Annotated in this window: 47 protein-coding genes and 3 tRNA genes (2 of these 50 only partly in view); 22 read left to right on the forward strand and 28 right to left on the reverse strand. The window is 70.7% G+C overall.

The features are described from left to right. Positions 1-35: the final stretch of an MFS transporter gene (locus tag RGI145_RS02035; RefSeq protein WP_237183168.1), read on the forward strand. Its footprint begins 1213 nt before the window's first position; the window shows 35 of its 1248 coding nt (coding positions 1214-1248); its start codon lies off the left edge, out of view; its stop codon occupies positions 33-35. A 139-nt stretch (positions 36-174) separates the two neighbouring features. On the opposite strand, the gene RGI145_RS02040 is transcribed toward RGI145_RS02035, so the two are convergent. From RGI145_RS02040 to RGI145_RS26000, 4 genes are all read right to left on the reverse strand, one after another. Beyond that, positions 175-441, reverse strand: coding sequence for a hypothetical protein (locus RGI145_RS02040; protein ID WP_075797031.1), 267 nt, complete (start codon positions 439-441; stop codon positions 175-177). A gap of 73 nt (positions 442-514) precedes the next feature. Further along, positions 515-3319, reverse strand: coding sequence for a [protein-PII] uridylyltransferase (locus tag RGI145_RS02045; RefSeq protein WP_418314491.1), 2805 nt, complete (start codon positions 3317-3319; stop codon positions 515-517). Beyond that, positions 3319-6075 (reverse strand): DNA mismatch repair protein MutS, encoded by a 2757-nt coding sequence (mutS, locus tag RGI145_RS02050; protein WP_075797032.1) that lies wholly within the window; start codon positions 6073-6075, stop codon positions 3319-3321. The genes RGI145_RS02045 and mutS overlap by 1 nt, the downstream gene beginning before the upstream one ends. 9 nt (positions 6076-6084) lie before the next feature. Then, positions 6085-6216, reverse strand: coding sequence for a hypothetical protein (locus RGI145_RS26000; RefSeq protein ID WP_257787109.1), 132 nt, complete (start codon positions 6214-6216; stop codon positions 6085-6087). Between RGI145_RS26000 and RGI145_RS02055 the strand changes: the two genes are divergently transcribed. Beyond that, positions 6215-7807 carry an ABC transporter substrate-binding protein gene (locus RGI145_RS02055; RefSeq protein ID WP_075797033.1) on the forward strand — a complete coding sequence of 531 codons (1593 nt, stop codon included), beginning with the start codon at positions 6215-6217 and terminating at the stop codon, positions 7805-7807. The genes RGI145_RS26000 and RGI145_RS02055 overlap by 2 nt on opposite strands. Before the next feature lie 66 nt (positions 7808-7873). On the opposite strand, the gene RGI145_RS02060 is transcribed toward RGI145_RS02055, so the two are convergent. Genes RGI145_RS02060 through RGI145_RS02070 form a run of 3 tightly spaced genes read right to left on the reverse strand, consistent with a single transcriptional unit; the run spans position 7874 to position 11617 of the window. Beyond that, positions 7874-10132 carry a xanthine dehydrogenase family protein molybdopterin-binding subunit gene (locus tag RGI145_RS02060; RefSeq protein ID WP_075797034.1) on the reverse strand — a complete coding sequence of 753 codons (2259 nt, stop codon included), beginning with the start codon at positions 10130-10132 and terminating at the stop codon, positions 7874-7876. 13 nt (positions 10133-10145) lie between these two features. Continuing rightward, the gene (locus tag RGI145_RS02065) at positions 10146-11159 is read right to left on the reverse strand and encodes an FAD binding domain-containing protein (protein ID WP_075797035.1); all 1014 of its coding nucleotides are present in this window, start codon (positions 11157-11159) and stop codon (positions 10146-10148) included. Next, a complete protein-coding gene (locus RGI145_RS02070) occupies positions 11156-11617 on the reverse strand; it encodes a (2Fe-2S)-binding protein (RefSeq protein WP_186374142.1) in 462 nt (153 codons plus the stop codon). Before RGI145_RS02070 ends, RGI145_RS02065 begins: the two co-directional genes overlap by 4 nt. A gap of 650 nt (positions 11618-12267) precedes the next feature. Here RGI145_RS02070 and RGI145_RS02075 point away from each other — a divergent pair. Both RGI145_RS02075 and RGI145_RS02080 read left to right on the forward strand, forming a co-directional pair. After that, entirely contained in the window at positions 12268-14664 is a 2397-nt protein-coding gene (locus RGI145_RS02075) for a recombinase (protein ID WP_075797036.1), read from the forward strand. Between the two features lie 641 nt (positions 14665-15305). Further along, on the forward strand, positions 15306-16328 hold the full coding sequence (locus tag RGI145_RS02080; RefSeq protein WP_075797037.1) for an amidohydrolase family protein: 1023 nt from the start codon (positions 15306-15308) through the stop codon (positions 16326-16328). A 57-nt stretch (positions 16329-16385) separates the two neighbouring features. Here the strand turns inward: RGI145_RS02080 and RGI145_RS02085 are convergent, their stop codons facing one another. Then, on the reverse strand, positions 16386-17291 hold the full coding sequence (locus tag RGI145_RS02085; RefSeq protein ID WP_075797038.1) for a LysR family transcriptional regulator: 906 nt from the start codon (positions 17289-17291) through the stop codon (positions 16386-16388). 385 nt (positions 17292-17676) lie between these two features. Between RGI145_RS02085 and RGI145_RS02090 the strand changes: the two genes are divergently transcribed. From RGI145_RS02090 to ligD, 10 genes are all read left to right on the forward strand, one after another. Beyond that, positions 17677-18936, forward strand: coding sequence for an ABC transporter substrate-binding protein (locus RGI145_RS02090; RefSeq protein ID WP_075797039.1), 1260 nt, complete (start codon positions 17677-17679; stop codon positions 18934-18936). 12 nt (positions 18937-18948) lie between these two features. Continuing rightward, the gene (locus RGI145_RS02095; protein ID WP_075797040.1) at positions 18949-19824 is read left to right on the forward strand and encodes a branched-chain amino acid ABC transporter permease; all 876 of its coding nucleotides are present in this window, start codon (positions 18949-18951) and stop codon (positions 19822-19824) included. Further along, positions 19824-20858: a branched-chain amino acid ABC transporter permease gene (locus RGI145_RS02100; RefSeq protein ID WP_075797041.1), complete on the forward strand. Its 1035-nt coding sequence runs from the start codon at positions 19824-19826 to the stop codon at positions 20856-20858. Before RGI145_RS02095 ends, RGI145_RS02100 begins: the two co-directional genes overlap by 1 nt. After that, positions 20842-21570, forward strand: coding sequence for an ABC transporter ATP-binding protein (locus RGI145_RS02105; RefSeq protein ID WP_075799753.1), 729 nt, complete (start codon positions 20842-20844; stop codon positions 21568-21570). The genes RGI145_RS02100 and RGI145_RS02105 overlap by 17 nt, the downstream gene beginning before the upstream one ends. Then, entirely contained in the window at positions 21557-22258 is a 702-nt protein-coding gene (locus RGI145_RS02110; RefSeq protein ID WP_075797042.1) for an ABC transporter ATP-binding protein, read from the forward strand. Before RGI145_RS02105 ends, RGI145_RS02110 begins: the two co-directional genes overlap by 14 nt. Positions 22259-22272: 14 nt before the next feature. Then, positions 22273-24336, forward strand: coding sequence for a hydantoinase/oxoprolinase family protein (locus tag RGI145_RS02115; protein WP_075797043.1), 2064 nt, complete (start codon positions 22273-22275; stop codon positions 24334-24336). 5 nt (positions 24337-24341) lie between these two features. Further along, the gene (locus RGI145_RS02120; protein WP_075799754.1) at positions 24342-25970 is read left to right on the forward strand and encodes a hydantoinase B/oxoprolinase family protein; all 1629 of its coding nucleotides are present in this window, start codon (positions 24342-24344) and stop codon (positions 25968-25970) included. A gap of 279 nt (positions 25971-26249) precedes the next feature. Continuing rightward, positions 26250-27083: a VOC family protein gene (locus RGI145_RS02125; RefSeq protein WP_075799755.1), complete on the forward strand. Its 834-nt coding sequence runs from the start codon at positions 26250-26252 to the stop codon at positions 27081-27083. 53 nt (positions 27084-27136) lie between these two features. Then, entirely contained in the window at positions 27137-27736 is a 600-nt protein-coding gene (locus RGI145_RS02130; protein WP_075797044.1) for a DNA polymerase ligase N-terminal domain-containing protein, read from the forward strand. Continuing rightward, entirely contained in the window at positions 27733-28650 is a 918-nt protein-coding gene (gene ligD, locus RGI145_RS02135; RefSeq protein WP_075797045.1) for a non-homologous end-joining DNA ligase, read from the forward strand. The genes RGI145_RS02130 and ligD overlap by 4 nt, the downstream gene beginning before the upstream one ends. 79 nt (positions 28651-28729) lie before the next feature. Here ligD and RGI145_RS02140 read toward each other — a convergent pair whose 3' ends face one another. From RGI145_RS02140 to RGI145_RS25360, 7 genes are all read right to left on the reverse strand, one after another. After that, entirely contained in the window at positions 28730-29626 is an 897-nt protein-coding gene (locus tag RGI145_RS02140) for a DMT family transporter (RefSeq protein ID WP_075797046.1), read from the reverse strand. 171 nt (positions 29627-29797) lie between these two features. Further along, entirely contained in the window at positions 29798-30154 is a 357-nt protein-coding gene (locus tag RGI145_RS02145) for a VOC family protein (protein ID WP_075797047.1), read from the reverse strand. A 71-nt stretch (positions 30155-30225) separates the two neighbouring features. Continuing rightward, positions 30226-30969, reverse strand: coding sequence for a helix-turn-helix transcriptional regulator (locus RGI145_RS02150; protein WP_237183170.1), 744 nt, complete (start codon positions 30967-30969; stop codon positions 30226-30228). Positions 30970-31004: 35 nt separating this feature from the next. After that, positions 31005-31081 (reverse strand) — tRNA-Arg (locus tag RGI145_RS02155). Positions 31082-31154: 73 nt separating this feature from the next. Then, positions 31155-32339, reverse strand: coding sequence for a glycoside hydrolase family 108 protein (locus tag RGI145_RS24610; RefSeq protein WP_083670296.1), 1185 nt, complete (start codon positions 32337-32339; stop codon positions 31155-31157). 206 nt (positions 32340-32545) lie between these two features. Further along, entirely contained in the window at positions 32546-33475 is a 930-nt protein-coding gene (locus RGI145_RS02165) for a tyrosine recombinase XerC (RefSeq protein WP_075799758.1), read from the reverse strand. Between the two features lie 41 nt (positions 33476-33516). After that, entirely contained in the window at positions 33517-34173 is a 657-nt protein-coding gene (locus tag RGI145_RS25360) for a hypothetical protein (protein WP_027282933.1), read from the reverse strand. Between the two features lie 210 nt (positions 34174-34383). Here RGI145_RS25360 and RGI145_RS02175 point away from each other — a divergent pair, with 210 nt between their 5' ends. After that, positions 34384-35502, forward strand: a complete 1119-nt coding sequence (locus tag RGI145_RS02175) for a THUMP domain-containing class I SAM-dependent RNA methyltransferase (protein WP_075797048.1) — start codon at positions 34384-34386, stop codon at positions 35500-35502. A gap of 45 nt (positions 35503-35547) precedes the next feature. On the opposite strand, the gene RGI145_RS02180 is transcribed toward RGI145_RS02175, so the two are convergent. Next, positions 35548-36168: a pyridoxamine 5'-phosphate oxidase family protein gene (locus RGI145_RS02180; RefSeq protein ID WP_075797049.1), complete on the reverse strand. Its 621-nt coding sequence runs from the start codon at positions 36166-36168 to the stop codon at positions 35548-35550. A 117-nt stretch (positions 36169-36285) separates the two neighbouring features. Here RGI145_RS02180 and RGI145_RS02185 point away from each other — a divergent pair, with 117 nt between their 5' ends. Continuing rightward, positions 36286-37146 (forward strand): LysR substrate-binding domain-containing protein, encoded by an 861-nt coding sequence (locus tag RGI145_RS02185; protein ID WP_083670298.1) that lies wholly within the window; start codon positions 36286-36288, stop codon positions 37144-37146. Between the two features lie 17 nt (positions 37147-37163). Here the strand turns inward: RGI145_RS02185 and RGI145_RS02190 are convergent, their stop codons facing one another. The 5 genes from RGI145_RS02190 to RGI145_RS02210 form a co-directional block, all read right to left on the reverse strand. Next, complete coding sequence (locus RGI145_RS02190; protein WP_075797050.1) at positions 37164-37754, reverse strand: IS5/IS1182 family transposase; 591 nt, start codon at positions 37752-37754, stop codon at positions 37164-37166. 79 nt (positions 37755-37833) lie between these two features. Next, complete coding sequence (locus RGI145_RS24615; RefSeq protein ID WP_167668223.1) at positions 37834-39195, reverse strand: three-Cys-motif partner protein TcmP; 1362 nt, start codon at positions 39193-39195, stop codon at positions 37834-37836. Positions 39196-39211: 16 nt separating this feature from the next. After that, a complete protein-coding gene (locus tag RGI145_RS02200; RefSeq protein WP_075797051.1) occupies positions 39212-39958 on the reverse strand; it encodes a DUF5131 family protein in 747 nt (248 codons plus the stop codon). Between the two features lie 208 nt (positions 39959-40166). Next, a complete protein-coding gene (gene xdhB, locus RGI145_RS02205) occupies positions 40167-42458 on the reverse strand; it encodes a xanthine dehydrogenase molybdopterin binding subunit (protein WP_075797052.1) in 2292 nt (763 codons plus the stop codon). Beyond that, positions 42458-43840 (reverse strand): xanthine dehydrogenase small subunit, encoded by a 1383-nt coding sequence (locus tag RGI145_RS02210; RefSeq protein WP_083670300.1) that lies wholly within the window; start codon positions 43838-43840, stop codon positions 42458-42460. Before RGI145_RS02210 ends, xdhB begins: the two co-directional genes overlap by 1 nt. 194 nt (positions 43841-44034) lie before the next feature. On the opposite strand from RGI145_RS02210, the gene RGI145_RS02215 reads away from it, so the two are divergent. Further along, the gene (locus tag RGI145_RS02215; RefSeq protein WP_075797053.1) at positions 44035-44973 is read left to right on the forward strand and encodes a CorA family divalent cation transporter; all 939 of its coding nucleotides are present in this window, start codon (positions 44035-44037) and stop codon (positions 44971-44973) included. A 22-nt stretch (positions 44974-44995) separates the two neighbouring features. On the opposite strand, the gene RGI145_RS02220 is transcribed toward RGI145_RS02215, so the two are convergent. The 5 genes from RGI145_RS02220 to RGI145_RS02240 form a co-directional block, all read right to left on the reverse strand. Then, positions 44996-45376 (reverse strand): response regulator, encoded by a 381-nt coding sequence (locus tag RGI145_RS02220; RefSeq protein ID WP_075799761.1) that lies wholly within the window; start codon positions 45374-45376, stop codon positions 44996-44998. A 145-nt stretch (positions 45377-45521) separates the two neighbouring features. Beyond that, positions 45522-46880, reverse strand: coding sequence for an FAD/NAD(P)-binding protein (locus tag RGI145_RS02225; protein WP_075797054.1), 1359 nt, complete (start codon positions 46878-46880; stop codon positions 45522-45524). A gap of 128 nt (positions 46881-47008) precedes the next feature. Further along, complete coding sequence (locus tag RGI145_RS02230; protein WP_075797055.1) at positions 47009-47710, reverse strand: ABC transporter ATP-binding protein; 702 nt, start codon at positions 47708-47710, stop codon at positions 47009-47011. Next, the gene (locus tag RGI145_RS02235) at positions 47710-48465 is read right to left on the reverse strand and encodes an ABC transporter ATP-binding protein (protein ID WP_075797056.1); all 756 of its coding nucleotides are present in this window, start codon (positions 48463-48465) and stop codon (positions 47710-47712) included. Before RGI145_RS02235 ends, RGI145_RS02230 begins: the two co-directional genes overlap by 1 nt. A gap of 361 nt (positions 48466-48826) precedes the next feature. Then, a complete protein-coding gene (locus tag RGI145_RS02240; protein WP_075797057.1) occupies positions 48827-50671 on the reverse strand; it encodes an ABC transporter permease in 1845 nt (614 codons plus the stop codon). A 284-nt stretch (positions 50672-50955) separates the two neighbouring features. Between RGI145_RS02240 and RGI145_RS02245 the strand changes: the two genes are divergently transcribed. Together RGI145_RS02245 and RGI145_RS02250 are read left to right on the forward strand one after the other, a co-directional pair. Continuing rightward, on the forward strand, positions 50956-52383 hold the full coding sequence (locus tag RGI145_RS02245) for an FAD-binding oxidoreductase (protein WP_075797058.1): 1428 nt from the start codon (positions 50956-50958) through the stop codon (positions 52381-52383). A gap of 25 nt (positions 52384-52408) precedes the next feature. After that, positions 52409-54097, forward strand: coding sequence for a dihydroxyacetone kinase family protein (locus tag RGI145_RS02250; protein ID WP_075797059.1), 1689 nt, complete (start codon positions 52409-52411; stop codon positions 54095-54097). Positions 54098-54192: 95 nt separating this feature from the next. Here the strand turns inward: RGI145_RS02250 and RGI145_RS24885 are convergent. Next, positions 54193-54284, reverse strand: a tRNA-Sec gene (locus RGI145_RS24885). 264 nt (positions 54285-54548) lie between these two features. Between RGI145_RS24885 and yghU the strand changes: the two genes are divergently transcribed. Then, positions 54549-55418: a glutathione-dependent disulfide-bond oxidoreductase gene (yghU, locus tag RGI145_RS02255; protein WP_075797060.1), complete on the forward strand. Its 870-nt coding sequence runs from the start codon at positions 54549-54551 to the stop codon at positions 55416-55418. 351 nt (positions 55419-55769) lie between these two features. On the opposite strand, the gene RGI145_RS02260 is transcribed toward yghU, so the two are convergent. Further along, positions 55770-55859: transfer RNA gene (locus tag RGI145_RS02260), tRNA-Ser, on the reverse strand. A 191-nt stretch (positions 55860-56050) separates the two neighbouring features. Here RGI145_RS02260 and rplU point away from each other — a divergent pair. Together rplU and rpmA are read left to right on the forward strand one after the other, a co-directional pair. Beyond that, positions 56051-56368: a 50S ribosomal protein L21 gene (rplU, locus tag RGI145_RS02265; protein ID WP_027282736.1), complete on the forward strand. Its 318-nt coding sequence runs from the start codon at positions 56051-56053 to the stop codon at positions 56366-56368. A 25-nt stretch (positions 56369-56393) separates the two neighbouring features. Then, positions 56394-56567 carry the 5' portion of a 50S ribosomal protein L27 gene (gene rpmA / locus RGI145_RS02270; protein WP_075797061.1) on the forward strand. Its footprint extends 108 nt past the window's final position, so only the first 174 of its 282 coding nucleotides appear in the window; it begins with the start codon at positions 56394-56396; its stop codon lies off the right edge, out of view.

Raw genomic sequence — 56567 nt, forward strand, 5'->3', positions numbered from 1 at the left:
TGCCGCGTCTCGTCCGTCAACCTGAAATGGCCTGACGCGGGTGGCGGCCCGCTTCGGCCCTTGCGCCCTGCAATGGGGTCAGCCCCGGGGGAGAGGTGCCGCCTCTCCGCCCAAGGGTAAAACCCATAGGCTTGACCCGGGTCCCGTCGAACTGGCCGGAGCTTTTCCCCGCGCTCAGTCCTTCCCGGTCGAGGAACCCTTCTGGCCTTCGCCGGCCGTGTCCTGGCGGACGCCGATATTCACCGGGCCACTGCTCTTCTCGCCAGGCTTCCCGGCCACGGAATCCTCCGTCTCGCGCTCGTAGTCGGAGGGCTTCACGCCCTTGCTCTTCGGGTCGTGCTGTTCGTCATTGGGGTCGTGCGGCCCGACATTGGACGGGCGCGCGGTCTTGGTGCCGCCGCCCCAGTTCTTGAATTCCTCGCGCAGGGTTTCTTCGGCCATGGCTGGAGCCTCCTCAAAGGAGGTCAACGCCGGGCCGTGGTCCGGGTTGAGGGCCCCGCCGGGGAAGGTTGCGTCAGGAGGCCGCGCCCGCCACCGTCACGGGGCCGTCGGCGACCCGTTCCGTCACCGGGGACAGCGCCCCCAGCAGGGCGGAACGGAGCGAGGCGAGCTTGCGCTCGTTCTCCACCTTCAGGCCGAACACGTCCTTCACATAGAAGACGTCCACCGCCCGCACGCCATAGGTGGTGATGTGCGCCGAGGCGATCTGCAGCCCCTGCTCGCTGATCGCGGTGGTGACGTCGTGCAGCAGGCCGGGCCGGTCGCGCGCGTTCACCTCGATCACGGTGTGGGAGGCGCTGGCATGGTTGTCCAGCACCACGCGCGGCGGCACCGTCACGGCCCGCAGGCGCGAGGGCTCGCGCCGCACCTTGCGGATCTCGTTCAGCAGGCGGATCTGGCCGGACAGGGCCTGCTCGATGAGGACCGAGAGCCGGGCCAGGCGGTGCGGCGCCTCCAGCATCCCGCCATTGGCGTCCTGCACCCAGAAGGTGTCGAGCGCCATGCCGTTGGTCATGGTGTGGATGCGGGCGTCCACGATGCTGGCTCCGCCCAGGGCCAGCGCGCCCGCGACCTGGGCGAAGAGGCCCGGATGGTCGGCGGCATAGACCGTCACCTCGGTCACGGCGCGGGATTCCAGCACGCGGGTCCGCACCGTCAGCGGCGCGCCGGTCGCCTCGGCCTCCCGCATCATGGTGGCGTGCCGGGCATGGGTGGCGGCGTCGAAGGAAAGCCAGTAGCCCGGGTAGCCGGCGCCCAGGAAGCGTTCCACCGCCTCCTTCGGCCAATCGGCGAGCAGCGAGGCGGCGGCCTGCTTGGCCCGGGCCACGCGCACGTCGCGCTCCGGCACGGAAAGCCCGCCGGCCAGCACCTCGGCCACGCGCCAGTAGAGCTCGCGCAGCAGGGTGGCCTTCCAGCCGTTCCAGACCTTGGGGCCCACCGCGCGCATGTCGGCGACGGTCAGCACCAGCAGCAGCCGCAGCCGCTCGGGCGACTGCACCACCTCCGCCAGGTCGAGGATGGTCTTGGGGTCGTCGATGTCGCGCTTGAAGGCGGTCTGGCTGACCAGGAGATGGTTCAGCACCAGCCAGGAGACGGTCTCCGTCTCCTCCGGCGTCAGGCCCAGGCGCGGGCAGATGTCGAGGGCGATGGCGGCGCCGAGTTCGGAATGGTCGCCGCCGCGCCCCTTGGCGATGTCGTGCAGCAGTGTCGCGACATAGAGCGCGCGGCGGGACTGGATCTGCCCGATCAGCTCGGAGGCCACGGGGGCGATGTTGTCCAGCCCGCCCTCGTCCAGGCCGTTGAGGACGCGTAGCGCCTCGATCGTGTGCTCCTCGACCGTATAGACGTGATAGGTGTCGAACTGCATCAGCCCGACGATGCGCGCCCAGTCCGGCAGGTAGCGGGACAGGAAGCCGACCTCGTTCAGCACGCGGATCCAGCGGGCGGAATGCGGGCCGGTCAGCAGGTTCAGGAACAGGTCGCCCGCCGCCGGGTCGTCGCGCAGCCGGGAGGCGAAGCGGGCGCAGCGGATCAGCGCCCGCTGGGTGAGGGGGTGCAGCTCCAGCCCATGGTCGCGGGCGGCGCAGAGCAGGCGCAGCATGATCGCCGGATCGGCGGCGATGTCGTGCCCAGCGGCGAAGATCGCCTTGCCGTCGGCCAGCGCCACGCCGGCGGCCGCGAGATCCGGGCTGCCGGCGGGGACCAGCGCGGGCGGCCCCATGGTGGCACGCTCAATCGCCGGTTCCAGCAGGCGCGACAGGCGCACCACGTCCCGAGCGGTGAGGAAGAAGTGCTTCATGAAGCGCTCCACCCCATCCTGCTTGCCATGGCGGGTATATCCCATGCGGGCGCCCACCACCGGCTGCAGGTCGAAGGTCAGGCGTTCCTCGGCGCGGCCGGTGACGTAGTGCAGGTGGAAGCGCACCGTCCAGAGGAAGCTCCAGGCGCGGCGGAAGGCGCGGGCCTCGTCGGCCGTGAGCAGCCCGCCACCCGGGCTGTCCGGCCCGACCAGTTGCCACATCTTCTGCGTGCCGAAGGCGTAGCTGGCGAACCAGTACATGGTCTGGAGGTCGCGCAGGCCGCCGCGCCCCTCCTTGATATGGGGCTCCACCAGATAGGGGCTGTCGCCATAGCGCTTGTGGCGCTGCTGCCGCTCCGCCCGCTTGGCGGCGAAGAACTGGCCGATGCCCCATTCCCGCCGCGCCTCGGCGAAACCCTCGGCGAATTCCGCGAAGATCGGCTGCTCGCCGGCCAGGAAGCGCGCTTCCAGCAGCGCCGTCTGCACCGTGGCGTCGGCGCGCGCATCCTCCAGGCATTCGGCGATGGAGCGGGTGGCATGCCCGACCTTCAGCCCCAGGTCCCAGAGCAGGTAGAGCATGAACTCCACCATCCGCTGACCGCTGGCGCCCAGCGGCCGGCGGGACACGAAGAGGAGGTCGATGTCGCTGAAGGGTGCCAGCACGCCGCGGCCATAGCCGCCGGTGGCGGCCAGGGCGAAAGCGGGCTCGTCCTCCGCCTGTCCCACCACGGCGATGCTGTAGTCGTGGATCGAGCGGATCAGCCCGTCCATCAGCGCGCCCAGGCGGCGACCGGCGATCAGCCCAGGCAGCGCGCCCGCCTCGAACTCCTCCTGCACGCTGGACTGCACCCGGCCGAGGCGGCGGCGCAGCAGCAACAGCGCGGCATCGCGGGGAACGGGGACGCGTGCCTCCATCCCGCCGCCGGAGCCCGCCGGGGGAAGCAGAGCATCGATCAGGGCCTGCATGTCCTCAGGGGAGCAGGCTGCCACGGTGTCCTGGCTGTCGCCGAAGAGTTTCATCAACGTGAAGATAGGATGGGCTGGGGCGACTTGACAGTCACCTCCGCTGCACCTGCGAGCCTTTTAAGGCGGTAGAGGGCCTCCAGGGCCTCGCGCGGGGACATGGCATCGGGGTCCATCGCCTCCAGGCTCTCGCGCAGGGCCTTGTCCGAGGCCGCTGGTTCCGGTTCCGGATGGAATCCCTCATCCCATGCAACACCTGGCGAAAAATGCTGCGGCGCCGAGTCCCCGGGGGCCGGACGGGCAGCCCGCAGCAGGGGGAGCTCCTCCTCCAGCGGGTCGAGCCCTTTCGCCCTGGCCTCCAGCGCCGCCAGCACCGATTCGGCCCGCGCCACCACGGCACGCGGCACGCCGGCCAGCCGCGCCACATGCAGGCCCCAGGAGCGCTCCGAGGCCCCCGGCGCCACTGTGTGCAGGAAGACCACCCGGCCCCGGTGCTCGCGCACCTCCATCCGGGCTGGGGCGAGGTCCGGCAGCTTGCCGGACAGGGCCGTCAGCTCGTGGAAATGGGTGGCGAAGATGGCGCGGCAGCGCAGCCGGTCGTGTAGCGCCTCCAGCACCGCCCAGGCGATGGCCAGCCCGTCCCAGGTGGCGGTGCCGCGCCCGACCTCGTCCAGGATCACCAGGGAGCGCGGCCCCGCCTGGTTCAGGATCACCGCCGTCTCGCTCATCTCCACCATGAAGGTGGAGCGGCCCCCGGCGATGTCGTCCGCCGCGCCGACGCGGGAGAAGAGCCGGTCCACCAGCCCGATCCGGGCCTCCTCCGCCGGGGCGAAGAGCCCCGCCTGGGCCAGCACCACCAGCAGCGCGTTCTGCCGCAGGAAGGTGGACTTGCCGGCCATGTTGGGGCCGGTGAGCAGGCAGAGGCGGCGGCCGGGGGACAGATCGGCGTCGTTGGGCACGAAGGCCGGGCCCCGGGCCTTGCGCAGCGCGGCGTCCACCACCGGGTGGCGGGCCCCCCGCACGCGGAAGCCGGTGCCCTCCGCGATCTCCGGCCGGCACCAGCCGCCTCCGGCCGCGAGCTCGGCGGCCGCCTGCTGCACGTCGATCTCGGCCAGTGCCGTGGCGGCGGCGGCGATGCCCGGAGCGGCATCGAGGCAGAGCTGGCGCAGATGCGCCACCACCCGGGCCTCGCGCCGCGCCGCCTCCTCCCGCGCCGAGGACAGCTTGCGGTCCAGCTCCGCCAGGGCGGTGCAGGTGAAGCGGTAGGCATTGGCCATGGTCTGGCGGTGGATCGGGGCGTGCGGCCCCTCCATGGCCTTCGCGCGGAGCAGGGTTTCCCCGGCGGCGGAGGGGACCTCCACCAGGTGGCCGAACTGCTGATGGTGCTTGATCTTCAGGCTGGCCACGCCCCAGGCCCGGGCCAGCTCGCGCTGCATCTCCAGGATCGCCTCGCGCGCGCCGTCGCGCAGGCGGCGCAGCCCGTCGAGCTGCCCGTCATAGCCCGTGGCGATGGCGTTGCCGTCCTCGAAGCGGGAAGGAAGCTCCTCCGCCAGGGCGCGGGCCAGCTCCGCCCGGGGGGAATGCTCCGGCAGCAGGGCCTTCGCCGCGCGCAGCAGCAGGAGGGGTACGCCCTCCGCCCGGTCCAGCGCCTGGCGGATGCTCTCGGCCCGGCCCAGCCCCTCGGCCATGGCGGCCAGGTCGCGCGGAAAGAAGCGCCCGACCGAGAGCCGGGCCAGGGCGCGCTGCATGTCCGGCGCACCGCGCAGGCCCTGCCGCAGCGCCGCGCGCAGGCGGCTGTCGCCGAGCAGGAACTCGACCGCCTCGTGCCGCTCGCGGATCGGCTCCGGCTCGGCGAGCGGGGCGGCGAGGCGGGCGGCGAGCTCCCGCCCCCCGGCGCCGGTCAGCGTCCGGTCCACCGCGGCAAAGAGGCAGCTTTCGGCATCGCCGCGCTCGGAGCGCAGGATCTCCAGCGAGCGGCGCGTCGCCGCGTCCATCCGCAGCAGGCGGGATTCGCCGCAGCATTCCGGCGGCGAGAGGCGGGGCAGGGTTCCTCCCTGGGTGGCGCGCACATAGTCGAGCGCCATGGCCAGCGCCGCCACTTCCTCCTCCGAGAAGGCGCCGAAGCCGTCGAGGCTCGCGACCTCCCAGGCGGCGCAGGCGATGCGGACGGGGTCGCGCGGCGGGGCGGTCTCGCGCAGCCGCTCGCCGCAGCCGGCCAGCGCGCCGCTCGCGACCAGGGCGGGGGGCGCCAGGATCTCCGCCGGCTCAAGCCGCGAAAGCAGCGTCGCCGCCTCGGCCGGCAATACGGATTCCGTGCAGACCATGCCGGTGGAAATGTCGAGCCAGGCGGCGCCCAGACGCTCTCCCCCATGGGCCCCGCCCCCTTCCGCCAGGGCGAGAAGCCAGGAGGGGCGGCCGCCTTCCAGCAGGGAGTCCTCGGTCACCGTGCCGGGGGTGACAACGCGCACCACCTCCCGCCGGATGGTGCTGGCCTTGCGCGCCTTGGCCTGTTCCGGCGTCTCCATCTGGTCGCAAAGCGCAACGCGATAGCCGCGCCGCAGCAGCCGGGCGAGATAGGCCTCGTGCGCATGCGCCGGCACGCCCGCCATGGGGATGGGCTGGCCGTTGTGCTCGCCCCGGTGCGAGGTCGCGAGGCCCAGCACCTCTCCCGCCAGGATGGCATCGTCGAAGAACATCTCGAAGAAATCGCCGAGGCGGAAGAAGACCAGCGCGTCCGGATGCGCGGCCTTGGCGGCGAACCACTGGGCCATCGCCGGGGTGGCGCCCTCGGCGGCGGGAAGGTTGCGATTCATCCACCCTTCCTAGGGCGCGGCGGCGGGGGCGGTCCAGAGCGGATCGGGCATGGGGCGGGTGCGGCGGGCGATGCCCTTCCGCTTGGCATCCGCCCCGCCCCGTCGCAGTCTCCCGCGCGTCAGCCAGGGAGCCAATGCCATGAATCGCCGCAACCTCCTCAAGAGCGCCGCCGCGCTGGGAGGCACCGCCCTGGCCGGGGGCGTCGCCGGGCCCGCCCTGGCGCAGAACAGCCGGGCCAGCACGCTGCGCTTCGTGCCGCAGGCGAATCTGAGCGCCCTGGACCCGATCTGGACCACCGCCACCGTCACCTCGAACCACGGCTACTACATCTTCGACACGCTCTTCGCGGTGGATGCGAACAACCGCGTGCAGCCGCAGATGGCCGAGGGGCACGAGGTGGCCGATGGCGGCAAGCTCTGGCGCTTCCGCCTGCGCGAGGGGCTGAAGTTCCACGACGGCACGCCGGTGCGCTCCGCCGACTGCATCGCCAGCGTGAAGCGCTGGGCCTCGCGCGATCCCTTCGGCCAGCTCATCACCGGCATCACCGAGGAATGGAAGGTGGTGGACGACCGGAACTTCGAGCTCCGGCTGAACCGACCCTTCCCGGCGCTGCTGGAGGCGCTGGGCAAGGCCGAGGCCAATGTGCCCTTCATCATGCCGGAGCGGCTGGCGAAGACCGACGGCGCCACGGCGATCACCGAGATGGTGGGCTCCGGCCCCTACCGCTTCGTGGCCTCCGAGTTCAATTCCGGCTCCCGCGCCGTCTATACGAAATTCGACGGCTATGTGCCGCGCCACGAGGCGCCCTCGGCCGCCGCCGGCGCCAAGATCGCGCATTTCCAGCGCATCGAGTGGCACATCATCACCGACCCCTCGACCGCCGCCGCCGCCCTGCTGGCGGGCGAGATCGACTGGTGGGAGCGCCCGCTCGCCGACCTGCAGCCGATGCTGGCCCAGAGCCGCGACGTGCGGCGGGAGATCCTGGACAAGGCCGGGCGCATGGCGCTGGCGCGGCTGAACTGCCTGCAGCCGCCCTTCGACAACGTGAAGCTGCGCCAGGCGGTGCTGAAGTCGGTGGTGCAGGAGGACTACATGCGCGCCGCCCAGGGCGACGACCAGTCCACCTGGAACACGATGCGCAGCCTCTATCCGCAGCGCACGCCCTATTTCGTGGACCAGGCCGACCTGATGCCGGGCAGCCTGGACGCCTGCAAGGCGGCGCTGAAGGAAGCGGGCTATGCGGGGCAGAAGCTGGTCATCATCAACCCGACCGACTTCCCGGATATCGGACCGCTCGGCCAGGTGACGGCGGATGCGCTGCGCCGTGCCGGGATGAACGTGGAACTGGCCGAGAGCGACTGGGGCACCGTCATCCAGCGCCGCAACTCGCGCGAACCGGTGGAGAAGGGCGGCTGGAGCATGTTCCACACCACCGGCGGCTCCAACCTCTATGGCAGCCCGGCGACCTCGCCCCTGGTGCGCGGCCAGGGCGAGAAGGGCTGGTTCGGCTGGTGGAAGAGCGACAGGGCCGAGGCCCTGACGCAGGAATGGCTCTACGCCTCGGATGCCGATGCCCAGCGCCGCATCGCGCTGGAACTCGGCCGCCACGCGCTGGAGGAGGCCGGCACCCTGCCACTCGGCCAGTTCACCGTCCGCACCGCCTTCCGCAAGGACCTCACGGGCTTCGTGGAGGGGTCCTCGCCCTATCCCTGGGGCGTGCAGCGGGGCTGAGGCGGCCGCGTCCCGCGATGGGAGTGGAGACGCGGTCTCCACCCCGCAGGGGATACGGACGGGGGCCTATTCCGCCGGAACCGCCGTATCCTCCAGCAGCTTGTCGATGGTGATCGGCAGGCTGCGGATGCGCTTGCCCGTGGCGTGAAAGACGGCGTTGGCGATGGCGGCGGCGGTGCCGCAGATGCCGATCTCGCCCAGGCCCTTCACGCCGAGGGGGTTCCCCTTGTCGTTGTCCTCCTGCACGAAGATCACGTCGATGTCGTGGATATCGGCGTTCACCGGCAGGTGGTACTCGGCCAGGCTGTGGTTCATGAAGCGGCCGAGATTGTGGTCCTGCAGGGTTTCCTCGGCCAGCGCCATGCCCATGCCCCAGACCACGCCGCCGATGATCTGCGAGCGCGCGGTCTTGGGATTGATGATCCGTCCCGCCGCCACGGCATCGACGATGCGGGTGACACGGATGACGCCGAGTTCCTCGTCCACCCGCACCTCCACGAAGACGGCGGAATGGGTATAGGAGGAATAGTTCTTCTGCATCTCCTTGGAGGGGGAGGCGGTCTGCTCCTCCTCGATCCGGTCCAGCCCGGCGGCGCGCATCACCTCGGTGATGGGCAGGGAACGCAGCGGGTCCGCGCTCAGGCCGATACGGCCATTGGCGAAGCTGACATCCTCCATCGCCGCGCCGGCGAGCGGGGAATCCGGCAGGCCCCGCGCGGCGCCGAGCAGCCTGGCACGCACCATGCCGCAGGCCGCCAGCACCGCCGAGCCGGCCGAGGCGGCGGTCCAGGAGCCGCCCTCGACGGGTGAGGTGGGGAGGGAGCTGTCGCCGATCTTCGCCGTGACATCCGCCATCTTCAGCCCCAGCGCGTCGGCGCCGATCTGGGTCAGGATGGTGTAGGTGCCCGTGCCGATATCGGCGGTGGCCGTGGCGACCTCCAGCCTGCCATCGGCGGTGAGGGTGGCGCGAGCGCTGGTCTGCATCATCTGCGCTTCCCAGACGCCCGAGGCCATGCCCCATCCGATCAGCTCGCGCCCTTCCCGCATCGAGCGCGGTTCGTGGCTGCGCCTGCTCCAGCCGAAGCGTTCGGCGCCCTCGCGATAGGCGGCGCGCAGCTCCTTGGAGGTGAAGGGCTTGCCCTCGTTCTCATCCTTCTCGGCGTAGTTCCGCAGGCGAAGCTCCAGCGGATCGGTCTTCAGCGAGTAGGCCAGTTCGTCCAGTGCGGATTCCAGGGCGAAGAGGCCGGTGGGCGATCCGGGCGCGCGCATGTCCGAGGGTGTATAGGTGTCGATCTTCGCCAGCTTGTAGTCCAGCGCCACGTTCTCGCAGTGGTAGAGGAGGCCCGACCAGTTCACCACGACCTCCTGGTAGTCCTCGAACTGCGAGGTGCCGGAGATCGCCTCATGCCGGATGGCCTGGAGGGTGCCGTCCCCGTCGGCCCCGATGCGGATGTCCTGCAGCACGTCGGGCCGGTAGCCGAAGGTGAACATCTGCTCCCGCGACAGGACCACGCGCACCGAACGTTCCAACTCCAGCGCCGCCATCACGGCGAGGAAGAGCTGATACTGCGGCCGCAGCCCCGAGCCGAAGGCGCCGCCCACGAAGGGCGAGATCACGCGCACCTTGTCGGCGGACAGGCCGAAGACGTTGCTGACGTATTTCTGGCTGTTCTGCGCGCCCTGGATCTTGTCGTGGACGGTGATCCGGCCGTCGCCCTCCCAGACCACGGTGGTGGCATGGGGCTCCATCGGATTGTGGTGCTCGATGGCGATGCGGTATTCGCCCGCCACCTTGTGCGGGGCGGCGGCAAGGGCCTTCTCCGCATCGCCGCGCGGCGGAGGAGGCGGTGCGATGCCGGAACGCTTCTTGGACGGCACATAGGCCGCGTCGCGCACCGCTGCCACATCCGTGGCATGCGGTGCCTCGTCGTAGCGCACCTGCACCAGCGTGGCGGCGTAGCGGGCAGTGGAGAAATCCTCCGCCACCACCAGCGCCACGGGCTGGCCGCTGTAATGGATCTCGGCATCGTAGAGGGCGCGGAAGGGCGATCCTGGCGGCGCCACCTCGTCCTGGTAGTTCTTGCTGCGCCAAGCGGTGCGGGGCCGGTTCTCATGGGTGAAGACCTGCACCACGCCGGGGACGGCCAGCGCCGCCGTGGTGTCGATCGTGGCGATCTTCCCGCGGGCGATGCCGCTGGACACCACGACGCCGTGCAGCAGGCCGGGGGCGGTGAACTCGGCGGCATATTTCGCTGCGCCGGTCACCTTGGCCTCGCCATCCACGCGGCTTTGCGGGGAGCCGAAATAGGGGGTGTTGCTGCTCATCGGACGGGGCCCCTCACTGGATCCGCTTGTCGGCGACGATCTGCGGCGTGCCGGCGGCCGCCTGGGACAGGGCGCGCAGGATGGCCTGCCGCGCCATGGGGATCTTGAAGTCGTTCTGGCCGTGGCCGCGCGCGCCCTCGATCAGCGCTTCGGCGGCGGGCAGGAAGCTCTCCAGCGTGGCGGGCCGGCCACGCAGCAGCGCCTCTGCCTCGGGCCGGCGCCAGGGCTTGTGCGCCACGCCGCCCAGGGCGATGCGCGCCTCCTTCACCGTGTCGCCCTCCATTTCCAGCCCCACGGCGACGCTCACCAGGGCGAAGGCATAGGAGGCACGGTCGCGCAGCTTGAGATAGGTGTGATGCTTCGCGAATCCCTGCGCCGGCAAATCGATCGCGGTGATCAGCTCATCCGCGCCGAGATTCGTGTCGCGCTCCGGCGTGTCGCCGGGCAGGCGGTGGAACGCCGCGATGGGGATCGTGCGCTCGCCCTGTGGGCCGGTAACGAGCACCACCGCCTCCAGCGCCGCCAGCGCCACGCACATGTCGGAGGGATGGGTGGCGATGCAGCTCTCGCTGGCACCAAGGATGGCATGGATGCGGTTCAGCCCGGTCTTCGCAGGACAGCCGCTGCCCGGCACGCGCTTGTTGCAGGGCGTGCCCGTGTCATAGAAATAGTAGCACCGCGTCCGTTGCAGCAGGTTGCCGCCATTCGTGGCCATGTTGCGGAGCTGCGGCGAGGCGCCGGACAGGATCGCCAGGCTCAGCAGCGGATAGCGTTCGGCGACGCGGCCGTCATGGGCGGTCTCGGCATTGGTCACGAGGGCGCCCAGCCGCAGGCCGCCTTCCGGTGTTTCCTCGATCCCGCGCAGCGGCAGGCGGGTGACATCCACCAGATGCTCCGGCCGCTCCACATTCTCCTTCATCAGGTCGAGGAGATTGGTGCCGCCCGCGATGAACTTCGCCGCGCCGGCGGCGTGGCTGCGGATTGCGTCCGCGACATCCGGGGCACGGGTATAGTCGAAGCGGTTCACTGCGCGTCCTCCCCGGCCTGCATCGCCTGCTCGATCGCCGCCACGATATTGGGATAGGCGCCGCAACGGCACAGGTTGCCGCTCATCAGCTCCCGGATCTCCGCCGGGCTCTTCGCCCGCCCCTCGCGGATCAGCCCGATGGCGGAGCAGATCTGCCCGGGGGTGCAGTAGCCACACTGGAAAGCATCATGGTCGATGAAGGCCTGCTGCACCGGATGCAGATGGCCATTGGCCAGCCCTTCCACGGTGCGGATCTCGCAACCCTCCTTCATCACGGCGAGAGTCAGGCAGGAATTCACCCGCACCCCGTCCACCAGCACGGTACAGGCGCCGCACTGGCCCTGGTCGCAGCCCTTCTTGGTGCCGGTCAGGCCGATATGGTCGCGCAGGGCATCCAGCAGCGTCGTCCAGGGCGCCAGCGGCACCACATGGTCGCGGCCATTGACCCTCAGGGTCACGTCGCGGGCCTCCAGGCCGGGTCTGGTCCCCGTTTGGACCCACGTATGGGCCTCGGTCGTGGTGTCGCTCAATGCCAGGCCCTCCGGCTTCGTATTGCTTGTGGCGTCGGAACGGAAGGAACCGGCCGGCGCCACGCAACGGCCCGGAACATGATCCTGGCGGTTCATTCCGTGGCCGTTGAACGCCTCCGGGGAGGGGCCGGTTGCCGGGGGCAGGCAGGCGGGCTCACGCCCGAAGTGAAGCGGTACCCCACGGCCCGTGGTTGCGATGTTGCGCCGCAGCGGTCAGAATCGGAGGGGAAGCGGGCGATCCGGCCCGCCGCCCTGCCTGAAGCGAGGGCTGCGGTAAGCCTGCACCGCTCGCCATAGCGTGAATCCCGGGCCGGCCTCTCAGCATTGCCGCCCAAGCGCCTGATCCGTGGCGGAAATGCCCCAGTCCTGATTCGGATGCGTAAGCTCCTCCACCAGATCTTGTGTGAAACTGGAGGGCTGATAACCATATATATGGTCATTGAGCCCAGGGCGCCGAATCCGGCGCGACCCGGGCAGGCCCCTGATTTTCCTGACCGAGGTTGCTGATGGACGGCTACGCGCAGACTCTCGCCCCTGGATTCGCCCCCCGCCACGGCGGTGTGGCGGCCCGGCCGGATATGCTGCGCCCTCAAGCCGGTGCTGGCCCCTTGGGGGGCGCCTTCGGCACACATCCCATGCCCGGTCGCCCGCTGGATGCCGGGATGGGGCTGGCCGTGGGCCGGCGCACCGTCTTCCGCCCGGAGGATGCCGAGGATTTCGGCCGGGTGGCCGAACGCGTTTCCGCTGGCAACACAGCCCTGGCGCCCACCGCGCCGGGGGAGCGCGAGGCGCTGCGCAACGCCATCGCCACCGGCGCGCTGCTGACCTCCGGCCGGCATCTCCAGCACGGCGACGCGGAGCAGCCGAAGCGCAACATGGAGGTCTTCACCAACTGCGCCACGGCGATCACCTCCTTCGCCGAATTCTACCTGTTGCTGAACGGCTCCGGCGTGGGCCGCGCCTATGACGACGAGCTGGCGGTGGTGGACTGGGCCCGGGCGCCCGATCTGCGCCTGCACCTCTCGCCTGAGCATCCGGACTTCCCCGCCACCCGCGACACGCTGCGCCGCTTCGGGGTGGAGATGGGGCTGCTGCCCTGGGGCACGGACGATGCCGGCTTCGACGCGGCGGCGGAGGCGGCTGTGCGCGCCTTCCTGGAGGCCGAGCTGGTGAGCGACCTCGCCGCCATCCCGGCGGGCGCCGTGGTCCATCGCGTGGCCGACAGCCGCGAGGGCTGGGCCAAGGCGGTCGAGGTGCTGGAAGCCATGGCCTTCCGTGGGGAGCGGGAGAAGACCCTGCTGCTCGACCTGTCCGATGTCCGCCCCGCCGGCTCGCCGATCCGCGGCATGCAGGGGCGCCCGGCCTCCGGGCCGGTCTCGCTGCTGCGCGGGCTGATCAACATCCGCCGCCACGTGATCGAGCCCGCCCGCACCCGCGACCCGCAGGGCGAGGCACTGCAGCCCTGGGAACAGGCGCTGCTGGTGGACCATCACCTCTCCGTCGAGGTGCAGGTGGGGGGCGCCCGCCGCGCCGCGCGCATGGCCACCAAGTCCTGGCGCGACCCGGGCATCCTGCGCTTCGTGCGCGCCAAGTCGGAGGGCGGGCTCTGGACCGCCAACAACTCCGTCATGGTGGACCGCGAGTTCTGGCAGCGGGTGCGGGAAGGCGATGCGGCCGATGCGCTGACCGCCCATGCCCGGGCGGTCTTCGACGAGGTCACGCGCTGCGCCTTCGTGAACGGCGAGCCCGGCTTCATCAACGGCGACCTGCTGGAAGACCACCGCACCGGCGCCGCCTGGGACAAGCCGGTCTTCGAGGATGGGCGCGACTTCCGCTCCGACCGCTACCAGGTGACGGAGGCCGACGGCCTGCTGGCCGAAACGGCGCGCCGCGCCTCCACCGCGCGCTTCCCGGTCACCACCAATCCCTGCGGCGAGATCACCCTGCACGTCACGGGCGGCTATTGCGTCATCGCCGATTTCGCGCCGCTGCTGGCCTGCCCGGCGGGCTTCGACAGCTTCACGCCCGGTGCGCCGCCGGAGGAGATCGCCGGGGAATGGGACCGGCGGGTGGAGGATTCCGTGCGCCTCGGCGTGCGCTTCCTGATCCGCGCCAACCGGATGGATGCGCTCTATGGCGAGGAGGTGTCCCGCACCAACCGCATCGGCATCGGCCCCACCGGCCTGCACGAATGGGCCTGGATGCGCTTCGGTCTGGGCTTCCGCGAGATGCTGGACGAAAGCCGCTCCGCGGCCTTCTGGTCGATGCTGGACCGCCTCTCCGCGATCGCCAAGGAGGAGGCGAATGCCTATGCCGCCGAGCTCGGCACGGCGCGGCCTGTCACCGTCACCACGGTCAAGCCGGCGGGCACGACCAGCAAGCTCTTCGCCCTGACCGAAGGCGCGCACCTTCCCGCCCGGCGCCAGTATCTCCGCTGGGTGCAGTTCAAGGGCACGCGCGACGAGACCACGGGCGAATGGCTGCCCGGCTCCGACCCGCTGCTCGCGGATTACGAGGCGCGCGGCTATCCGCTGCGGGCGCTGCGCTCCTTCCCCGGCATGACCATCGTGGGTTTCCCCACCGTGCCGCTGCTGCAACGCCTGGGGCTGGAGGACGGCCTCGTCACCGCGCCGGAGGCGACGCCGGAGGAGCAGTACCAGTATCTGCGCCTGCTGGAGCGCCACTGGATCGGCCGCGACCAGGGCAACCAGGTCAGCTACACGCTGAAGGTCTATACCGACCAGCACGACCTCGACGCCTTCCGCGACATGGTGCGGGAGCATCAGCCCTCCGTGCGCTGCTGCTCCGTCCTGCCAAGCCGCCCCGACTCCGAACTCGGCTACGAGTACCTGCCGGAGGAGGAGATTTCCGCCGGGCGCTTCGCCGCCATCGTCGACGGCATCGATGACGGCGCGGTGCGGGAGGCGGTGGACTGGGCGCACCTGCAATGCGCGAGCGGCGTCTGCCCGATCTGACCGGTGCTGCCGGCAGCCCGTGATACGGGGTGCCGGCCGGACTTGCGCTTCGCAGCCTTGGCGTTGCTCTATCCCCGGGGGACAAGGCCCCACCGTCGACGCAGTGCGTCGACCCCCCCGGCCCCCCTTATCCGCCAGGACCCTGCGGGCCCTGGACCCGGTGAGTTGACGCTCGCTGCGGCCGGGTCGCGCCGGAGAGCACCGCTCTCCGGCGACTGCGGGTGCCACCAGCGCGGATGGTGATTTTCTTCTTCGGGAACCCCGCTGATCCACCCTCTCCCAGGGATCGGGCCGCAGGCTGACGGCCACCACCGGAGCCAACGAAAGCCCGGGGTCCGGGGACCGGCCTCGGTCCCCGGCGGTGAGGGTGTGGGAGAGGCGGCGCCTCTCCCACGGCGGGTCATCACAAAGCGGAACGCCCGGAGCCGCCTCGGGGGCTACCGGGCCGTTGGCCAGTGCCGCTATGCCGTCCGGTGATAGGAACGCCGGGAAAACCGATAGCACGACCCTCCACGGCCTCCTGTAGAAGTTCCAGCAACAGGCCCGTGCGAGACCCGGCCATGGGAAGGAAACGTGCTTCCCGTGGCAGACCGGGCCGGTGGCGCCGCCGAAGCGAAGCAGAGGTTCCGGGAGGACCGCTCATGATCATCGACTGCCATGGCCACTACACCACGGCGCCCGCCGCCCATGACCGCTGGCGCGAGGCGCAGACGGCGGCCTTCAAGACCGGTGGCGATGTCGATCCCGCCTATCCCGACATCTCCGACGACGAGATCCGCGAGACGGTGGAGAAGAACCAGCTCCGCCTGCTGCGCGAGCGCGGTGCCGACCTGACGATCTTCAGCCCGCGCGCCTCCACCATGGCGCACCATGTGGGCAACGAGGCGGTGAGCCAGGCCTGGACACGCCGCTGCAACGACCTGATCAAGCGCGTGGTGGACCTCTTCCCGCAGTACTTCGTGGGCGTCTGCCAGCTGCCGCAGTCGCCGGGCGTGTCGATCACCCATTCCATCGCGGAGCTGGAGCGCTGCGTGACGGAGCTGGGCTTCATCGGCTGCAACCTGAACCCGGACCCCTCGGGCGGGCACTGGGCGGGGCCGCCGCTCACCGACCGGGCCTGGTATCCGTTCTTCGAGAAGATGGTCGAGCTGGACGTGCCGGCGATGATCCACGTCTCCGGCTCCTGCAACTGCAACTTCCACGCGACCGGCGCGCACTACATCAACGCCGACACCACCGCCTTCATGCAGTTCCTGGAAGGCGACCTGTTCCGGGACTTCCCGACGCTGCGCTTCGTCATCCCGCATGGCGGCGGCGCGGTGCCGTATCACTGGGGCCGCTATCGCGGGCTGGCGGACATGCTGAAGCGGCCGCCGCTGCGCGAGCATGTCATGAAGAACGTGTTCTTCGACACCTGCGTCTATCACCAGCCAGGCATCGACCTGCTGTTCCGGGTGATCGATATCGACAATATCCTCTTCGGATCGGAAATGGTCGGGGCGGTGCGTGGGATCGATCCGGAAACCGGCCACTACTTCGACGACACCAAGCGCTACATCGACGCGCTGCCCATCCCCGAGGCGGACAAGCACAAGGTCTTCGAGCTGAACGCGCGGCGCGTCTATCCGCGCCTCGATGCCATCCTGCGCGAACAGGGGCGCTGACGGCCGCGTCCTGGCGGAGCGACCTTTCCTGGCCGTTCCGCCGTCGGGACGGCACCGTCAGGCGAAGCCGTGCCGCCGTGCATAGGCCCGGGCCACGCTGACCGCGATCTCCGCCAGCCTGGGCACCAGGACGGCATCGGGTGCCGGGCGGTAGCTCGCGGTGAAGCGGGCCAGCGGCAGGCACAGCGGCGTCTCGATCAGGCGCAGCTCGCCGCGCGCCATCTCGCCCTGCGCGACCACGGGGGGAATGACGGCGATACCGATGCCGTCCACCGCCATGCGGACCATGGTGGCAAGGGAGGCGCTGGCATGGATGCGCGGCGCGCCCAGGCCCAGCGCCTGGAAGGCCTGGCGCAGGTCGCGGTGGTTGACCGTGTTCTTGGGGAAGGTGATGAGCGGGTGCCGGCGCAGCGCCTCCGGCGGCACCGGCTCCTCCTCGAAATGCATCCGGCGGCCGGCCAGGAAGCGGATCGGGTAGGAGATCAGCTCCAGGTCCATGAGTTCCGGCTCCGAGAGCGGGCCCGTCACGAAGCCGAGGTCCATCTCCTGCCGCAGCAGCGCCTGCTTGAGGTCGGGGGTGATGGCCACCTCGATCTCGAAGGTGACGGTCGGATGGCGGGTGTTCACCTGCTCGATGAAATCCGACAGCCAGGTCTGCACGATGGTCTCGGCGACGCCGAGGCGCACCACGCCGCCAAGCTGTTCCCCGGCGGCGATGGTCTGCACCATCTCCATGTGCAGTCGCAGCAGGCGCTCGGCATAGCCCAGCAGGTGGCGCCCCTTGGGCGTCAGGTGGATCGAGCGTCCGGAGCGCTCGAAGAGCCTGTGGCCCAGCTCCGCCTCCAGCCCTGCCACGCGCTGGGAGACGGCGGGCTGCGTGGTGTAGAGCCGCTCCGCCGCCCGGCCGAAGCTTTCCAGCGTCGCGACCCAGTAGAAGATTTCCAGGCTTCGCAGGTCGATCATGGTCCTCGCCGGCGGCCGCTCCCGGGCCGTCGGGGACTATGCGGGATGCCCGGGCGGCTTGCCCACCCGGCGGGGCGGGCGCGGGCGGGGAAAGATCAGGCCCCCGGACCAGGAAGGGCCTCGGGGCGCGCTAGGAAACCGGGATGCCCGCGCGCAGTTGCCTGAAATTTCGGCACCGTCCCATAAGCCAGGCTGATGGAATCCGGTTGTGAAAGCCGATTGGACAGAATGGATGGGTCTCGCCGATCCTTTCGCTCCAAGCTTTGGACCCGTCCGGTGGCTGCCAGCGCCCTGGGAGTGTTCCGGGAGCCGAGCCATCCATGCCCCCGGGTGAACTCCGCCGCTGTCGGCGGAGCCGCATCCGTTCCATCGTCAGAGAGGTCCCATGCTCACTCGCCGCGCCGCGCTCCGTGCCTCTGCCCTGGGCTTCGCCAGCCTCCCGCTCGTGAACATCCGCCGCGCCTTCGCCGCCGAGGAGGTGGTGATCGGCGCGGTCTATCCGCTGACCGGCAACAGCGCCCAGATCGGGCAGGACGCCAAGGCGGTGATGGAGGTGGGCGCCGAGATCATCAACGGCCAGCACGACCGCGTGCCCATGCTCCTCGGCGAGGGCGGCGGCCTGCCGAAGCTGGGCGGCGCGAAGATCCGCCTGGTCTTCGCCGACCACCAGAACGACCCGCAGAAGGCCCGTGCCGAGGCCGAGCGCCTGATCACGCAGGAGAAGGTGGCGCTGATCATCGGCAGCTTCTCCTCCGCCACGGCGGCGACCATCTCGCAGGTCACCGAGCGCTACCAGATCCCCTATGTCTCCGCCGACAACTCCTCGCCCAGCCTGACGCAGCGCGGGCTGCAATGGTTCTTCCGGCCCTCGCCGAACGACGTGACCTTCACCGAGGCCATGTTCAACTTCTTCAAGGAAACGGGTGAGAAGACCGGCCGCAAGGTCGGCTCCATCTCGCTCTTCTACGAGGACAGCATCTTCGGCACCGACAGTGCCACCATCCAGCGGAAGATGGCCGAGCAGGCGGGCATCAAGGTCCTGGCCGACATCAAGTACCGCGCCAACTCGCCGAGCCTCGCTGCCGAGGCGCAGAGGCTCAAGGCGGCGGACGCGGATGTGCTGATGCCGTCCTCCTACACCAGCGACGCCATCCTGATCCTGCGCGCCATGAACGAGATCGGCTACAAGCCCCGGGCGATCATGGCCCAGGCGGCGGGCTTCCAGGAACAGGCCTTCCTTTCCGGCGTCGGCGCCATGGCCGAGGGCGTGCTCAGCCGCTCCTCCTTCGCCATCGACGCGGGCAGCAGCCGCCCCGCGATCGAGAAGATCAACGCTCTCTACAAGGCCCGGCAGAACAAGGACCTGAACGACAACACCGCGCGCGAGTTCACCGCGCTCCAGGTGGCGGCGGATGCCGTCAACCGCGCCGGCTCGACCAAGGCGGCCGATCTGCAGAAAGCCTTCCAGGAGACCGACATCGCCGGCGACCAGACCATCATGCCCTGGAAGGGCGTGAAGTTCGACAAGGCAGGCAACAACCTGCTCGGCACGCCGGTGATCCAGCAGGTGACCAAGGGCTCCTACCGGACCGTCTGGCCGTCCGAGGTGGCCTCGGTGCCGCTGGTCTGGAACGTCGGCCAGTAAGCGCCGAACGGGATGACCGCTGAACTGATCGCGCAGGCCGTGGTGAGCGGCCTGCTGATGGGCATGATCTATGCCCTCGTGGCGGCCGGGCTGTCGCTGATCTTCGGGCTGATGGACGTGGTGAACTTCGCCCATGGGGAGCTGCTGATGCTCGCCATGTTCGCGACGCTGATCCTCTACCGCTACAGCGGCCTCGACCCGATCCTGCTGCTGCCGCTGGTGGCGATCCTGCTCTTCGGCTTCGGCGTGGCGATCTACCGCCTGCTGATCGGGCGGGCGCTGTCCGTCACCTTCAACCGCGGCATGTCGCAGATCTTCGTGACCTTCGGCCTGGCGATCTTCCTGCGGGGCGCGGCGCAGTACCTGTTCGGCAGCGAGTTCCAGAGCCTCACCGGCACCTGGGTCAGCGACCGCACGGTGAACCTCGCCGGCATCTACCTGCCGCTGCCGCAGCTCGTGGCCTCGGTGGTCTGCCTGCTGGCCTTCGCCGCGCTGCTCGCCGTCTCGCGCACCGAGTTCGGCCGGGCGCTGGAGGCGACACGGGAGGACCGCGACGCGGTGGCGCTGATCGGCATCGACCGCGATCGCATCTTCGCCATCGGCTGGGGCATGGGCGCCGCGGCGGTGGGCGTGGCGGGCACGATGTTGGCCACCTTCTACTACGTCTCGCCCAATGTGGGCGTGAACTTCGCCACCATCGCCTATGTCACCGTGGCGCTGGGCGGCTTCGGCAGCCTGCTGGGCGCGCTGGTGGCCGGGCTGCTGGTCGGCCTCGCGGAATCCCTCACCGCCCTGGTGCTGGAACCCTCGGTCAAGCAGATCGGGATGTTCGCCCTCTATATGTTCGTGCTGGCCTTCCGCCCGCGCGGCCTGTTCGGGAAGCTGTGATGTCCACCACCCTGCGGCAGGCCGCCGCGGCACCGCCGCGCGCCAACGCCATCACCCGCCGCCGCCGGCGCGAGCTCCTGGCCGGCGCGGTGATCCTGCTCCTGCTCGCGGCGCTGCCCTTCGGCGTCACCGACGTCTATGCGCAGAACCTGATCATCCTGACCCTGCTCTATGCCGGGCTCAGCCAGGCATGGAACATCCTGGGCGGCTATTGCGGCCAGATCTCGCTGGGTCACGCGCTGTATTTCGGAGTGGGCGGCTATGTCTCCACCATGCTCTTCGTCCATGCCGGCGTGCCACCCGTCCTCGGCATGGCCGCCGCCGGCATCGTGGCCGGGCTCTGCGCCCTGCTGGTCGGCTGGCCCTGCTTCCGCCTGTCCGGCCACTACTACGCCATCGCGACCGTGGTGGTGGGGGAGATCGGCTACCTGCTCTTCCTGAACTGGGAATGGGTCGGCGGCGCGATGGGCATCTATGTGCCGCTGGGGCCGGATTCCTGGCTGAACCTGCAGTTCCGCATCTCCAAGCTGCCCTGGCACTTCATCACCCTGGGCTTCGCCGCCCTGACCTGGGTTGTGGCCTGGGCGATCGAGGGCTCGCGCTGGGGCTATTCCTGGCGCGCGGTGAAGGACGACGTGACGGCGGCGCGCAGCCTCGCCGTGCGGGTCTTTCCCTCCAAGATGGCGGCGGCCGCGATCAGCGGCTTCCTCACCGGCGTCGGCGGCGCGATCTACGCGCAGTATGTCGGCTATATCGACCCGGACAGCATCCTCGCGGGCTCCTTCTCCATCCTGATCGCCCTGCCCGCGGTGCTGGGCGGCGTCGGCACGCTCTGGGGACCGCTGATCGGCGCGGCGGTGCTGATCCCGGTCTCGGAACTGTCGCGCTCCTATCTGGGCGGCTCCGGCAGCGGCGTGGACCTGATGATCTACGGGCTGCTGATCATGATCGTGGCGCTCGCGCGGCCGCAGGGGCTGGTCAGCCTCCTCGGCGTCAGGAGCCAGGCGGGAGGTGGCGATGGACGCGCTGCTTGAGGTCCGCAACGTCAGCAAGCGCTTCGGCGGCGTGCAGGCGAACAGCGACATCACCTTCGACGTCCGGCGCGGCGAGATCCTGGGCCTGATCGGGCCGAACGGCGCGGGCAAGACCTCGCTGTTCAACTCCATCTCCGGCGAGGTCACGCCCGATACCGGCGAAATCCGCATGGAGGGGCAGCGCATCTCGGGCCTCGGGCCGGTGGAATGCACGCGGCGCGGCATCGCCCGCACCTTCCAGGTGGTGCGTTCCTTCGACTCCATGACCGTGCTGGAGAATGTGATGGTGGGCGCCTTCACCCGCCACCGCACGGCGCGGGAGGCGATGGCCGCGGCCGAGCAGGTGCTGGACTTCGCCGGGCTGCTCGGGCGCATGGACCGGCCGGCCATCTCGCTCACCCCACCCGAGAAGCGGCGGCTGGAGGTGGCGCGCGCCCTGGCGACGCAGCCGCGCCTGTTGCTGCTGGACGAGATGCTGACCGGGCTGACGCCCGCCGAGGCGCAGTCCGGCGTGCAGCTCATCCGCGCGGTGCGCGACCAGGGCGTCACCATCATCATGGTGGAGCATGTGATGGAGGTTCTGCTGCCGCTGATCGACCGTGCCGTGGTGCTGAATCTCGGCAAGGTCCTGCTCACTGGCTCGCCGCAGGAGGTGGTGCGCGACCCGGAGATGATCCGTGCCTATCTGGGGGACCGCTATGCTGCGGCTTGAGGGCGTTTCCGCCAGCTACCGGGGCCTCAAGGCCCTGCAGGGCGTCGATCTGGAGGTCGGCCAGGGCGAGGTGGTGGCGGTGGTCGGCGCCAACGGCGCGGGCAAGAGCACGTTGCTGAAGGCCATCGCCGGCCAGGTCGCGACCGAGGGGCAGATCGCCTTCCAGGGCGAGAGCCTGCGCCGCATGCCCTCGCACCGGATCGCGCGCCTCGGCGTCAACCTCGTGCCCGAGGGACGGCGGCTCTTTCCGCGCCTCTCGGTCGAGGACAACCTTCGCCTTGGTGCCTATGCGCGCAAGGGCGACCCGGATCGCTTCAGGCCGCTGGAACTGGTCTTCGAGCTCTTCCCCCGGCTGAAGGAGCGCCTGCCGCAGCTCGCCGGCACGCTCTCGGGCGGGGAGCAGCAGATGCTGGCCATCGGCCGCGCCCTGCTGACCCAGCCGAAGCTGCTGATGCTGGACGAACCCAGCCAGGGTATCATGCCGAAGCTGGTGGACGACATCCTGGCGGCGGTGACGCGCATCCGCGCCCTCGGCGTCACGGTGCTGCTGGTGGAGCAGCGGCTGGCCGAGGCGCTGGCCATCGCCGACCGCGCCTATGTGCTGCAGACCGGCCGGGTCGTGATGTCCGGCCCGGCCGCGGAAATCGCCGGCAACGCCGATGTGCGGCGTGCCTATCTCGGCATGTGATCAGGATCCCTCCCTTGTCCTCCCAGCGCCATATCCGGATCGGCATCGATATCGGAGGCACCTTCACCGACCTGCAGATCCTCGACGAGCGGAGCGGCAGGCTGCACAGCCTCAAGACCCCGACCACGCCGGAGGACCCCTCCATCGGGCTGATGACGGGCATCGAGGCGGCGGCGGAACGCTACGGCTTCGCCCTCGCCGACATCCGCCTTCTGCTGCACGGCACCACCATCGCCACCAACGCGGTGCTGGAGCGTTGCCTCGCGCGGGGCGTGCTGCTGACCACGGCGGGCTTCGAGGACGTGCTGGAGATCGGCCGCCACACCCGCCGCGACATCTACGGGCTGAAGCAGAAGGTGGAACCGCCGTTGGTGCCGCGCGACCGGCGCCTCGGCGTGGCGGAGCGGCTGCGCGGCGACGGCAGCGTGGAGACGGCGCTGGACGAGGCCTCGGTGTCGGCGGTGCTGGAGCGGCTGCGCGCCCTGGAGCCCGAGGCGGTGGCGATCTGCCTGCTCAACGCCCATGTCAACGCGGCGCATGAGGAGCTGCTGGCCGGGCGCATCCGCGCCGAGTTCCCGGACCTGCCGCTCAGCCTGTCCTCCGAGGTGAGCCCGGAGATCCGCGAATACGAGCGCAGCTCGACCACCGTGCTGAATGCGCTGCTGATGCCGGTGGTGGGGCGCTACCTCGCCCGCCTGCAACAGCGCATGGAGGAACGTGCGCTGACGGCGAGGCTGCTGCTGGTTCAGTCCAATGGCGGCGTCTGCTCCGCCGGGATGGCGTCGCGGCAGCCGGTGCGGCTGCTGCTGTCCGGTCCCAGCGGCGGGGCGCTCGCCACCATGCGCGCCGCCGAGGCGCTGGGCCGGCCGAACCTCGTCGGCGCCGACATGGGTGGCACCTCCTTCGACATCTGCGTGGTGCAGGGCGGCCAGGTCACGCTGATGACCCAGGGCGAGATCGACGGCCTGCCGGTGCGCCTGCCGATGATCGAGATCCGCACCATCGGCTCCGGCGGCGGCTCCCTCGCGGCGGTGGATTCCGGCGGGCGGCTCACCGTCGGGCCGCGCTCGGCGGGCTCCTTTCCTGGCCCCGTCTGCTACCGCCGGGGCGGCACCGAACCGGCGGTGACGGATGTGAACATCGCCCTCGGCCGGCTGGACGGGCGCTTCTTCCTGGGCGGCGCCATGGCGCTGGACACGGACGGCGCCCGCGGGGCCATCGCCGCCCGGGTGGCGCAGCCCCTGCGGCTGGAAACGGATGCGGCGGCGGAGGGCGTGCTCACCGTGGTCAACAACGCGCTCGCCTCGGCGGCACGGCTCAGCCTCTTCGAGAAGGGGCTCGACCCGCGCGATTTCAGCCTGCTCTCCTTCGGCGGCGCGGGCGGCCTGCACGCCATCCCCGTGGCCGAGGAGCTGGGCATCGGCGAGGTGATCTTCCCGGCGGATGCCAGCACCTTCTCCGCCTTCGGCATCCTGCATTCCAACATCGTGCATGACGTGGCGCGCAGCCGGGTGATGCCGGCCGCGGCGGAGAACCTGCCCCGCATCGCGGAAAGCTGCACCGCGCTGCGGGAGCAGGGCGACGCGCTGCTGGCCGCGGATGGCGTGCCGGCGGAGGCGCGCCGCTTCGCCCTTTCGGCCGACCTGCGCTATCGCGGCCAGGCCTTCGAGCTGGTGGTGCCCTGGGAGGCACCCGCGGGTGACGCCGCACCGGACGCGGCGGCGCTGGAGGCGTTGCTGGCCGGCTTCCACCATCTGCACGAGCGCCGCTTCTCCTACAGCAACCCGGCGGCGCCGGTGGAACTGGTGGCGCTGCGGCTGACCGCCACGGGCCTGATGCCGCGCGCCGAGACGGTGCGCCGTCCCGGCCTGGGCGCCGACCGCAAGCCGGAGGCACGGCGGATCTTCCTCGGCGGTCGCTGGCAGGAGGCCGCGGTGCACCAGCGCGAGCAGGTCACCGCCCCGGTCGAAGGGCCGGCGCTGATCGAGGAGGAATACACCACCGCCTTCATCGCCCCCGGCTGGCGCTGCGCGCCCGGGCCGGACGGGACGCTGATCGCGCGGAAGCTGGAGGCGTGACGGTCATGCTCGGCCCTGTCGAACTGGAGGTCCTGCGCAACGGCCTGACCGCCGCCGCCGCCGAGATGGACGTGACCGTCTGGCGCACCAGCCGCTCCACCGTGGTGCGGGAACTGCTGGACTATTCCACCGCCGTCTTCGACCGCGACGGTTACAACGTCGCGCAATCCGCCCGCATCCCGCAGCACCTGAACTCGATGAGCGCCGGGTTGCTGACCGTGGTGCGCGACCACCTGCCGCTGGCACAGTGGGAGGAAGGCGATGTCGTCATCACCAACGACCCGTATTGCGGTGGCCAGCACATCCCCGACATCCTGGCCTTCCGCCCGGTCTTCGCGGAGGGGGAGCGCATCGCCATCGTCGGCACGCTCTGCCACCATCTCGACATGGGCGGCATGGCGGCGGGCTCCTATGCCGCGACCGCGACCGAGATCTTCCAGGAAGGGCTTCGCCTGCCGCCGCTGAAGCTCTACCGGCGCGGCGTGCTGAACGCCGACCTGCTGGCGGTGATGCGGCAGAACGTGCGCCAGCCGGAGATCCTCTGGGGCGACCTGCAGGCACAGATCGCCTCGCTCTCCGTGGGCGAGGCCAACCTGCGCAAGCTCGCCGCGCGCTTCGGCGCCGATGCGGTGGTCGCGGGCTGCGCGCAGATCCTGGACGGCTCCGAGCGAGCCATGCGGGCGATGATCGGCCGCATTCCCGACGGGCACTACGAGTTCGAGGATTTCCTCGACGATGACGGCATCACGGCGGACCCCATCCGCATCCATGCCGCCATCACCGTGTGCGGGGAGGAGATGTCGGTCGATCTCTCCGGCTGTGGCCCGCAGGCGCTGGGGCCGGTCAACGCCACGCTCGCCTCGGCCCATTCCGCCGTCTCCTATGCGGTGATGGCGGTGGCCGACGAGCCGATCCCGGCCAATGCCGGATGCTATCGTCCCATCGCCGTGACCGCGCCGGAGGGCACGGTCGTCAGCGCCCGCCACCCGGCGCCGGTGGCGAACCGGATCGCGGCGACGCACCGCCTCGCCACCACGCTGCTCGGCGCGCTGCACCAGGCGGTGCCGGAGCGCGTGCCAGCCGCCTATTACGGCGTCAGCTACGTGTGCTCCTTCCAGACGGTGCAGGAAGACGGCGCGCGGGGCGTGCTGGTGGAGATCGAGGTCGGCGGCAGCGGCGCGCATCCGGAGGGCGACGGGCTGAGCGCCTTCACCTTCGGCATGCACAACAACTCCAACATCCCCGCCGAGATGATCGAGAGCGAGCTGCCGCTGACGATCACGCGCTACGGGCTGCTGCCCGGTTCCGGCGGCGCGGGACGGTATCGTGGCGGCCTGGGCTTGGTGCGTGAGTGGCGCATCGACGCGCAGGAGGCCGTCTTCACCGCCAATGCCGAGCGCTTCCGCTTCCGCCCCTATGGGCTGGCGGGCGGCGAGCCGGGCAGCGCCGGGCGGCTCCTGCTGCTGCGCGGCAATGAGGTGCGAAGCCTGGGTTCCAAGGTCAACAACCTGCGCCTGCGCCGGGGCGACGTGATCCGGCTGGAAACCTCGGGCGGCGGCGGCTTCGGCCCGCCGGAGGAACGGACGGCGGAGGCCCGGGCGCGCGACCGGGCACTGGGCTACGTGCCGGCCTGATCCCAGCCCCCGGTGCGCCGCGCACCTGGAAGCAGGCGGCCGCACGAAAAAAAGCAGCCCGGTCGTTGCCGACCGGGCTGTAGGGAGTTTCCGACGTCTGAATGCAGGAGGCATTCGATGGGATGCGGGGTAGTGGTGCCCGCGAAGAGAGTTTAAGCACGCCCGGAATCCAAATGCAAGTGATTATCATTATCCGGATATGACTCTTCGAGGATGGACCCGGGCGAGGCGGGCGGGCGAGACTTCCTGGCCGCCATCGGGCGCCAAGGGAGCCGAACCATGAGCGATCTGTCCCCCACCATCGACCATGTGGTCATCACCGTGGGCGACCAGCTCGACGCGGCGCTGGCGCAGTACACGCGGCTCGGTTTCGACATGACTGAGCGCGGCCACCACACGCTGGGGTCAAGCAACCATCTCGCCATCTTCGGCCAGGACTACCTCGAACTCCTTGGCTACGAGCCCGGCCGGGCGCCGCAGCGGGCGGACCTGCACAACGCGCCGCCGGGGTTGAACGGCCTCGTCTTCAAGCCCGACGCCCCCGATTTCGCCGAGCGCCTGCATGCGAAGGGAGCGCCGATCGGTGAGGCCCGGGAATTCAGCCGCCCGGTGCGGCTGGGCGAGGAAAGCCGGGATGCGCGTTTCCGCACCGCCAGCGTCACCGACCCGGCGGTCCAGAATGGGCGGGTCTTCTTCTGCCATCACGACACGCCGGAACTGGTCTGGCGCGAGGAATGGCGCCGGCATCCCAACGGCGTGACCGGCGTGGCGGAATTCGTCATCGCCTCCGGGGAGCCGGAGCGGATGGGCGACCTGTTCCGGCGCCTCTTCGGGGCGGATTCGGTGCGGGAAACCGAGGGTGGCCTCTGCCTGCCGGCCGGTTCCGGCACCGTCCTCGTGCTGCGGCCGGATGCGGTGGCGGAACGTTTCGGCGAGGTCCCGGCGCTGGAGGAAGGGCGGGATCGGATGGTGGCACTCAGCCTCCATTGCGCCGCGCCGGAACAGGTGGCGGTGCTGCTGGCGGGGAATGGCGTGACGGCGGTCCGGCACGGGGCGCGGCTGGTGGTGCCCCCGGCCGAGGCGGCGGGGCTGGCCCTGGCCTTCATGGACTGACCGCACGCCCCCACGGCCGAACCTGGGCGGGGCTGAAGCGTTCTGCCTTCGCCATGACCGATCGCGACCCGCTCACCCGCTATCGCCAGAAGCGCGATTTCCGGCAGACGCCGGAACCCGCAGGCGTGATCCGCCACGGTGGGCGGCCTACGGGTCTCTTCGTGGTGCAGAAGCACGACGCCACGCGTCTGCACTACGACTTCCGCCTCGAACTGGATGGTGTGCTGAAATCCTGGGCAGTGACGCGCGGCCCCAGCCTCGATCCGGAGGAGAAGCGCCTCGCGGTGGAGGTGGAGGACCATCCCCTCGACTATGGCGGCTTCGAGGGGGTGATCGGCAGCGGCTACGGCGCCGGCACGGTGCTGCTCTGGGACCGTGGGAGCTGGGAACCGCTCTCGGAGGACCCGGCGGCGGACCTGGCCGGGGGGCGTCTGCACCTCCGCCTGCACGGCACGCGTCTGAAGGGCGGTTGGCATCTGGTGCTGATGCGCGGACGCGGGCGTGGGACGCGCCGGAACTGGCTGCTGATCAAGGACCGCGACGAGGAGGCCCGGCCCGGCTCCGGCGACGCACTGTTGCGCGAGGCCACGACCTCCGTCCTGTCCGGACGCGACCTGGCCCAGATCGCCACGGGCGCGCCGGCACCCGGATGAACCCGCCCCGCCAGGGTGGGCATCGCAGCCCCGGCCCGACCATGTCGGGCGTCGCGCTGTCGCATCCGGAGCGTGTCTATTGGCCCCCCTCCGGCGATGCGGGGCCGGTCACCAAGCAGGACCTCGCCCGCTACCTGGAACGCGTGGCGCCGCGCCTGCTGCCCGCCATCGTGGGGCGGCCGCTGACTCTGTTGCGGGCACCGGAAGGGATCGGGGGCGAGCGCTTCGTGCAGCGCCATGCCGCGCGGGGCCTTTCGCCACTGGTCGGCACGGTGCGCCCGCGCGGGGAGGAGAAGCCGCTGATCCAGGTGGATTCCGCCGGAGCGCTGGTGGCGCTGGCCCAGTCCGGCGTGCTGGAGATCCATCCCTGGGGAGCCCGCAGCGCCCGGCTGGCGCAGCCGGACCGGATGGTGCTGGACCTCGATCCGGCGGAGAACCTGTCCTTCGGCGCGGTGGTCGCGGCGGCCCTGGCGCTGCGGGAGCGCGTGCTGGCGCTGGGCCTCGTGCCCTTCTGCAAGACCACGGGCGGCAAGGGGCTGCATCTGGTGGTGCCCCTGGCCGCCGGGACGCGCTGGGACCGGCTGCACGCGGTGGCGGCGGCGATCTGCGAGAGGCTGGCGCGGGAGGCGCCGGAACGCTTCACCACGCAATCCGCCCTGGCCGGGCGGGAAGGGCGGATCTTCCTGGATTTCCAGCGCAATGCGCGCGGGGCCTCGGCGGTGGCGCCCTGGTCGCCCCGCGCCCGCCCCGGCGCCCCGGTGGCGATGCCGCTGGACTGGGCGGAGGTGACGGAGGGGCTCGACCCCCGGCGCTTCACCATCGCGACTGCCCCGGTCCGCCTGGAGGCGCCGGACCCCTGGGACGGGATGGAGGCGGCCGCGCGGCCCCTGCCGCCGCTGTCGCAGGTGCGCTGATCGGAGGGGCGGTGGAGCCTCTGTTTCCGGCTGTCCGGCAGCGGGCCGGCGACGGGCACCGGCCCTCCCGACCGAATCCCTATTGCGGATGGACCGGCGGCACGCGACGCCACCAGGTGGTGCGCCTGGTTTCGCGCAGGAAGGTGAAGAGGCCGGAGCCCACGATCACCGCCATGCCGAGGAACATCCAGCCGTCCAGCCGGTCGCCGAAGATCGCGTAGCCCAGCCCGACGCCCCAGAGCATCTGGCTGTACTGGGTCGGCGCCACGAGGCTGGCGGGGGCCTTGGCCGAGGCCAGCATGATCAGCACATTGCCCCCCGCGGCGAGGAGGCCGTAGCCGGCGAGGTAGAGCCACTGCTCGCCGCTCGGCCAGGCAAAGCGCGGCAGCATGAGCAGCCCGCTGACCAGGATCGGGCCGATCAGCCCGGCGCCGTAGAGGGAGATCCGCTTCTCCTTTCCCCCCAGGGCCCGCAGGATGATGATCGTCACGGCACCGGAGAAGCCGCCGATGATGGCAGCCAGATGCCCGGCGGTGAGCTCCCGGAAGCCGGGACGCAGCACGATCAGCACGCCCAGGAAGCCGACGATCACCGCCGACCAGCGGCGCCAGCCCACGGCTTCCTTCAGGAAAAGCACCGAGAGGATGGTGACGAAGACCGGCAGCAGGAAGATCAGGCAGAAGGCCTCCGCCATCGGCAGGGCGGTGAAGGCGATGATGCTGGACAGGCTGCCGACCACCGCGAAGACGCCGCGCAGCAGCCACAGGCCGCGGTGGCGCGACACCACCAGATCCACCGGCCGGTCGCCGGGGCCGAGGATGAAGGGGATCGCCGCCAGCCCCAGCACGGCGCCGAAGAAGGCGACCTCGAAGGGGTCCAGCGCGCCCTCGATCAGCTTGATCGAGGCGTCGCTCAACGCATAGGAGGCATAGGCGAGGAAGGCGAGCAGCACGCCGTTCAGGACATGCCTATCCATGGCGGTTGGCGGGGCGTCGGCGGGCTGGGGTCATCATGGCACCGGGTGGGGCTGGCGTGGCGGGCGCGCCGGAGGCGCCCGGTCCGCCACGCAATGTCAGCCCCGCCGCCCCGGGACCACCCCTGTCACGGGAAATTCTTCGTGGTGGCGCCCCGGGGGGCCTTGCCCGTTTCAGCCCGGACGGAAGACGCGCAGGCGATGGCCGTCCGGGTCCCGCGCGGTGAAGCAGCGGCCGAAATCCATCTCCGTGGGTGGTTGCAGGATGGTGACGCCGGCCGCCAGCCATTCGGCATGGGTGGCATCGACATCCGCGGCGAGGAAAGCGAGCTCCGACGTGCCCGGTGTGCCAGTGGGCGGCGGTTCCACGCCATCCCGCCGCCACAGGCCGATGCCGGCGCCAGGATTGGTGCGGAAGAGGGCGAAGGTGGCGGAGGCTTCCTCGGGCGCATGGCCCAGCAGCCGGGCGTAGAAGGCCGCGCTGTCCGTGGCGCTGGCCACATAGAGGATCGTGAGATCGAGTTGCGGCATGCCGGGTCTCCTGGCCTCAAGGTTCGGGAGACAGCATGGCCGGGCGCGGTGACAGCTTCCGTCAGCAGCGGTCAGAACAGGTCCTCGAGATCCTGCTGCAGCCGCCATTCGGCCAGGAGAAGCCGACGGCGGCGCGGGTAGCGGTCGGTGTCGATCCGGAGCGCCACGATGCGGTCGAGGCGGAAATGCCGGAAGTCCTGCCGCGTCTCGCACCAGGCGGCCAGGACCTCGGCCTCCCCGAAGAAGCCGATCGCCACCGGCCAGACGATGCGCTCGCTCGCGACACCCTTCTTGTCCGTGTAGCGGAGGTGCAGGCGCCGCTCCTGCTGCATCGCCTCGCGCAGCGTGGCGAGATGCGGGGCGCCGGCGCTGTCGTCCATGCCGGAGAGCAGGGCGCCATCGCGTGCCTGGAGTTCGGCCTCCGGCGGCATGGCGGCGAGGATCTTGGCCAACGCGTCCTCGGCCGCCTCGTCGAGCACCGGGTCGCCGCGCTGGGCGACGAAGCGCAGGCCGAGCAGGAGCGCGTCCATCTCGTCCTCGCTGAAACGCAAGGGCGGAAGGAAGAAGCCGGGCCGGAGAACATAGCCAAGCCCGGCCTCGCCCTCGATGGCGGCGCCCTGGGCCTGGAGGGTGGCGATGTCGCGATAGAGGGTGCGCAGCGAAACGCCAAGTTCCTCGGCCAGATCGGCGCCGCGGACCGGATGCCGCCTTCGGCGCAGGGCCTGGAGCAGGTCGAGCAGGCGGGCGGAACGGGACAGCGCGGCGATTCCCTGGCGAGAAAGCCGAGTGTCGGGCGCAGCGATCCAGGCTGGCAAGCCAACCTAGTCAAGTCGCGGAAATATAAGGAAAATGGCGGACCCGATACGATTCGAACGTACGACCTTTGCCTTCGGAGGGCAACGCTCTATCCAGCTGAGCTACGGGTCCGTCAGCGCCCGTCTAGCGCATGGCGCCGGGGAGGGGAAGCCCCCCGGCGCCATGCGAGTGGATGCCGTGTGCCTCAGGCGGCGGCCCGGCTGGGCGTACCGGCCATCCGGAGCGCCGCCGCGCGCACCGCCTCCGTCCGGCTGGTCCAGCCCCGGCCGAAACGGCTGAAACCGTCCAGCGAGCGGTAATAGGCGAGGCGGGCCTCGGAGAAGGAGGCGATCAGCCGCTCCGGCTCCAGCGCCCGCGCGGCGGCCAGGGTAATGGGGCCGACCGAACCGTCCGCCGTCACGCCTACCGCTTTCTGCAGCAGCTTCACCGCGCGCGAGGGGCCGGCATTCACCCCGAAATCGAAGACGCCGAGATCGACCCCGGGCGGCAGCTCGGCGCACCGCATCGGCGTCCAGTAGCGGGCACGGTAGATCTCGCGCGCCTCGGCACGGGACAGGTCGCGGACCTCGTCCACGCTCACCGCCCGGTCGCGGAAGGTGCTCAGCACATCTCGCGTGATGCCCATGTTGGTGGCGCCCCCGGGGTCCTGCGGATCGTTCACGAAGCCGCCTTCCTGTTGCAGCACGATGGCGAGGCAGCGGTCGAAGCGCGCTTCCGCCGAATCGGGCGGGGCGGCGGTTCGGGGCAGGTTGGCCAGGCTGGCGGCTCCGGCTGGTGCCCCGGCCATGTCGCGCAGCGTGGACAGGGCGGACTGCACCTGCGCGCCGGCCTGTGCCGTCTGCGCCCGTTGCAGCACGCCGGCGAGGCGGTCCTTCTCATGCGCGGATTGCGAGGAACCGATCCAGAAATTCACCACCGAGGCGAAGGCCGCCCCCAGCGTGCCCACGGTGATGTTCACCAGCGCCGCGGTTTCCGGCGGGAAGGCATGGTTGAAGGAGACCAGCAGCACCATCACCACCAGGAAGGCCAGGATCACCAGGCTGGAGATCAGGGCCGGCCCCCAGGGCAGAGGTTGCAGGGACGGCAGTTCCAAGTGACCGGGTGCGGGGTTGGCGTCGCTGGCCGGGGAGGGAGCAGTGCCCTCCGGTGGGTGCGTCAGCAGGACCTCCGCCAGACGCATCCGGAGGCCGGCCGCGAGGCCGGAATCGGCCGCCACGGCGGCATGGGCAGCCTGAGCCTCGGCGGCGCCAGTGGCCTGGGTGACGGTCTCGGAGATCCGGTTTCCGAGACGTCCGGAGGAGTCGGTGGCGAGTCGCCGGGCGATATCCGGCAGCAGCGCCACCGCGAGCGGCAGATGGGGCAGGGGCATAGGGCTGGCCTCGCGCGCCGCACCGGCCGCGCCGAACCAAGCCCTTGGGCATGGAGGCACGACAGCCCTGGCTGCGTCCGGGACGGGGCGGCCAGGGATTCCGGTGCGAAGGTGGGTTGGGGAGGGCCATCGGACGCGGTTCGCCCGTTGACCTTGATTTTTTAGGATAAAAATCCTACAAGGTCAAGGAAATTGCCCTGACTCTGTCAGTCTCCGCGCGGATGCGCCTTGCGCCAGGTTTCCAGCAGGCCCGCGGCATCCACCGCGGCATAGCGCTGGGTGGTGGACAGGCTGGCATGGCCCAGCAACTCCTGGATCACACGCAGGTCGGCGCCGCCGCCCAGCAGATGCGTGGCGAAGGAATGGCGCAGGGCATGCGGGGTGGCATGTTCCGGCAGGCCGGCGAGGCGGCGGTGGTTCTGGATCAGCTTGCGGGCCAGGGCATCGTGCAGGCGCCCCCCCCGGGCCCCGATGAAGAGCGGGTCCTCCGGCCGGGCACCGGGGCGGTAACGCAGGGATTCGGCGATGGCGGCAGCCACGGCGGGCAGGACGGGCACGAGGCGCTCCTTGTCGCCCTTGCCGCGGATGCGCAGCGTGCCGCCCGGCTGCGGGGCGTCGCGGACATCGAGGGACAGCGCCTCGGAGATGCGGAGTCCGGCGCCGTAGAGCAGCGTGAAGAGGGCGTTGTCGCGGGCCGACAGGGCGGGATCGTCCTGGCCCTGGCCGATCTCCGCCGCCACGCCGCGTGCCTGGGCGGCAGTGAGAGCCTTGGGGATGGGAGGCTTGAGCCGGGGGCCGCGCAGCCCCGCCAGCATGTCCAGCGGCAGGCCATGATGGCGGGCCAGCCAGCGCAGGAAAGCGCGCACGGCGGCGAGCTGACGGGCGCGCGTGGCATTGCCGGCGCCATCCTCCTGGCGCCGGGCCAGGAAGGCGCGGAGATCGGCGGGGCGAAGCGTGGCCAGGGCGGCGAGGTCGGGCTCGCGGCCCAGGTGATGCGTCAGGAAGCCCAGGAAATCCGCGAGGTCGCGGCCATAGGCGGTGACCGTGTGGCGGCTGGAGCGCCGCTCTCCGGCGAGCCAGTCGAGAAAGGCGGCGCGAGCCGCGATGGCGTCGAGAGCGGCGGATTCCGGCGGCATGGCCGGGGCGGGCCGGGTTTCGCGGGCGGTGGCAGGGCGCCTCATGGGGCTGCGGCCTCCCCTCCGCGCGGAGCGAGGGCCGTGGCGGCGGCGCGGGCGAGGAAGTCCAGGGCCCGGCCGGAGCCCTGGGCGGGCAGCAGGGCGGGCTCGCGCGTGCCGAGGGCCAGCAGCCCGGTACCGGGCAGGCGCAGCAGGGCGTCGCGCGTGACGAGGGGGGCCATTTCGCCATGCAGGGCGCTGTCGTCGGGCAGCCCGGCGGCGCCACGGTCGCGCAGCAGCAGGTGGCGCCCCGGCAGCAGCAGGCGGCCGACCACACCCGGGCGGAGCGGGCGGATGTGGCGGCGGGGCAGGCCCTCGGCGGCCAGGGCCACGGAATCGAGGCCCAGCAGGGTCGGCCATTCCAGGGCGATGGTCTCGGCCGGATCATGCGAGCCGATCAGCGCCAGCACGGCGCCCTGGACGCGGGTGGCGAGGCTGTCGCCGGAGCGCGCGGCCCGGGCGGTGTCGCGCAGGGCGTGGCGCTCGGCCGCCAGCATCGCCGCCATATGGTCGGCTAGCCTTTCCCCATGCACGCGGCGGGGCGGTTCCAGGCGTCGGTAGAGGGCGGGACGCTCGGCCAGGAAATGCGGCCGGGCGGCGAGCCAGGCGGCGATGCGCTCGGCCTCGTCCTCCTCCTCGGTTTGGGGAAGCAGGGTCATCCGAACCCGATCCTGCCTTCCCGGCCGGGAGAAGGCCAGTCTGGCGATGGCAGGGGGGGGCACGGGCCGTGCCCCGGGGAGGGCGGCGAGATGGGCGCGCCCGCCCTGGGATGGTAGGAGGAACGCGCCGCCCCTGCCTCGGCAACCTGCCGGGCAGTTTCGGGCCGGCCGGCGCAGACCATGCCACTCCCAGCTTTCCAGGCGGACCGGATGACCAAGGACCAGGATTTCGAGATTTTCCTGGCAGCCCCGCCGGGGCTGGAGGCCGTGCTGCACGACGAGGTGCGCGGCAAGGGCTTCAAGCAGGCGAAGCCGGTGCCGGGGGGCGTGACGATCCGGGGCGGCTGGCCCGAGGTGTGGCGCGCCAATCTCTGGGTCCGCGGGGCGGGGCGCGTGCTGGCGCGGCTGGATTCGTTCCGCGTGACGCATCTGGCGCAGCTCGACGCGCGGGCGCGGCGGGTGGAATGGGCGCGGGTGCTGCGGCCGGACGTGCCGTTCCGGGTCGAGGCCACCTGCGCCGGGTCGCGCATCTATCACAGCGGCGCGGCGGCGGAACGGATCGCGCGGGCCATCCGGGAAACGGTGGGCGCGCCGGCCTCCGACGAGGCGGAGATCGTGGTGCGGGCGCGCATCGAGCGGGATGTCTGCACGATCAGCCTCGATACCTCCGGCGAGCCGCTGCACCGGCGCGGCTTCAAGCCCGAGGTGAACGCGGCGCCGATGCGGGAAACGCTGGCCTCGCTGTTCCTGCGGCAATGCGGCTTCACGGGCACCGAAAGCGTGCTGGACCCGATGTGCGGCTCGGGCACCTTCGTGATCGAGGCGGCGGAGATCGCGGCGCGGCTGAACCCCGGACGGGGGCGCTCCTTCGCCTTCGAGAAGCTGGCGGGCTTCGACGCGGCGGCCTGGGCGGCGATGCGGGCGGTGCGCAGCGCGCGGGAGCCGGCGGCCCCGTGCTTCGGCAGCGACCGGGATGCCGGGGCGGTGGCGATGAGCCGCGCCAATGCGGAGCGCGCCGGGGTCGCGGGTTTCACCCGCTTCCACCAGGGGCCGATCGCCGCGCTGGAGGTGCCGGAGGGCGCGGTGCCCGGGGTGGTGATGGTGAACCCGCCCTATGGCGGCCGGCTCGGCGAGCGGGGGGCGCTGCTGCCGCTGTACCAGACGCTCGGGCAGGTGCTGCGGCAGCGCTTCGCCGGCTGGCGCGTAGGGATGGTGACCAGCGAGGCGCGGCTGGCGCAGGCGGCGGGGCTGCCCTTCCTGCCGGCGGAGGCGCCGGTGCCGCATGGAGGCGTGCGGGTGGTGCTGTACCGGACCGGGTTGCTCGGCTGAGGCCGGAGGCCCAGGAGCGGCCAGCGGGTCTGGCTATGCGGCGGCTCACCACATCGTCTGGCGGGCGCGCTCGGCCCAACTGCTGTCATAGGTCTCGCCGCCGACGCGGCCCTGGCTCATCTCGGCCAGGATCTGGCCGGGGGTGGGCAGGGTCTTGGGATCGACCTGGCTGTCCTGGCGCCAGAGGCCGGCGCGGATGATCGCGCGGGCGCACTGGAAATAGACCTCGGTGACCTTGATCACCATGACGGTGCGGGGCGCCTTGCCCTCCACGGCGAAGGATTCGAGCAAAGCGGGGTCGTCGTCGATGGTGGCGCGGCCGTTGACGCGCATGGCGTTTCCGATGCCGGGGATCAGGAACATCAGCCCGACGCGCGGGTCGCGGACCACGTTGCGCAGGCTGTCGATGCGGTTGTTGCCGCGGCGGTCGGGCAGCAGCAACGTGCCGGGATCGGCGATGCGGACGAAGCCCTTCATGTCGCCGCGCGGGGAGCAGTCCAACCCCTCCGGCCCCGAGGTGGCGAGGGCGAGGAAGGGCGCGGCCTCGATGAAACGGCGGTACTGCGGGGTGATGTGGCCGGCGACCTTGGCGGTCGAGGCCTCCCCCACGGCGCCGAGGGCGCCGTAGATGCGTTCCAGTTCCTCGATCGTGGCGATGGTGGCCATGGCGGTGCGCTCCGTCTCCCGTGACAGGGCGTTGCTAGACGAGGTGCCGGGGGCGGCATATCGAATAGTTGTCGCCGATCTGTGCGGAAAGCTCACGGAGGTCCGGCCCTGCGCCAGTTGCCGCCGCTGTCCACGCTGCGGGCCTTCGAGGCCACGGCCCGGCTGGGCTCCGTCACGCGGGCCGCGGCGGAGCTGGGGCGCACGCATGGGGCGGTGAGCCGGCAGATCCGCACGTTGCAGGAGGCGGCGGGCTGCGCGCTGTTCGACAAGGCGGGGACGGGGCTGCGGCTGAACGCGCGCGGCGAGGCGTTGCTGCGCGTGGTGGCGGAGGCGCTGGACGGGCTGGAGGGCGGCTGGGCGCGGCTGCTGGAGGAGGCGCGGGGGCCGGTGGTGCATGTGGCGTGCAGCGCGAGTTTCGCCATGCGCTGGCTGGTGCCGAGGCTGGGCGAGTTCCACCAGCGGCATCCGGGCGTGCGGCTGCGGCTGTCCATGACCACGGCGCGGGAGGTGCGGTTCGAGGGGGCGGCGCTGGTGATCGCCTGGGACCGGGGCTCCTATCCGCCCGCCGACCAGGCGCGGGCGATCCTGCTCGGCCCGGTGGCGGTGGGGCCGGTCTGCGCGCCCGGCTATCCGGTGCGGGTGGAGGCGGGGCGGCTGCGGATGGCGGTGCGGATCGCGCATGAGCATACGGGCCGGGCCTGGGACGGGTGGGCGGCGGAATCCGGGCGCGCCGCCGCCTGGGAGGAGGAGTTGCGGTTTCCTCACACACATCTGTGCATCGGGGCGGCGCTGGCCGGGCTGGGCGTGGCCGTGGCCGAGCAGCGGCTGGTGGCGGAGGATGTGGCGGCCGGGCGGCTGGTGGCGCCCTGCGGCTTCACGACCCTGCCGGAGCGATGGGGGGCGGTTCCGTTCTCCGACAGCGTGGAGACGGGGGCGGGGCGGGAATTCGTGACGTGGCTGCGGGGGGCGCTGGGCTGAGGGCGTGGGAGGCGCGCTCATGGCCAGGACCAGCGCAGGACGGGGGCGATGCGGCGGCGGCCGGCGGCGGTGCGGTACAGGGCCATGAGGGTGCGGAGCATGGCGCGGTAGGCAGTGATGGTGCCGCGCCGGGTGGGCAGGGGCGGAAGTTTCGCGCGGCGCAGGGTTTCGGACAAATCGGGATCGGGGAGGAGCCAGGGCGGGCCGGGCAGGGCGGAGCGCAGGTTCAGCCGGCGGGCCAGGAGGATGAGGCCCATGCCCAGGATGCGGTAGGCGCGGCGGGCGGCGCGGCAGATGCGGTGGCGGAGGGATTGCAACGGGTGCTGCGCGGGGAGGGTGGCGAGGGCGGTCAGAAGACGGCCCCAGACCCCCGCATGGGTGAGGCGGCGGAAGAAGCGGGCGATGGTGTCGGCGCGGCCGTGCTGCGCCGGGAGGGCGCACCAGGGAAGCGGGGTGAGGGCGTGGGCGAAGATGGCGTCCATGCGGGCGCGGGGACCCTCCGCGACCGGGCGGCCGCGGTGGCGGGGGTCGTGCGGGAGGTAAGGGGAGAGGGCGGACCACTCCGCGTCGGTCAGGGGGTGGGAGGGGAGGATGGGGGTGGCGCGCATGGGCGAGGGTGTAGCATAGGCGAGGGGTGTTAGGCAAGTTTTCCTATATCTGAGTAGAATCCCTGCCTCGTCAGTTAGGCTACTTTTTGTCAGACGGTATTAATAATGGACCGAAGTTTACTCGAGCCCGGCTCGGCCTTCTTACCGATGACACCTTTGGTTTGCCTGTGAGGTTTTTGGCTAACGCGTGCGTTGGTGCTGGGCGTCTCAAAAAATGAAAGGTGGGCTGCTCGGGCAAGATTAGAACATCGTCCGGTTTCATGCTCGAAAGGACCCTTTTTTCTCCTCCGTCTGCTGTCAGAATGTGCACCTGCTTGTGTTCGGCTAATTGAGCAAAAACTTGCCTGATGATTGTGCTGTCGGCTGGGCTGTGATTGGCATTTTCAGCAAAAAACTGCCTGAACGAGATAGGTGCTCCATATTTATCCAGCAATTTAGGCAAGTCCTCTTGAAGAAGCCACTCAGTTCTAGAGCGGGCATCCTCATCAAACATAAAGCCCTGGCTATTCGGTGGCGGCGAGTAAGGGTCAAAGCCTAACATATTGTAGCCTGATCCTCCATAATGGGAAAACTGATTGCTTTGTGCCCAATGCAAAGTAGTCATTACATCTCTCGCGCGCGCATGCGTGGATAGATGGACTAGCCAGTAGGCTGTATGGCTTTTGCGCGATGTTATAAAGAATGGAGTATAGTATTTTGCTGTTCTTTCAAACGATTGTGTTAGCAGCCTTTGAATTAGCCCGTGAATGCCATTTTCTGCTTGTGCAGCCACATCGAAAGTTTCTCTGGTTAGCCCTTCAACGCCTAAATGTCTCAATTGCTCATCAAGGCGATCATAATCCTGCATCCATCGTGCCAGTTGATCAAAGGCGAAGGTAAGAATGACTTCTGGTTTGTGTAAAGATTCAAAAATCTGGCTAATAGCTTTGAACGGAACATCGCGATAACCAAATTGATCTAACAGAAAGATAGCTTTGCGTCGGCCATGAACGCGGCCAATCAAATTTGGCAATACTCCTTCAAATTTTCCTTCGTGGAGTATGATTTGACTTCCTAAATATTGAACATAACCACGTTCGGCAAGTGTGCGGCGTAACACGTCGTGGGCAGATCTATTTGCATCTACTAAATGTAATCGCCAATTTAGTTGGAAGACGTTCCTTTGATTCTCCTGAATTCTCTGCTGCATCTCATGCAATACTTCTAGTATAATAATAGGCGAGCCGTAGTATAAATCTGGGGTGCCACGTTGCCGATAAACGCCACCACCGGAAAATGTGTCGAATATCTCTATGCCGTACTGTCTGAAGCCCCGGGGTTTTATTAATTCTTCGAGGTAGCGACGAAGATACTGTCTGTATAAATCATGCTTAACTTTGCTGTGCTCTCCGATCTCGGGTAGAGTTTCAGCTAATCCCCATCTATATTGCCCTTCTCTCATTTTTTCTCCTGCGGAGCTAATTGACGTTTGGCATCTCGTCCCAAGTGCGTCCATCTAGAAGACGGCCATTTGCGCTTTTGGATCGACGTAAACCATCATATCCCCAAGCGCCCCACTGTTTGAAGAAAAATGGGACGCCGGTAGATAAACATTGATCCCGAACATTAATGGCCCATTCGGGCTTCATTAGCCTAGCGCGGGGGCCGGACTCGCCGCCGACTATTACCCAATGAATACCGCTGAGATCTAAAGATCCAACATCGCCAATGAGCGGCTCTATTGATAAAAATCGAACGTTTGCGTTTGTTTGTCTCAAATGGTTTATACGTGAAACTCTTTGTTTGTCTTCTACAGATACACCAAGCCAAATATGAGAAGGTACTAATCTGTTGCGATAGCGTCTATTAACCCAATCCCTCATCAGGGAGGAGCGTTTGGTAAGCATCTGGTAGGTATGCCAGTTTGCACGCTCCATAGTATCGAATACAGAATCTATGAAAGATTCTGGAACGCCCTTCTGAAATAAATCAGACATTGAATTGACGAAGATCATTCTTGGCTTTCGCCAAGAATCTGGTTGCCTTAGACGCTCGGGCCTAAGCTGAAGATCAAAGCCGTTCTCAAAAGCATGATTGGGCACATTTCGAAAACGCTCGGCAAATATTGCCGCATAGCAATTATCACAACCTGGACTAATTTTGATGCAACCCGTGACAGGATTCCAAGTCGCGTCTGTCCATTCGATGTCAGACGTCTGCGCCAACTTATAACCTCCGGAACGAAACAGGAATCTAGCTCAGACGCAAGGGTCTAGCAATTCCCCCGAGTGGCTACAGGAAGGATTGCTACAGACAGCACTCAGAATTCCGACTCGTACTCGGAAGGTCCAGGAAACTCAGTTTCCTGGCGGATAGGGGGGCTGGGGGCAAAGGCAGAGCCTTTCCCCCAGAGGCCGCCACGAATCGCCCCGCCTAACCACCCCCACCCTCGAACGCCTCCAGCATCCGCTCCGGCGTCACCGGCGCATCCAACCGCGCCACCCCTGCCGCATCGGCCAGCGCGTTCCACACCGCCGTCGCCAGCATCAGCGGCGGCTCCCCCACGGCCTTGGAGCGGAAGATGGTGTCCGCCCGGGCGGGGGCATCCGCCAGCAGCCGCACCTCGAAGACCTCCGGCACGTCGCGGGAGCCGGGGATCTTGTAGGTGGAGGGGCCGAGGGTGCGGAGGCGCCCTTGCGCGTCCCACCAGAGTTCCTCGCAGGTGAGCCAGCCCAGGCCCTGGACAAAGGCGCCCTCGATCTGGCCGAGGTCCACGGCGGGGTTGAGGGAGCGGCCGCAATCCTGGACCAGCCAGGCGCCCGTGCAGCGGTGCTCGCCGGTCAGGGTGTCCACCTCCACCTCCGCGACCGAGGCGCCATAGGAGAAGTAGAAGAAGGGCTCGCCGCGCATGGCGACAGGGTCCCAGCTCAGGCCGGGGGTCTTGTAGTGGCCGGCGGCGGAAAGGGAGACGCGCTTCGCGTGGCAAAGGCGGGCGAGTTCGCCGAAGCCGAGACGGTGGTTGCCGGCGCGGGCCTCGTCATCGGCCAGGGTGATGTCGGCGGGGTCCACGGACCAGTGCTCGGCGGCGGCGGCGATCATGCGGTCGCGGATGGCGGTGGCGGCGATCTGCGCGGCCCAGCCGTTGAGGTCGGTGCCGGTGCTGGCGGCGGTGGGGGAGGTGTTGGGGACCTCCGCCGTGCTGGTGGCGGTGATGCGGACGCGGGAAAGGGGGACGCCGAAGGTTTCGGCGACGATCTGGGCGACCTTGATGAAGAGGCCCTGGCCCATCTCGGTGCCGCCGTGGTTCAGGCGGATGGAGCCGTCGGCATAGACATGCACGAGGGCGCCGGCCTGGTTCATGCTCTGGACGCCGAAGGAGATGCCGAAGGCGAGGACGAAGGAGCCGAGGCCGCGCCGCTTGTAGGGGTGGGCGGCGTTGAAGGCGTCGATGGCGGCGCGGCGGTCGTCCCAGCCGGAAAGGGCCTGGGTTTCGGCCCAGACGCGGCGGATGAGGTCGCCTTCCAGGGTCTGGCCATAGGGGGTTTTGTCGCTGTTCTCACCGCCGGCGAAGTTGCGGGCGCGGACGGCCTCGGGGGTGGAGCCCAGGGCGCGGGCGAGGTGGCGGACGACATCCTCCGTCAGCAGCACGCCCTGGGGGCCGCCGAAGCCGCGGAAGGCGGTGTTGCTGACGGTGTTGGTGCGGACCACGCGGCCGTCGATGCGGATATGCGGCACGTCGAGGGCGTTGAGGGCGTGGGTGACGGCGCGGAAGACGACGCCGGTGGAGAGGTCGAGGGTGTGGCCGCCATCGGCGACCATGAGGGCGTCGAGGGCCAGCAGGCGGCCCGTGTCGTCGAAGCCGGCCTCCCAGCGGTAGAGGAAGGGGTGGCGCTTGCCGGTGGCGGCCATGTCGGCCTTGCGGGAAAGGCGGAGCTTGACCGGGCGGCCGGTGCGGTGGGCGGCCAGCGCCGCGGCGGCGCCGACCCAGGAGGCGTTGCTTTCCTTGCCGCCGAAGCCGCCGCCCATGCGGCGGGTCTGGACGGTGATGCGGTTGTAGTCGCAGCCGAGGATGCGGGCGGCGATGTGCTGCACCTCGGTCGGGTGCTGGGTGGAGGAATGGAGGGTGAGGTCGCCGTCCTCGCCGGGGATGGCGAGGCAGATCTGGCCTTCGAGGTAGAAATGCTCCTGCCCGCCGCAGCGGAACTCGCCGGAGAGGGTGCGGGGGGCGGTGGCGAGGGCCTGGTCCACGTCGCCCGTGGTCATGACCATGGGGGGGAGGAGGAGGTCGCCCGCCTCCAGCGCGTCCTCGATGGAGAGGACGGGGGGCAGTTTCTCCACCTCCGCCGTGACCGTCTTGGCGGCGGCGATGGCGGCGTCGCGGGTGGTGGCGACGACCATGCCGAGGGGCTGGCCCCAGTGGAGGATCTCGCTTTCCGCGAAGAGGTGTTCGCCCGGCTTGTGGGCGGGGGAGATGTCGTTGCTGCCGGGGATGTCGGCGGGCGTCAGGACGGCGACGACGCCGGGATGCGCGCGGGCCGCTTCCGTGCGGAGGGTGAGGAGGCGGGCATGGGCGGTGTCGGCGAGGATCAGCGCGGCGTGCAGGGTGCCGGGGATGTCCGGGATGTCGTCGGCGAAGCGGGCCTGGCCGGTGCAGTGGGCGAGGGCGCTGTCATGCGGCAGGGGGGCGCCGGCGGTGCGGGTCAGGTTGGGCGGGTTCGTGTCCATCACGCGGTCTCCTGGCCGGACCAGCGATGCCAGAGGCGCCGAAGCAGGTTGCCGGCGGCGCGTTTGCGGTAGGCGGCGCTGGCGCGCAGGTCGTCGAGCGGGGCGATCTCCGCGCTCAGGGCCTGGGCGGCAGCGGCAAAGCTGGCTTCGTTGAAGGGGGCGCCGGCGAGGGCGGCCTCGGCGCCGGGGGCGCGGGCCGCCTGGGGGCCGAGGCCGCCATGGGCGATGCGGGCGGTGGCGATGCGGTCGCCGTCGCGGGTGAGCAGGATGCTGAGGCCGACGGCGGTGATGTCCTGGTCGTGGCGGCGGGAAAGCTTCTCGCAGGCCATCAGGGCGCCGTCCGGCGGGCGGGGGAGGAAGACGTCGCGGATGACCTCGCCCGTGGGTTTCAGGGCGTTGCGGCGGTAGCCGGTGAGGAACTGCTCCACCGGCATCTCGCGCTCGCCCTCCGGGCTGCTGAGGCGGAGGGTGGCGCCGAGGGCGAGCAGCGGCGGCAGGGCGTCGCCGATGGGGGAGGCGGTGCCGAGATTGCCGCCGAGCGTGCCCATGCCGCGGATCTGGCGGGAGCCGAGGCGGCGCAGCAGGCCGGCGAGCGGGGCGAAGCCGGGCTCCGTGGCGCAGAGGGCGAGGAGGCGGCGGTAGGGAAGGCTGGCGCCGATGCGCAGGCCCGTGGGCGTGACCTCGGCGATGGCGAGTTCGGGGACGGCGAGGGTGCAGATGGTGGTCTCGGGCGCCTCCCGGTGCTCGGAGATGCGCAGGCCGAGATCGGTGCCGCCGGCGAGGAGCCAGGCGCCGGGATGGGCGGCGCGGAGGGCGACCAGCTCCGCCAGGCTGGCGGGGCGGTGGAAGCTCTGCGGGCCGCTTTCCAGGAGCGGGGCGGCGGGGAGCGTGGCGCCGGGCGGGGGCACGGCCGGTTCGGCGGGGAGGCGGGCGAAGGCCTCCAGGATCGGGCGGTAGCCCGTGCAGCGGCAGAGGTTGCCGGCCAGCGCCTCGTGCGGGTCGCCGCCCTCGGTCTGGTGCGCCCAGGCGGACATGACGATGCCAGGAGTGCAGAAGCCGCATTGCGTGCCGTTGCAGGCGGCCATGGTGGACTGCACGGGATGGGCGGTGCCGTCGGGGGCGCGCAGCCCCTCCACGGTGCGCAGGCGGCGGCCATGGATCTGGCCCAGGGTGAGCAGGCAGGAATTGACGGCGACGCGGGCGCCGTCGGGTTCCTCCAGCACCACGGTGCAGGCGCCGCAATCGCCCTCGGCGCAGCCTTCCTTGGTGCCGGTCAGAGCGGCGGGGCCGCGCAGCCAGTCGAGCAGCGTGGTGGTGGGCGGGAGCTCCGGCGGCAGGTGCCGCGGCTCGTCGTTCAGGTGGAAGGCGATATGGGCCGGCATGGGGCGGAGCCTAGCAAGCCGGATGCCGTGGCTGCCATGGCGGGAATCGCAGGATGCGGCCGCGCAGAAGCAAAGGCGAGGAGACGCGGCCTGTCATGGAACGGACACTCGCCGCGCGACGGCGCCGGGCTTAGTGCGGGCGGCATGACATCCCCGGATTCCCCGCGCCGCGCCGGCATGCGCCACCGGCCCGCATGATCCCGCCGCTTCAGGAAGGGGGCGACCGCACCCATGGCCGTGTCTGGGCGCTGGACATGCCCGGCTGGCGCTGGACCCACTACGACCTGGTGACGCCCGCGGCCTTTCCCGCGATCCAGGCGGAGGGATGGGGGGAGGATGTCCTCGCCCTGATGCGCGACAAGGACGAGACACCACGCCTGCAATCGCGGGACGGGCTCGTCATGGGAATCCTGCCGGACTTCCCGCACCAGGCCGGGCTCGAATCGCGGGAGGCGGCGAACTGGCGCTTCGCCATGCGGCAGGATCGCATCGTCACGGGGCGGCGGAGTTCCGTGGAGGGGCTTTATCACGCCTGGCAGGCGGCCCGCGACGGGCATGCGCCGCAGAGCCCCGCGGGGCTGGTGGACCTCGTGCTCGCGCATTTCGCGTCGGGGGTGGCGAAGCGCGCCGCGGCCCTCGACGACGAGGCGCGGCGGATCGAGGACGACCTGCTGTCCGACGAGCCGAAGCGGGGGCTGGACGAAAGCGGGCGTCGGCTGGGGGTGGTGCGGCGCGATGCGACCCGGCTGGTCCGCCTGGTCGCGCCGGTGGTGCGGCTGCTGCGGGAGGAAGAGGAGGAGCTTCCGGACTGGGCGGCCGAGCGGAGCCACGAGACGGCAAGGCGGCGCATCCTTTCGGCGCTGGACGACCTGCGGGCGCTGCAGGAACACGGGCGGGCCCTGCAGGACGAGCTTTCCGCGCGGCAGGCGACGGAAACGAACCGCAACGTCAACACCCTGTCGGTGATCACCGCCGTACTGCTGCCGCCGAGCCTGGTGGCGGGCTTCTTCGGGATGAACACGGGCGGCATGGCGCTGGCCGAGCCGGAGAACGGCACGCTCTGGGCCGGGGGGCTGATGCTGGGTTCGGTGGCGGTCACGCTGCTGTTGCTGAGGCTGCGGCGGATCATCTGATCCGGACGGCGGCAGGTGGCGGTCAGGGCTCGTCCCGGCCGAGCAGGGCCTCGTCGATCTGTTCCAGCAGGCGCGGAAAGTCCACCGGCTTCGGGTGATAGGCATCGAATCCCGCCGCCGCCAGGTCGGTGGGGCTGGCGGGCAGGCCATGTGCCGTCAGCGCGATGATCGGGATCCGGGCGGCCTCGCCCTCCGCGCCGCGCAGGGAGCGGGCGACGCTCCAGCCGTCGCGGAGCGGCAGGTTCATGTCCAGCAGGATCAGGTCGGGCTGTTCCGCCAGGGCCCGGCGCAGCCCGGCCTCCCCATCCGGCGCCAGCACGACGTGGAAGCCTCGCCGCTCCAGCCTCCGGGACAGGGAGTCCCGCAGGTCCTCATGGTCCTCCACCAGCAGAATCCGGGTCACGTCATGGTCCTGGGCGGCACCTTCCACGGGGCGGTCCGGCGCGGGGGCCGACCTGTCATCGAAGCGCCGCACATCCCCGCGGGTTGCCGCCGTCCGCCCCAGCCTGCCGGGGCGATGCATGGGGGCAACGCGCGCGGCGGGCCGTTCAGCGCGCGGGCGCCAGCCTTTCGGCCAGATCCGCCACCTGCCGCCGGATCTCCGCCACGGCGGTGATCTCCCACAGGCCGCCGGGAGCGCAGGGGCCGATGGCGTAGAGGCCGGGCACGGCCTCCCCATCCCGGTCCAGGACCGCGTCGCCGGGCGCGGTGTCGAGGCCCAGTTCCAGCGGATCGAGCCGCGCCAGCCCCGCCGCGAGGAGTTCCGCGACGGCCGGGTGCCGGAGCCAGTGGCGCCCCCCGGCGGGGCCGGTGCAGAGCTGCAGCCGCGCCACGGGCAGTTCCTCGCGTCGGCCGCCCCGGTGGCGCAGCATGACCCGGAGGCCGCCATCCGGCCCGCTGGCACAGCTCTCCAGCCGGGCGGCATGGACCGTCACCTGACCGCCCTCCACCATCTCCCGCATCACGCCGAAGATCTCCGGCGCGATGCGGTGCCGGTGCAGGCTCCAGACGGTGCGGGCATGGCGCAGGAAGCGCCGCCGCTCCACGGGCGGCAGGCCCTGCCACAGCGCCTGGACATGCGGGCGGACGGCATCCATCACCACCTGCCAGGGCTGGCCGGCGGCCCGGGCCCGCGCGGCCTCCCGCCGCAGCCAGCGCGACAGGCCCCGCGCGGTCAGGGGCCGCGGCGGCTCCGGCAGGCACCAGGCCGTGCCGGGCGGGGCGGCGCTGTGGGGCAAGGGCAGCCAGCCATGGCGCGAGACCACATGCACCGCGCCGCGATGCCCCTGCGCACGCAGGGCCAGCAGGTGATCCACCATGGTCAGGCCACTGCCCAGCAGCAGCACCGCACCGTCGGGCGGCAGGCCATGCAGCTCCGACAGGCCCTGGCAGGCGCCCTCGACCGGCTGCGAAGGTGCGTTGCCCAGGGCAAGCACGCAGATACGGGCCTGGCAGGCCATCGTCCCGGCCTCGATGCGCCAGAGCCCGTCCGCGCCACGCCGGATCGCGGAGACGGTCTGTGGCAGATGGGTGAGTTCCGCTCCCGCGCCCCGGCGCGCCTCTTCCAGCAGCGAGAGCATGTAGCGCCCGAAGAGCTGGCGGGGTGCGAAGCGGCGCGCCAGCGGCTTGTCGCGGTCCTCCGCCGGGCAGAAGGCGTCCGGCGATTGCGGCAGCAGCCAGCGCACGAAATGGTCGGGCTCCCCGGCCAGGGCGCTCATCCCCCCGGCCGGCGCGTTGAGGACGTGCCAGCGCCCCGCTTCCTCATAGGCCGGGCCACGGCCGGGTTCGGGGCGTGGCTCGAAGAGAAGGATCCGCTGCCCGGCCGCGAGCCTCGCGCGCAGGAGAATGGCCAGCAGGGTCCCGGTGAAGCCCCCGCCGACGATGGCAATATCGACCGGCTGATCCATGGCCGCAGCCTAGCGGAGCCGGTCGGGGGGCGGCAAACAACCCATTCCCCGTTGCGGGCCTGGAAAGGATACATCTTTTGCGAAAGGGCCGAAGCGGGGATGAACATTCTCCATCGCCGCCACGGGACCTAGACGGCGAGGTAACGGCGCCGCACCGCCTCGTCCGCCGCCAGCGCCTCCGGCGCCCCGCTCCAGACCGCCCGGCCCTTCTCCAGCACCACCGCGCGGTCCGCCACGCCCCGGGCGAAATGCGGGTTCTGCTCGGCCAGCAGGATGGTCAGCCCCTCGGCCTTCAGCCGCAGCACTGCCTGCGCCATCTGCTCCACGATCACCGGCGCCAGGCCCTCGCCCGGCTCGTCCAGCAGCAGCAGGCGCGGATTGCCCATCAGCGTGCGGGCGATGGTCAACATCTGCTGCTCGCCGCCGCTCATCCGCCCCCCGGGCCGGTCGCGCATCCGGCCGAGATTGGGAAAGAGCGCGAAGAGCCGTTCCGGCGTCCAGGGCGGCAGCCCCTCGCGCGGCGCCTGCCGGCCGACCTCCAGATTCTCCATCACCGTGAGATCGGCGAAGATCCGCCGCTCCTCCGGCACGTAGCCGAGCCCGGCGCGGGCGATGCGGTGCGGCTCCCAGCCCGTGATCTCGCGCCCGCCGAAGCGGATGCCGCCGCTCTCCGCCCGCAGCAGTCCCATGATGGTCTTGAGCGTGGTGCTCTTGCCCGCGCCGTTGCGGCCCAGCAGCATCACCAGCTCGCCCGCTCCGACCCGGAAGGACAGCCCCTGCAGGATGCGGGCGCGGCCATAGCCGCCGACGAGATCCACGACCTCCAGCATCAGCCGGCCACCCCGTCACCGGTTCCCAGATAGATCTCCCGCACCGCCGGATCGGCGCGGATGGAGGCCGCGTCCCCTTCCGCGATCAGCCGGCCATGGTCCAGCACCAGGATGCGGTCGGAAACGCCGAAGACCACGTCCATGTCATGCTCGGTGAAAAGCACGGCGATGCCCCGTTCCGTGGCGATCCGCCGCACCAGCCGCATCAGCGCCTCGCGCTCCGCCGGGGCCATGCCGGCGGTGGGCTCGTCCATCAGCAGCAGGCGCGGCTGCCCGGCCAGGGCGATGGCCAGCTCCAGCCGCTTCAGGTCGCCATAGGCCAGCACCCCCGCCGCGCGCTCCGCCTGCTCCGCCAGCCCGACCTGTTCCAGCAGTGCCCCGGCCTCCGCCCGCCGGCGGCCCGCCAGCGGCCGCCAGAAGCGCCAGACCTCCCCCTCCCGCGCCAGCAGGGCGAGCTGCACATTCTCCCGCAGCGTCATGGAACCGAAGGTGGCGGTGACCTGGAAGGTCCGCCCCACCCCCCGCCGGGCGATGGCGCGGGGCGAGAGGCCGGTGATCTCCCCACCCGCCAGCACCAGCCGCCCGGCATCCGGCCGCAACTGCCCGCCCACCATGTTGAAGCAGGTGGACTTCCCGGCCCCGTTCGGCCCGATCAGCGCCAGCATCTCCCCCGCCGCCAGCGCGAAGGAAACGTCCGAGACCGCCGCCACCCCGCCGAAGGACTTCCGCAACCCCTGCGCCACGAGCAGGCTCATGCGCCGGTCCGGCGTCGCGCTTGTGGCCGGCCCCGGGGGAGGCTCCGCCTGCCCCCGGACCCCCTCCGCTGGGGAGATGGTATCTCCCCAGACCCCGCCTTTCGTGGGCGCGGGATGGCACGGTCAGCCCCCGGTCCGATCCGGCCGACCAGTGGCGTTCCCGAAGAAAGAAAAGCGCGATGTCCGTACGGGCTGCCCGGGCAGTCGCCGGAGAGCCATGCTCTCCGGCGCGATCCGGCCGACAGCAAGGGGCCAGCGAACCGGGTCCAGGGCCCGCAGGGTCCTGGCGGATCAGGGGGTGCGGGGGGGCGACGCACTGCGTCGACGGCGGAGCCTTTCCCCCGGGGCGCGACGGCCCCGTTCACGCCTCGCGTCCCCGCAGCCAGAGGCGCCGTGCCGCGCCGGCGATGCCTTCGGGGAAGGCCATCACGACCAGCAGGATCACGGCCCCCAGCACGAGGCGCCAGAGATCGGTGCTGCGGACCAGGAGGTCGGCGAGGCCGGTATAGGCGAGGGCGCCGACCACCGGGCCGCTCATCGTCTGGAGCCCGCCCAGCAGCACCATCAGCAGCGCCTCCACCGAATGCGGGATGGCGATATAGGTCGGGAAGACGCCGCCCTTGGCATAGGCGAAGATCGCCCCGGACAACCCCGCCGCCGCCCCGGCCACCGCCAGGGCCAGGATGCGCAGCCGCGCCACGTCGAGCCCGATCGCCTCCGCCCGCAGCGCCGAATCCCGGCCCGCCCGCAGCGCGTAGCCATAGGGGGCGTAGAGCATCCGGCGCAGCAGCAGCACGGTCCCGGCGGCCAGCGCCAGCGCCAGGAGGTAGAAGGCGCGGGGATCGCGCGCCCAGCCCTCCGGCCAGAGGCCGAGCAGCCCGTTGTCGCCGCCGGTCACCCCGACCCACTGGAAGGCGATGGCCCAGGTGATCTGCGCGAAGGCCAGGGTGAGCATGGCGAGGTAGATGCCCGAGAGCCGCACCACGAACCAGCCGAACAGCCCCGCCGCCAGCCCAGCGGCGAGCGGCGCGGCCAGCAGCGCCAGCGGCATGGGGGCGGACAGGCTCTGGGCCAGCAGCCCGGCGGCATAGGCGCCGATGCCGAACCAGGCGGCATGGCCGAAGCTGGCCATCCCCCCGGGGCCCATCATGAAGTGCAGGCTGGCCGCGAAGACCAGCGCCACGCAGGCCTCGGTCAGCACGCTGAGCGCATAGTCGCCGAGCCAGAAGGGCGCGGAGGCGGCCAGCAGCAGCGCCGCGAGGCCCAGCGCGCGCAGGGCGGGCGGGGCGAGGCGGATCACCGGCGCGGCGGCCACCGCCTCCCGCGCCTCGGCCTGCGGGCGGCCCAGCAACCCGTTCGGGCGCAGCACCAGCACCGCCGCCATCACCAGGAAGACCAGCACCAGCGTGCTCTGCGGCAGCAGCGCCACGCCGAAGGCCTGCAGCACGCCGATCAGCAGGCTGGCCAGGAAGGCGCCCGTCAGGCTGCCCAGCCCGCCCACCACCACGACCACGAAGGCCTCGGTGATCACCGACAGGTCGATCTGCAGGTTGGCCGAGGCATTGGGCAGGGACAGCGCGCCGCCCAGCCCGGCCAGCCCGGCGCCGAGGGCGAAAACCGAGGTGAAGAGCAGGCGCTGGTTCACGCCCAGCGCCGCCGCCATCTCCCGGTCCAGCGTCGCGGCGCGCAGCAGCGTGCCCCAGCGCGTCCGGTGCAGCAGCAGCCAGAGCAGTCCCAGCACCACGGGCCCGGCCGCGATCAGGAGCAGGTCGTAGAAGGGGAAGCGGCTGCCGGCGATCTCCACGAAGCCGCGCATCCAGCGCGGGCGGGGCAGGGAGAGCTCCGCCGGCCCCCAGAGCCAGAGCGTGGCGTCCTGCAGGATCAGCACCACGCCGAAGGTGGCCAGAAGCTGGAACAGTTCCGGCGCGCGGTACACCCGCCGCATCACCGCAAGTTCCAGCGCCACGCCGATCAGCGCCGTGGCGAGCGCGGTGAGCAGCACGCCGAGCACGAACCATTCCGGATCGCGCGGCAGGCGCGTCAGGATGCTCCAGCCGATATAGGCGCCCAGCATGGTCAGGCTGCCATGCGAGAAGTTCACGATCCGCGTGACGCCGAAGAGGATCGTCAGCCCGGAGGCCACCAGGAAGAGCGAGGAGGCCCCGGCCAGACCTGTCAGCAGGGTGGGCAGGAAGGTTCCGGTCACGGGCCGGATGCCTCACTGGCGGCGGCGGGCCTTCCAGGCATTCCGGGCGCGGCCAGTGGCGTGCTTCGGGACTCCATTGAGTCGTGCGAGGTTCCCATACCCGTGTCGATAGCGGATGGCCCCGCCATCGTCGCCGGGGTCGCGTCGGAAATCCGCCCGGAGGGCACCGCTGCATGCCGGCGAAGGGTCTCCCGGACGGGCCCGTCAGGTTCCTGCCCGCATTGACGGGATGGGCTGGGGACGGAAACCTCCCTCCCCGGATCACCAGGGGGAAAGACCATCGCATGTTGCCGGACCCGGCCACCACGGCAGCCTGCCGATCCCGCGCCAGCCTCGCCCTCCTCCTCCCCACCCTCCAGGCCGCGTTGCGGGAACCGGTGCTGACCAGCCCTGCCGCCCGCGCGCATTACGGCCATGGCGAGGCCCTGCCCGACGATGCCCCGCCCGATGCGGTGGTGCGTCCGCGCGACAATGCGGAGGTCGCCGCCGTGGCGCGCCTCTGCCACGAGGCGCGCGTGCCGCTGATCCCCTTCGGGGCCGGGACCTCGGTGGAGGGGCAGGTCGTCGCGATCCGGGGCGGCGTGACCATGGACCTATCGCTGATGGACGCGATCCTGGATGTCTCGCCCGCCGCGCTGGACTGCCGCGTGCAGGCGGGGGTGCGGCGGCTGCGGCTCAACGAAGCGCTGCGCGGCGACGGGCTGTTCTTTCCGGTCGATCCCGGGGCCGATGCCACGCTGGGCGGCATGGCGGCCACCCGCGCCTCCGGCACCGGCGCGGTGCGTTACGGCACGATGCGGGAGAATGTCCTCGGCCTGACGGTGGTGACGGCGGATGGGCGCATCCTGCGCACCGGCACGCGGGCGCGCAAATCGGCCAGTGGCTATGACCTGACCCGCCTTTTCCTCGGCAGTGAGGGCACGCTGGGCATCATCACCGAGATGCAGCTCCGCTTGCAGGGGCTGCCCGAGGCGGTCTCGGCCGCCACCTGCCAGTTCCCTTCCGTCGGGGCGGCGCTGGAGGTCGCGGTGGGGGTGCTGCAATCCGGCATCCCGGTGGCGCGGATGGAATTCGCCAACGCGCCGCAGATGCGCTGCTGCATCGCCTTCTCCCGGCTGGAGGGGCTGGAGGCGCTGCCGACCCTGTTCCTCGAATTCCATGGCAGCCCCGCCGCGGTGGAGGAGCAGGCGCTGGCGGTGGAGGCCCTGGCGGCGGAGGCCGGGGGCGGCGGCTTCGCCTGGGCGAGGCGGCCGGAGGATCGCTCCCGGCTCTGGAAGGCGCGGCACGACGCCCTGCCAGCCAACCTGGCCCATGGCCGGGGCCGCGCCCTGATGGGCACGGATGCCTGCGTGCCCATCTCGGAACTCGCCGCCTGCATCCTGGAGACGGAGGCGGATATCGCGGCGACGGGGCTGGAGGCGCCGCTGATCGGCCATGTCGGCGACGGCAACTTCCACCTGGGCATCCTCTTCGACGCCGCCGTGCCGGAGGAGCGCGAGCGCGCCGCGGCCCTGGCGCACCGCACCGGGGAGCGTGCCATCCGGCTGGGCGGCACCTGTTCCGGCGAGCACGGGATCGGGCTGCACAAGCTGGACCTCATGGCCGAGGAGCATGGCGGGGCGCTGGACCTGATGTGGGCCATCAAGCGGGCCTTCGATCCGCACGGGATCATGAACCCCGGCAAGCTGCTGCCGCCGCGTGACAGCGACTGAACAGAGAGACGAGGGAGGAGGACGCATGAAGAAGCTGGTGAACGACCCCCGCCACGTGGTGCGGGAGATGCTGGAAGGGCTGGTGGCGCTGAACCCGGCCCAGGCCCTGCTGGATGGTGAGGACGTTGTCATCCGCGCCGGGCTGCCGGAACCGGCGCGGCGCAAGGTGGCGGTGATCTCCGGCGGCGGGGCGGGGCACGAGCCGGCCCATGCGGGCTATGTCGGGGAGGGGATGCTCTCGGCGGCGGTGACGGGCGATGTCTTCACCTCGCCCAGCACCGATGCGGTGCTGGCGGGGATCCGGGCGGTGGCCGGGCCGGCCGGGGCGCTGCTGGTGGTGAAGAACTACACGGGCGATCGTCTGAACTTCGGCCTCGCTGCGGAGCTGGCGCGGGCGGAGGGCATTCCGGTCGAGATCGTGGTGGTGGCCGACGACGTCGCCCTGCGCGCCACGGTGGAGCCGGAGCGGCGGCGCGGCATTGCCGGCACGGTGCTGGTGCACAAGCTGGCGGGCGCCGCGGCGGAACGCGGCCTGCCCCTGCCGGAGCTGGCGCGCCTGGCGCGTGCGGCGGCGGCGGAGATCGGCAGCATGGGCGTGGCGCTGGGCGCTTGCACCGTGCCGGCCGCCGGGCAGCCCGGCTTCGCGCTGGGCGAGGAGGAGGTGGAACTCGGCCTCGGCATCCATGGCGAGCAGGGCGTGGAGCGCAGCGCGCTGCGGCCGGCGGACGGGCTGGTGGAAACGCTGCTCGCCGCCATCCTGGAGGATCGCGGGCTGCGAGCGGGCGAGCGCGTCGCGCTGCTGGTCAACGGACTGGGCGGCACGCCGCCGATGGAGCTGGCCATCGTCGCCCGCCGCGCCCTGGCCCTGTTGCGGGAGCGGGGGCTGGTGGTGGAGCGGGCCTGGGCGGGGAACTTCCTGACCGCGCTGGAGATGCCGGGATGCTCGCTCTCCCTGCTGCGGCTGGACGAGGCGCGGCGGGATCTCCTCGACGCGCCGGCCCGGGCCCCGGCCTGGCCCGGCGGCGGGCATGTCCCGTCCCAACCCACCCTGGTTCCGGCACCGGCCGGCGAGGATGCCGTGGCGGGACGCCCGTCCGGCCCACTCTCCGGACGGCTGCGGCAGGCCGCCCTGGCGGCGGCCGCGGCGGTGGAGGCCGCCGAGGCGGAGCTGACCGCGCTCGACAGCCGGGCCGGGGATGGCGACCTGGGGATCAGCCTGGCGCGCGGCGCGGCGGCCATCCGAGCCTTGCCGGAGACCGCCTTTGCCGATGCGCCGGAAGCATTGGCGCGGATCGGCGGCGCGCTGCGCCGGGCCATCGCGGGCAGTTCCGGCCCCTTCTATGCCACGGCCCTGCTGCGGGCTGCGCGCGACCTGCCGCCGGAACCCGGCCCGGCCGACTGGGCCGCGGCGTTCCGGCGTGGCGTGGAGGCCATCGCGGAACTCGGGGGCGCGAAGCCCGGCGACCGGACCATGCTGGATGCGCTGCACCCGGCGGCGGAAGCCTTCCGCGCGGAGCTCGAAGCGGGCCGCCCGGCGTCTGTGGCCTGGGCTGCCGCTGTCCGCGCCGCCGAGGAAGGGGCGGAGGCGACCGTCCGGATGCGGCCCCGGCTGGGCCGGGCCAGCTATCTCGGGGAGCGCGCGCTCGGCGTGCCGGATGCGGGCGCCGCTGCGGCCGTGGTCTGGCTGCGCGCGTTGGCCATGCCGCAGGGCTGAGACGTCACGGGGGCCTTGTGCCCCCATTTCGCGTGGGGTTGCGCCCGGGTGCTCCGGGGCAGTGACCGCAACGGATGCCCGGTGGAAGGCGGGAAGCGGAAGAGGAGGGAGTCGAACCCACCGGAGACGCGCAGCGCCCCCCATCGGATTTGAAGTCCGTGCACCCCACCGGGGATGTTGCTCTTCCGGAGCGGGAGCTACGCTGGAATTCTCGCCCGATCAAGGCATCGCGCCGGCACGGCCCGCTCCGGACGGTTCAGCCGGTGCAGCTTCGCCGAAGGCGCCGCTTCCCCGGTCCCGGACGCCCGCATCGCATGGCCAGGGCCCTGGAGGGCCGGTTCAGGCGGGTCGGGCGCTCCGGGGAAGTCATTCTCCCCCGATCCCCTTTCCTCTACCGTGCATTCCGGACGCCGTGGCGATCATGGCCCGGCGAGACGTCGGAGGATGGATGATGAGCGACGGACCCGGCTACGTTCCCCCGAGGATCTGGTCCTGGAACAAGGAAAGCGGCGGACGCTTCGCCAACATCAACAGGCCCGTCGCCGGACCGACGCATGAGAAGGAGCTCCCGGTCGGGCGCCATCCGCTGCAGCTCTACTCGCTGGCGACGCCGAACGGGCAGAAGGTGACGATCCTGCTGGAGGAGCTTCTGGCGGCGGGACACGCCGGCGCGGAGTACGACGCCTGGCTGATCCGCATCGGCGATGGCGACCAGTTCGGCAGCGGCTTCGTGAAGGTGAACCCCAATTCCAAGATCCCCACGCTGCTCGACCGCAGCGGGCCGGAGCCAGTGCGCGTCTTCGAATCCGGGGCGATCCTGCTGCATCTGGCGGAGAAGTTCGGCGCCTTCCTGCCCGCCGGGCCGGCGCGCGCCGAATGCCTCTCATGGCTGTTCTGGCAGATGGGCAGCGCGCCCTATGTCGGTGGCGGCTTCGGCCATTTCTATGCCTATGCCCCGGTGAAGATCGAGTATGCGATCGACCGCTTCACCATGGAGGCCAAGCGCCTGCTGGACGTGCTGGACCGGCGCCTGGGGGAGAGCGCCTATCTGGCGGGCGACGAGTACTCGATCGCCGATATCGCCTGCTGGCCCTGGTATGGCGGGTTGGTGAAAGGCTGGCTCTACGGGGCGGCCGAGTTCATCGATGCGGGGTCATACCGCAACGTGCTGCGCTGGGCGGACGAGATCTGGGCGCGGCCGGCGGTGAAGCGGGGACGGATGGTGAACCGGGTGAACGGGGAGGCCTCCGAGCAGCTCTGGGAACGGCATGACGCCGCCGATTTCGAGACCCGGACCCAGGACAAGGTGCCCGGAGGCTGAGCGTCGGCAGGGGCACTTCCTGAAGCCCCAGGGCCCTGGCCCGTGTCCCATCGCCTTCCCTGATCGGGGCCGTCAGGCGGCTGGAGGATCGACACCGCCGACCGTGGCCCCGAGCGGCGGCCAAGCGTCGCTCGGGGCCGCGGTCAGCCTCGATCCAGCGCGAGAGGGCCGCGTGGTGAAGGGGGCGGGCGCCAAGGCTGCGGAAGATGGTGCCGACACGCCGGTCGTTCAGCAGCCCGGTCCTGGGGTGCTGGCGGAGATGGCGAATGGACTCCACTTTGGACCAGATGTTTTCGAGCGCGGGGCGTCCGAAACGGTCTCAGCGAAAATTTTTCAGTAATATCAAAGGAATGGCGGAGAGGGTGGGATTCGAACCCACGGTACAGTTGCCCGTACTTCGGTTTTCGAGACCGACCCGTTCGACCACTCCGGCACCTCTCCGCGCCGCCCGAACAGGCTTCGGCGCCGCGTATAGAGGTGGAATGCGCTGAGCGCAACGGGGGCAAGGGCGGTTCCGCGTTGACTCCCAGGGGGTGGGCTCGCTATATCCGCCGCCTCCCGGCAGATCCCCCAGGTGATGCCGCAGTGCCGCTCGCGGCCTCACCATCGACTTGAATAGAGCAGGCGTAACAATGACCTACGCAGTGATCCGCACGGGCGGCAAGCAGTACCGCGTCACCCCGAACGCCGTGCTGGTCGTCGAGAAGCTCGAGGCCGAAGCCGGCCAGACCGTGACCTTCCAGGACGTTCTCGTCCTCGGTGGCGAGTCCGGCCTGACGATCGGCGCCCCCACCGTGGCCGGCGCTTCGGTCACCGCCACGGTGATCGAGCAGACCCGCGGCGACAAGGTGATCGTCTTCAAGAAGCGCCGCCGCCAGAACAGCCGCCGCAAGAACGGCCACCGCCAGCACATGACCGTGCTGCGCATCGGCGACATCGCCGCGGCCTGATCCAGAAACACAGGAAAACCCCACCATGGCTCATAAGAAGGCTGGCGGTTCCTCCCGCAACGGTCGCGACTCCGCCGGCAAGCGCCTCGGCGTGAAGCTCTATGGCGGCCAGGCGGTGAAGTCCGGCTGCATCATCGTGACCCAGCGCGGCACCAAGATGCTGCCGGGCCGCAACGTGCTCGTCTCCCGCGACCACTCC

The organism is Roseomonas gilardii (assembly GCF_001941945.1).
Lineage (GTDB): Bacteria > Pseudomonadota > Alphaproteobacteria > Acetobacterales > Acetobacteraceae > Roseomonas.

Coding starts and splice junctions, on each gene's coding strand:
- RGI145_RS02225 (WP_075797054.1), bottom strand. CDS start 46,880: ATGGATCAGCCGGTCGATATTGCCATCGTCGGCGGGGGCTTCACCGGG.
- yghU (WP_075797060.1), top strand. CDS start 54,549: ATGAGCGACGGACCCGGCTACGTTCCCCCGAGGATCTGGTCCTGGAAC.
- RGI145_RS02125 (WP_075799755.1), top strand. CDS start 26,250: ATGAGCGATCTGTCCCCCACCATCGACCATGTGGTCATCACCGTGGGC.
- rplU (WP_027282736.1), top strand. CDS start 56,051: ATGACCTACGCAGTGATCCGCACGGGCGGCAAGCAGTACCGCGTCACC.
- RGI145_RS02060 (WP_075797034.1), bottom strand. CDS start 10,132: ATGAGCAGCAACACCCCCTATTTCGGCTCCCCGCAAAGCCGCGTGGAT.
- RGI145_RS02245 (WP_075797058.1), top strand. CDS start 50,956: ATGTTGCCGGACCCGGCCACCACGGCAGCCTGCCGATCCCGCGCCAGC.
- RGI145_RS02215 (WP_075797053.1), top strand. CDS start 44,035: ATGATCCCGCCGCTTCAGGAAGGGGGCGACCGCACCCATGGCCGTGTC.
- RGI145_RS02120 (WP_075799754.1), top strand. CDS start 24,342: ATGCTCGGCCCTGTCGAACTGGAGGTCCTGCGCAACGGCCTGACCGCC.
- RGI145_RS02110 (WP_075797042.1), top strand. CDS start 21,557: ATGCTGCGGCTTGAGGGCGTTTCCGCCAGCTACCGGGGCCTCAAGGCC.
- RGI145_RS02145 (WP_075797047.1), bottom strand. CDS start 30,154: ATGCCGCAACTCGATCTCACGATCCTCTATGTGGCCAGCGCCACGGAC.
- RGI145_RS02250 (WP_075797059.1), top strand. CDS start 52,409: ATGAAGAAGCTGGTGAACGACCCCCGCCACGTGGTGCGGGAGATGCTG.
- RGI145_RS02210 (WP_083670300.1), bottom strand. CDS start 43,840: ATGCCGGCCCATATCGCCTTCCACCTGAACGACGAGCCGCGGCACCTG.
- RGI145_RS02230 (WP_075797055.1), bottom strand. CDS start 47,710: ATGCTGGAGGTCGTGGATCTCGTCGGCGGCTATGGCCGCGCCCGCATC.
- RGI145_RS24615 (WP_167668223.1), bottom strand. CDS start 39,195: ATGAGAGAAGGGCAATATAGATGGGGATTAGCTGAAACTCTACCCGAG.
- RGI145_RS02080 (WP_075797037.1), top strand. CDS start 15,306: ATGATCATCGACTGCCATGGCCACTACACCACGGCGCCCGCCGCCCAT.
- ligD (WP_075797045.1), top strand. CDS start 27,733: ATGAACCCGCCCCGCCAGGGTGGGCATCGCAGCCCCGGCCCGACCATG.
- RGI145_RS02165 (WP_075799758.1), bottom strand. CDS start 33,475: ATGCCGCCGGAATCCGCCGCTCTCGACGCCATCGCGGCTCGCGCCGCC.
- RGI145_RS02130 (WP_075797044.1), top strand. CDS start 27,137: ATGACCGATCGCGACCCGCTCACCCGCTATCGCCAGAAGCGCGATTTC.
- RGI145_RS02045 (WP_418314491.1), bottom strand. CDS start 3,319: ATGAAACTCTTCGGCGACAGCCAGGACACCGTGGCAGCCTGCTCCCCT.
- RGI145_RS02055 (WP_075797033.1), top strand. CDS start 6,215: ATGAATCGCCGCAACCTCCTCAAGAGCGCCGCCGCGCTGGGAGGCACC.
- RGI145_RS02105 (WP_075799753.1), top strand. CDS start 20,842: ATGGACGCGCTGCTTGAGGTCCGCAACGTCAGCAAGCGCTTCGGCGGC.
- RGI145_RS02040 (WP_075797031.1), bottom strand. CDS start 441: ATGGCCGAAGAAACCCTGCGCGAGGAATTCAAGAACTGGGGCGGCGGC.
- RGI145_RS02085 (WP_075797038.1), bottom strand. CDS start 17,291: ATGATCGACCTGCGAAGCCTGGAAATCTTCTACTGGGTCGCGACGCTG.
- RGI145_RS25360 (WP_027282933.1), bottom strand. CDS start 34,173: ATGACCCTGCTTCCCCAAACCGAGGAGGAGGACGAGGCCGAGCGCATC.
- RGI145_RS02140 (WP_075797046.1), bottom strand. CDS start 29,626: ATGGATAGGCATGTCCTGAACGGCGTGCTGCTCGCCTTCCTCGCCTAT.
- xdhB (WP_075797052.1), bottom strand. CDS start 42,458: ATGGACACGAACCCGCCCAACCTGACCCGCACCGCCGGCGCCCCCCTG.
- RGI145_RS02235 (WP_075797056.1), bottom strand. CDS start 48,465: ATGAGCCTGCTCGTGGCGCAGGGGTTGCGGAAGTCCTTCGGCGGGGTG.
- RGI145_RS02190 (WP_075797050.1), bottom strand. CDS start 37,754: ATGCGCGCCACCCCCATCCTCCCCTCCCACCCCCTGACCGACGCGGAG.
- RGI145_RS02180 (WP_075797049.1), bottom strand. CDS start 36,168: ATGGCCACCATCGCCACGATCGAGGAACTGGAACGCATCTACGGCGCC.
- RGI145_RS02175 (WP_075797048.1), top strand. CDS start 34,384: ATGACCAAGGACCAGGATTTCGAGATTTTCCTGGCAGCCCCGCCGGGG.
- RGI145_RS02075 (WP_075797036.1), top strand. CDS start 12,268: ATGCTGCGCCCTCAAGCCGGTGCTGGCCCCTTGGGGGGCGCCTTCGGC.
- RGI145_RS24610 (WP_083670296.1), bottom strand. CDS start 32,339: ATGCCCCTGCCCCATCTGCCGCTCGCGGTGGCGCTGCTGCCGGATATC.
- mutS (WP_075797032.1), bottom strand. CDS start 6,075: ATGAATCGCAACCTTCCCGCCGCCGAGGGCGCCACCCCGGCGATGGCC.
- RGI145_RS02100 (WP_075797041.1), top strand. CDS start 19,824: ATGTCCACCACCCTGCGGCAGGCCGCCGCGGCACCGCCGCGCGCCAAC.
- RGI145_RS02090 (WP_075797039.1), top strand. CDS start 17,677: ATGCTCACTCGCCGCGCCGCGCTCCGTGCCTCTGCCCTGGGCTTCGCC.
- RGI145_RS02095 (WP_075797040.1), top strand. CDS start 18,949: ATGACCGCTGAACTGATCGCGCAGGCCGTGGTGAGCGGCCTGCTGATG.
- RGI145_RS26000 (WP_257787109.1), bottom strand. CDS start 6,216: ATGGCATTGGCTCCCTGGCTGACGCGCGGGAGACTGCGACGGGGCGGG.